Annotated in this window: 56 protein-coding genes and 6 pseudogenes (2 of these 62 only partly in view); 36 read left to right on the plus strand and 26 right to left on the minus strand. The window is 59.7% G+C overall.

What is annotated here, in order from left to right:
• From XH90_RS09795 to XH90_RS39780, 6 genes are all read right to left on the minus strand, one after another.
• Nucleotides 1-987 carry the 5' portion of a branched-chain amino acid ABC transporter permease gene (locus tag XH90_RS09795; RefSeq protein WP_194480843.1) on the minus strand. The gene continues 102 nt to the left of window position 1, outside the view, so only the first 987 of its 1089 coding nucleotides appear in the window; its start codon is at nt 985-987; its stop codon lies off the left edge, out of view.
• Nucleotide 988: 1 nt separating this feature from the next.
• Nucleotides 989-1999 carry a branched-chain amino acid ABC transporter permease gene (locus tag XH90_RS09800; protein WP_194480844.1) on the minus strand — a complete coding sequence of 337 codons (1011 nt, stop codon included), beginning with the start codon at nt 1997-1999 and terminating at the stop codon, nt 989-991.
• A gap of 197 nt (nt 2000-2196) precedes the next feature.
• A complete protein-coding gene (locus XH90_RS09805) occupies nt 2197-3024 on the minus strand; it encodes an AraC family transcriptional regulator (protein ID WP_194482642.1) in 828 nt (275 codons plus the stop codon).
• A 128-nt stretch (nt 3025-3152) separates the two neighbouring features.
• On the minus strand, nt 3153-4403 hold the full coding sequence (locus tag XH90_RS09810) for an ABC transporter substrate-binding protein (RefSeq protein ID WP_194480846.1): 1251 nt from the start codon (nt 4401-4403) through the stop codon (nt 3153-3155).
• A 524-nt stretch (nt 4404-4927) separates the two neighbouring features.
• A complete protein-coding gene (locus tag XH90_RS09815; RefSeq protein WP_194480848.1) occupies nt 4928-5287 on the minus strand; it encodes a hypothetical protein in 360 nt (119 codons plus the stop codon).
• A gap of 8 nt (nt 5288-5295) precedes the next feature.
• The gene (locus XH90_RS39780) at nt 5296-5517 is read right to left on the minus strand and encodes a hypothetical protein (RefSeq protein ID WP_371748334.1); all 222 of its coding nucleotides are present in this window, start codon (nt 5515-5517) and stop codon (nt 5296-5298) included.
• Between the two features lie 459 nt (nt 5518-5976).
• Between XH90_RS39780 and XH90_RS09820 the strand changes: the two genes are divergently transcribed.
• The 4 genes and pseudogenes from XH90_RS09820 to XH90_RS09835 form a co-directional block, all read left to right on the plus strand.
• Nucleotides 5977-6375: a transposase gene (locus XH90_RS09820; protein ID WP_194480850.1), complete on the plus strand. Its 399-nt coding sequence runs from the start codon at nt 5977-5979 to the stop codon at nt 6373-6375.
• Nucleotides 6372-6965, plus strand: a complete 594-nt coding sequence (gene tnpB / locus XH90_RS09825) for an IS66 family insertion sequence element accessory protein TnpB (RefSeq protein ID WP_194480852.1) — start codon at nt 6372-6374, stop codon at nt 6963-6965. The genes XH90_RS09820 and tnpB overlap by 4 nt, the downstream gene beginning before the upstream one ends.
• Before the next feature lie 269 nt (nt 6966-7234).
• Complete coding sequence (locus tag XH90_RS09830) at nt 7235-9190, plus strand: PAS domain-containing sensor histidine kinase (RefSeq protein ID WP_194480854.1); 1956 nt, start codon at nt 7235-7237, stop codon at nt 9188-9190.
• Nucleotides 9191-9624: 434 nt separating this feature from the next.
• Nucleotides 9625-9717 (plus strand): annotated as a pseudogene (locus tag XH90_RS09835) (heat-shock protein); the annotation flags it as partial.
• A 95-nt stretch (nt 9718-9812) separates the two neighbouring features.
• On the opposite strand, the pseudogene XH90_RS09840 reads toward XH90_RS09835, so the two are convergent.
• Nucleotides 9813-10511, minus strand: a pseudogene (locus XH90_RS09840) (IS110 family transposase); the annotation flags it as partial.
• Nucleotides 10512-10766: 255 nt separating this feature from the next.
• Here XH90_RS09840 and XH90_RS09845 point away from each other — a divergent pair.
• The 6 genes from XH90_RS09845 to XH90_RS09870 all read left to right on the plus strand — a co-directional run bounded on the left by XH90_RS09845 (nt 10767) and on the right by XH90_RS09870 (nt 12449).
• Entirely contained in the window at nt 10767-10967 is a 201-nt protein-coding gene (locus XH90_RS09845; RefSeq protein WP_194480858.1) for a hypothetical protein, read from the plus strand.
• Between the two features lie 63 nt (nt 10968-11030).
• Nucleotides 11031-11276: a hypothetical protein gene (locus XH90_RS09850; RefSeq protein ID WP_194480860.1), complete on the plus strand. Its 246-nt coding sequence runs from the start codon at nt 11031-11033 to the stop codon at nt 11274-11276.
• Nucleotides 11264-11437: a DUF3606 domain-containing protein gene (locus tag XH90_RS09855; protein WP_194480862.1), complete on the plus strand. Its 174-nt coding sequence runs from the start codon at nt 11264-11266 to the stop codon at nt 11435-11437. Before XH90_RS09850 ends, XH90_RS09855 begins: the two co-directional genes overlap by 13 nt.
• Before the next feature lie 152 nt (nt 11438-11589).
• Complete coding sequence (locus XH90_RS09860; RefSeq protein ID WP_194480863.1) at nt 11590-11784, plus strand: hypothetical protein; 195 nt, start codon at nt 11590-11592, stop codon at nt 11782-11784.
• Complete coding sequence (locus tag XH90_RS09865; protein WP_194480865.1) at nt 11781-11996, plus strand: hypothetical protein; 216 nt, start codon at nt 11781-11783, stop codon at nt 11994-11996. The genes XH90_RS09860 and XH90_RS09865 overlap by 4 nt, the downstream gene beginning before the upstream one ends.
• Before the next feature lie 216 nt (nt 11997-12212).
• Nucleotides 12213-12449: a hypothetical protein gene (locus tag XH90_RS09870; protein WP_194480867.1), complete on the plus strand. Its 237-nt coding sequence runs from the start codon at nt 12213-12215 to the stop codon at nt 12447-12449.
• Nucleotides 12450-12636: 187 nt separating this feature from the next.
• Here XH90_RS09870 and XH90_RS09875 read toward each other — a convergent pair whose 3' ends face one another.
• The 4 genes from XH90_RS09875 to XH90_RS09890 all read right to left on the minus strand — a co-directional run bounded on the left by XH90_RS09875 (nt 12637) and on the right by XH90_RS09890 (nt 16225).
• On the minus strand, nt 12637-13635 hold the full coding sequence (locus tag XH90_RS09875) for a methyltransferase (RefSeq protein WP_194480868.1): 999 nt from the start codon (nt 13633-13635) through the stop codon (nt 12637-12639).
• A gap of 233 nt (nt 13636-13868) precedes the next feature.
• Nucleotides 13869-14684, minus strand: coding sequence for an alpha/beta fold hydrolase (locus XH90_RS09880; RefSeq protein ID WP_194480870.1), 816 nt, complete (start codon nt 14682-14684; stop codon nt 13869-13871).
• A 46-nt stretch (nt 14685-14730) separates the two neighbouring features.
• Nucleotides 14731-15492 (minus strand): MBL fold metallo-hydrolase, encoded by a 762-nt coding sequence (locus tag XH90_RS09885; RefSeq protein WP_194480871.1) that lies wholly within the window; start codon nt 15490-15492, stop codon nt 14731-14733.
• 52 nt (nt 15493-15544) lie between these two features.
• Nucleotides 15545-16225, minus strand: coding sequence for an alpha/beta fold hydrolase (locus XH90_RS09890; protein WP_194480873.1), 681 nt, complete (start codon nt 16223-16225; stop codon nt 15545-15547).
• A gap of 295 nt (nt 16226-16520) precedes the next feature.
• On the opposite strand from XH90_RS09890, the gene XH90_RS09895 reads away from it, so the two are divergent.
• Nucleotides 16521-17516, plus strand: coding sequence for a GlxA family transcriptional regulator (locus tag XH90_RS09895; protein WP_194480874.1), 996 nt, complete (start codon nt 16521-16523; stop codon nt 17514-17516).
• A gap of 245 nt (nt 17517-17761) precedes the next feature.
• Nucleotides 17762-17974: pseudogene (locus XH90_RS38870) on the plus strand (phage integrase N-terminal SAM-like domain-containing protein); the annotation flags it as partial.
• 160 nt (nt 17975-18134) lie between these two features.
• Here the strand turns inward: XH90_RS38870 and XH90_RS38875 are convergent.
• Together XH90_RS38875 and XH90_RS09910 are read right to left on the minus strand one after the other, a co-directional pair.
• Nucleotides 18135-18503 (minus strand): annotated as a pseudogene (locus XH90_RS38875) (hypothetical protein); the annotation flags it as partial.
• Nucleotides 18504-18769: 266 nt separating this feature from the next.
• Entirely contained in the window at nt 18770-18970 is a 201-nt protein-coding gene (locus tag XH90_RS09910) for a hypothetical protein (RefSeq protein WP_194480876.1), read from the minus strand.
• Between the two features lie 139 nt (nt 18971-19109).
• On the opposite strand from XH90_RS09910, the gene XH90_RS09915 reads away from it, so the two are divergent.
• Entirely contained in the window at nt 19110-19571 is a 462-nt protein-coding gene (locus tag XH90_RS09915; protein WP_194480878.1) for a DUF427 domain-containing protein, read from the plus strand.
• A 244-nt stretch (nt 19572-19815) separates the two neighbouring features.
• Nucleotides 19816-20145, plus strand: a complete 330-nt coding sequence (locus XH90_RS09920; RefSeq protein WP_246755751.1) for a CBS domain-containing protein — start codon at nt 19816-19818, stop codon at nt 20143-20145.
• Nucleotides 20146-20286: 141 nt separating this feature from the next.
• Here XH90_RS09920 and XH90_RS09925 read toward each other — a convergent pair whose 3' ends face one another.
• Together XH90_RS09925 and XH90_RS09930 are read right to left on the minus strand one after the other, a co-directional pair.
• Nucleotides 20287-20700, minus strand: coding sequence for a response regulator transcription factor (locus XH90_RS09925; RefSeq protein WP_194480880.1), 414 nt, complete (start codon nt 20698-20700; stop codon nt 20287-20289).
• Between the two features lie 24 nt (nt 20701-20724).
• Nucleotides 20725-26331, minus strand: coding sequence for an AAA family ATPase (locus tag XH90_RS09930; protein WP_194480882.1), 5607 nt, complete (start codon nt 26329-26331; stop codon nt 20725-20727).
• A gap of 274 nt (nt 26332-26605) precedes the next feature.
• Here XH90_RS09930 and XH90_RS09935 point away from each other — a divergent pair, with 274 nt between their 5' ends.
• Complete coding sequence (locus XH90_RS09935; protein ID WP_194480883.1) at nt 26606-27268, plus strand: response regulator transcription factor; 663 nt, start codon at nt 26606-26608, stop codon at nt 27266-27268.
• A gap of 228 nt (nt 27269-27496) precedes the next feature.
• On the opposite strand, the gene XH90_RS09940 is transcribed toward XH90_RS09935, so the two are convergent.
• A complete protein-coding gene (locus XH90_RS09940) occupies nt 27497-28297 on the minus strand; it encodes an SDR family oxidoreductase (protein ID WP_194480884.1) in 801 nt (266 codons plus the stop codon).
• A gap of 76 nt (nt 28298-28373) precedes the next feature.
• Nucleotides 28374-29030, minus strand: a complete 657-nt coding sequence (locus XH90_RS09945) for a sensor histidine kinase (protein WP_194480886.1) — start codon at nt 29028-29030, stop codon at nt 28374-28376.
• Nucleotides 29031-29312: 282 nt separating this feature from the next.
• Between XH90_RS09945 and XH90_RS09950 the strand changes: the two genes are divergently transcribed.
• The 11 genes from XH90_RS09950 (at nt 29313) to XH90_RS10000 (ending at nt 37999) form a co-directional block, all read left to right on the plus strand.
• Complete coding sequence (locus XH90_RS09950) at nt 29313-30248, plus strand: MBL fold metallo-hydrolase (RefSeq protein ID WP_194480888.1); 936 nt, start codon at nt 29313-29315, stop codon at nt 30246-30248.
• A gap of 26 nt (nt 30249-30274) precedes the next feature.
• Entirely contained in the window at nt 30275-31261 is a 987-nt protein-coding gene (locus tag XH90_RS09955) for an alpha/beta fold hydrolase (RefSeq protein WP_194480890.1), read from the plus strand.
• A 33-nt stretch (nt 31262-31294) separates the two neighbouring features.
• Entirely contained in the window at nt 31295-32131 is an 837-nt protein-coding gene (locus tag XH90_RS09960; protein ID WP_371748335.1) for an alpha/beta fold hydrolase, read from the plus strand.
• Nucleotides 32132-32234: 103 nt separating this feature from the next.
• Nucleotides 32235-33203 (plus strand): MBL fold metallo-hydrolase, encoded by a 969-nt coding sequence (locus XH90_RS09965; protein WP_194480893.1) that lies wholly within the window; start codon nt 32235-32237, stop codon nt 33201-33203.
• A gap of 60 nt (nt 33204-33263) precedes the next feature.
• On the plus strand, nt 33264-34301 hold the full coding sequence (locus XH90_RS09970; protein WP_194480895.1) for an alpha/beta fold hydrolase: 1038 nt from the start codon (nt 33264-33266) through the stop codon (nt 34299-34301).
• Nucleotides 34302-34426: 125 nt separating this feature from the next.
• Nucleotides 34427-34873 carry a cytochrome P460 family protein gene (locus XH90_RS09975; protein ID WP_246755859.1) on the plus strand — a complete coding sequence of 149 codons (447 nt, stop codon included), beginning with the start codon at nt 34427-34429 and terminating at the stop codon, nt 34871-34873.
• Entirely contained in the window at nt 34870-35301 is a 432-nt protein-coding gene (locus XH90_RS38880) for a hypothetical protein (protein ID WP_246755752.1), read from the plus strand. Before XH90_RS09975 ends, XH90_RS38880 begins: the two co-directional genes overlap by 4 nt.
• Nucleotides 35298-35570, plus strand: a complete 273-nt coding sequence (locus XH90_RS09985; RefSeq protein ID WP_210348720.1) for a YidH family protein — start codon at nt 35298-35300, stop codon at nt 35568-35570. The genes XH90_RS38880 and XH90_RS09985 overlap by 4 nt, the downstream gene beginning before the upstream one ends.
• 183 nt (nt 35571-35753) lie before the next feature.
• The gene (gene soxC / locus XH90_RS09990) at nt 35754-36980 is read left to right on the plus strand and encodes a sulfite dehydrogenase (RefSeq protein WP_246755753.1); all 1227 of its coding nucleotides are present in this window, start codon (nt 35754-35756) and stop codon (nt 36978-36980) included.
• A complete protein-coding gene (locus tag XH90_RS09995; RefSeq protein WP_194480897.1) occupies nt 36967-37515 on the plus strand; it encodes a c-type cytochrome in 549 nt (182 codons plus the stop codon). Before soxC ends, XH90_RS09995 begins: the two co-directional genes overlap by 14 nt.
• Before the next feature lie 79 nt (nt 37516-37594).
• Nucleotides 37595-37999: a DUF302 domain-containing protein gene (locus tag XH90_RS10000; RefSeq protein ID WP_371748336.1), complete on the plus strand. Its 405-nt coding sequence runs from the start codon at nt 37595-37597 to the stop codon at nt 37997-37999.
• Nucleotides 38000-38387: 388 nt separating this feature from the next.
• Here XH90_RS10000 and XH90_RS38890 read toward each other — a convergent pair.
• Nucleotides 38388-38942: pseudogene (locus tag XH90_RS38890) on the minus strand (SOS response-associated peptidase family protein); the annotation flags it as partial.
• A gap of 484 nt (nt 38943-39426) precedes the next feature.
• Here XH90_RS38890 and XH90_RS10010 point away from each other — a divergent pair.
• Both XH90_RS10010 and XH90_RS10015 read left to right on the plus strand, forming a co-directional pair.
• The gene (locus XH90_RS10010; protein ID WP_371748337.1) at nt 39427-40149 is read left to right on the plus strand and encodes an EAL domain-containing protein; all 723 of its coding nucleotides are present in this window, start codon (nt 39427-39429) and stop codon (nt 40147-40149) included.
• Nucleotides 40150-40361: 212 nt separating this feature from the next.
• Nucleotides 40362-40781 (plus strand): BLUF domain-containing protein, encoded by a 420-nt coding sequence (locus tag XH90_RS10015; protein WP_194480903.1) that lies wholly within the window; start codon nt 40362-40364, stop codon nt 40779-40781.
• A gap of 179 nt (nt 40782-40960) precedes the next feature.
• On the opposite strand, the pseudogene folE reads toward XH90_RS10015, so the two are convergent.
• The 5 genes and pseudogenes from folE to XH90_RS10040 form a co-directional block, all read right to left on the minus strand.
• Nucleotides 40961-41523: pseudogene (gene folE / locus XH90_RS10020) on the minus strand (GTP cyclohydrolase I FolE).
• A gap of 113 nt (nt 41524-41636) precedes the next feature.
• On the minus strand, nt 41637-43169 hold the full coding sequence (locus XH90_RS10025; RefSeq protein ID WP_194480905.1) for a cryptochrome/photolyase family protein: 1533 nt from the start codon (nt 43167-43169) through the stop codon (nt 41637-41639).
• A 68-nt stretch (nt 43170-43237) separates the two neighbouring features.
• Nucleotides 43238-43882: a ChrR family anti-sigma-E factor gene (locus tag XH90_RS10030; RefSeq protein ID WP_194480907.1), complete on the minus strand. Its 645-nt coding sequence runs from the start codon at nt 43880-43882 to the stop codon at nt 43238-43240.
• Nucleotides 43879-44424 (minus strand): sigma-70 family RNA polymerase sigma factor, encoded by a 546-nt coding sequence (locus tag XH90_RS10035; protein ID WP_194480909.1) that lies wholly within the window; start codon nt 44422-44424, stop codon nt 43879-43881. The genes XH90_RS10030 and XH90_RS10035 overlap by 4 nt, the downstream gene beginning before the upstream one ends.
• A gap of 235 nt (nt 44425-44659) precedes the next feature.
• Complete coding sequence (locus XH90_RS10040; protein WP_128949197.1) at nt 44660-45061, minus strand: DUF2177 family protein; 402 nt, start codon at nt 45059-45061, stop codon at nt 44660-44662.
• A 174-nt stretch (nt 45062-45235) separates the two neighbouring features.
• Between XH90_RS10040 and XH90_RS10045 the strand changes: the two genes are divergently transcribed.
• The gene (locus tag XH90_RS10045) at nt 45236-45736 is read left to right on the plus strand and encodes a fasciclin domain-containing protein (protein ID WP_246755860.1); all 501 of its coding nucleotides are present in this window, start codon (nt 45236-45238) and stop codon (nt 45734-45736) included.
• Between the two features lie 103 nt (nt 45737-45839).
• Here the strand turns inward: XH90_RS10045 and XH90_RS10050 are convergent, their stop codons facing one another.
• On the minus strand, nt 45840-46718 hold the full coding sequence (locus XH90_RS10050) for a LysR family transcriptional regulator (RefSeq protein WP_194480912.1): 879 nt from the start codon (nt 46716-46718) through the stop codon (nt 45840-45842).
• Nucleotides 46719-46823: 105 nt separating this feature from the next.
• Between XH90_RS10050 and XH90_RS10055 the strand changes: the two genes are divergently transcribed.
• The 4 genes from XH90_RS10055 (at nt 46824) to XH90_RS10070 (ending at nt 52718) form a co-directional block, all read left to right on the plus strand.
• A complete protein-coding gene (locus XH90_RS10055) occupies nt 46824-48410 on the plus strand; it encodes an NADH-quinone oxidoreductase subunit L (protein WP_194480913.1) in 1587 nt (528 codons plus the stop codon).
• 13 nt (nt 48411-48423) lie between these two features.
• Complete coding sequence (locus tag XH90_RS10060; protein ID WP_194480915.1) at nt 48424-50955, plus strand: YbcC family protein; 2532 nt, start codon at nt 48424-48426, stop codon at nt 50953-50955.
• Between the two features lie 674 nt (nt 50956-51629).
• On the plus strand, nt 51630-51953 hold the full coding sequence (locus tag XH90_RS10065; protein WP_371748339.1) for an NYN domain-containing protein: 324 nt from the start codon (nt 51630-51632) through the stop codon (nt 51951-51953).
• A 372-nt stretch (nt 51954-52325) separates the two neighbouring features.
• Nucleotides 52326-52718 (plus strand): response regulator, encoded by a 393-nt coding sequence (locus XH90_RS10070; protein WP_194480917.1) that lies wholly within the window; start codon nt 52326-52328, stop codon nt 52716-52718.
• 149 nt (nt 52719-52867) lie between these two features.
• Here the strand turns inward: XH90_RS10070 and rpoH are convergent, their stop codons facing one another.
• A complete protein-coding gene (gene rpoH, locus XH90_RS10075) occupies nt 52868-53839 on the minus strand; it encodes an RNA polymerase sigma factor RpoH (protein ID WP_194480918.1) in 972 nt (323 codons plus the stop codon).
• 243 nt (nt 53840-54082) lie between these two features.
• On the opposite strand from rpoH, the gene XH90_RS10080 reads away from it, so the two are divergent.
• Entirely contained in the window at nt 54083-54280 is a 198-nt protein-coding gene (locus XH90_RS10080) for a hypothetical protein (RefSeq protein WP_194480920.1), read from the plus strand.
• A gap of 448 nt (nt 54281-54728) precedes the next feature.
• Here XH90_RS10080 and XH90_RS10085 read toward each other — a convergent pair whose 3' ends face one another.
• Nucleotides 54729-55187, minus strand: coding sequence for an Hsp20 family protein (locus tag XH90_RS10085; RefSeq protein ID WP_194482647.1), 459 nt, complete (start codon nt 55185-55187; stop codon nt 54729-54731).
• A 432-nt stretch (nt 55188-55619) separates the two neighbouring features.
• On the opposite strand from XH90_RS10085, the gene groES reads away from it, so the two are divergent.
• Together groES and groL are read left to right on the plus strand one after the other, a co-directional pair.
• Nucleotides 55620-55934: a co-chaperone GroES gene (gene groES / locus XH90_RS10090; protein ID WP_194480921.1), complete on the plus strand. Its 315-nt coding sequence runs from the start codon at nt 55620-55622 to the stop codon at nt 55932-55934.
• A 35-nt stretch (nt 55935-55969) separates the two neighbouring features.
• Nucleotides 55970-56805, plus strand: partial view of a chaperonin GroEL gene (gene groL, locus XH90_RS10095; protein WP_194480923.1) — the 5' portion only. The gene runs 784 nt beyond the window's last position; only the first 836 of its 1620 coding nucleotides appear in the window; its start codon is at nt 55970-55972; its stop codon lies off the right edge, out of view.

Here is a 56805-nt window from a genome sequence, read left to right on the forward strand (position 1 = left end):
GATGGCGAGGAAGCCGAGGCCGATAAGCAGCCGGAAACGGTTGCCGTCGAGCCCGATCTTGACCAGGAAGTCGAGCGCGAAGGTGCGCAGGAGCACGAACACGAGCGCGCCGATATAGGGACCGATCGGCCGGGTGATGCCGCCAACGACAGCGATGATGAGGATATCGATGCAGGCGCCGACGCTGACCGAACCCGGCGAGATCTGGCGATAGTTCCAGACCTGGAGCACACCGGCGAGGCCGGCGATGAAGGATGCCACCGCGTAGGCGGCGACGCGGTGCGCATTGACGTTGAAGCCGAGCGCCGCCATGCGGCGCGGGTTGTCGCGCACGCCCTGCAGTGCTAGGCCGAACGGCGCGCGGGAGATGTAGTCGACGGCGAAATAGCACAGCGCGGCGACTGCGAGCACGACGTAGTAGAAGGGGATATCGGATCGCCAGTCGACGCCCCAGAAATGCGGCGTCGCGACGTTGTTGATGCCGGTGTGGCCGTTGAAGATCGCCCAGTTCTGGTTGGTGAAGTAGTAGAACGCCGCCCCGATCGCGAGCGTGATCATGATGGTGTAGATGCCTTCAGTCCGTACCGCGAGCGCGCCGCCGAGCGTGCCGAAGATGGTCGCAAGCGTCAGCGCCATCGGTACGGCGAGCCACCACGGCCAGCCCAGGCTGATATTGGCATTGCCGCTGACGCCGAACACCGCGACCATATAGGCACAGAAGCCCGCGATGGTGAGCTGCATCAGGCTGACCATGCCGCCATAACCGGCCAGGAACATCAGGCTGAGCGCGATGGTGCCGAGCATCAGCGTGGTCGCAAAAATCTCGATCAGGAAGAAGCCGTTGGCGATCAGCGGCATGATCAGAAGGATCACGGCGACGATCCAGGCTGCGGGATTGTTCAGGTCGGGCCAGCCGCGGGCGGCCTGCCGCTGCGCCGATGAAGCGGAGCTGCGGATCCGAATGCGAGTATCGTGGGTGACGGACATGTCAGCGCCTCGCCAGCAGGCCCTGCGGCCGAAGCGCCAGCACCAGCACCATGATCAGGAAGGTCACGACGATGGCGTAGGTCGGGATGTAGACCGAGCCGAGCTGCTCGGCGAGGCCGATGATGAGCGCGCCGAGGGCGGCACCGGGGATCGAGCCCATGCCGCCGACGATCACGACCACGAGGGACGCCAGCAGGAAGCGGATGTCCTCGCCGGGCGACAGTGACTGGAAGGTGCCGCCGACCACGCCCGCGATACCGGCAAGGCCGGCGCCGAGTGCGAACACCAGCACGAACACGATCTGGATGCGCACGCCGGTCGCGGCGAGAATGTCGCGGTCGTCGACGCCGGCGCGGATGATCATGCCGATCCGGGTGCGGTTGAGCGCGAGCCACATCGCGATGCCGATGATCACGGAAGCCAGGAAGATCACGAGTCGCACCAGCGGATAGCGCAAGTAAACCGGCTCGCCGGAGGATTTCACCGCGGTGATCAGCGGCAGCTCGATCGGGCCGATCAGCCAATTCGGGGTCTGGATCTGGTAGAAGTCGCCGCCGCAGGCCCACAGCATCAAATCGGCGAACACGATCGAGAGGCCGATGGTCACCATGGTTTGCCTGAGATCCTGGCCCTCCATCCGGCGGAACACGAGCATCTGAAGCAAGACGCCGACCAGCGCCGTCAGGATGAAGGCGACGATGAAGGAGAGGATCCACGACCCGGTCGAGGCGCTGATGGCGTAGCCGACATAGCCGCCGAACAGATAGAGCGAGCCGTGTGCAAGGTTGACGTTGCGCATCAGGCCGAAGATCAGCGTGAAGCCGCTGGCGACGAGGAAATAGAGGCCACCAAGCGTAATGCCGTTGAACAGCGCGTTGAGGAACACCCGCTTGCGGCCGATGGTGTCCTCAAGCCCGGACGGCCAGACCGCGAAAATCAGCCACAGCAACACGGCAACTGCGATGATGATGATCAGTGCCCAAGCGGGATGGCGCTCGATAAAGCGGGTCATGGCGTCACCTCGCTCCGCTTGCGATGGTCGCCATCACACTTCGGATACAGGTCAGACAGCCCTGTGCAGGCTGCGTACGTCGCCATGGACGTGCGTCCTCCCGGACTTGAGCGATCCTCTTGCCGGGATCGCGTTCCGCCCATCCTAGTGGGGCGGCGAGAGAGGCACTTGATCGTGAGTATCTTTTCGCGCGTCCGTCAGCCGCGCAAAACCTTGGCCGCGCGGCGATAATCGGTCGGCGCCATCCCGACATTGGCGGCAAAGAAGCGGGTGAAACCGCTCTGCGAGGAGAAGCCGAGGTCGAAGCCGATGTCGGCGATCGGCGCCTCGCTCGCCACCAGGGCTTCCAGCGCCTGCTCCATCATCAGCGTGTTGAGATAGAGGTGCGGCGTGACACCGGTCTGGGTGCGGAACAGCCGGTAGAAATGCGGCCGCGACAGGCCGGATTCGCGTGCGATGGAGTCAAGCTCGATCTCCGCGCCGGGACTTTCCGACATCATCTTGATGCACTTGCGGACGCGATAATCGGTGATGGAGCCATTTGCGCGCAGATCGGGCGCGGTCTCGGCCTGCTGCCAGCTTTCGTCGTAGCAGATATCGATAAGCCGTCGCAACTCGCCATCGAGGCTGTTCAGCGAGGGTGCGCCGCACACAAGGGCTGCGGCGTGCCTGATCTGCTTATCGAGCGCCGGCGATCGCGCGAACTGAGTACGGCCGAAGCGGAGGCGGTCGGCGCCGGGCGCATCGGGCGCGAACCATTCCGCATTGACATAGAGCACGAAGAAGACGGCGCCGCCGTCGAGGTCGGTGGGAAGGAAATTATGCGGCTCCCACGGATTGACCGCGACGACCGAGCCTTCGGTGAGGTCGTAGCGTCCGTCGTTGACATCGATGCATGCGGAGCGCCCGCCGACATGGAAGATCAAATGACCTTCGCGATGCGCGTGGATATTGAAGGGGCGGTTCAACTGATAGACCGTCGCCCGGCCGAAACGGCCGTGGAAGACGGCGAGCGCCCGGCTCATGCCTTCCCTCCCAGAAGCTTTTGTCTTTTTTTGTAGCGTTCTACAACCGGGGAGAGAATGCAAGAGTTCGCGTGTCGCGCCTCTGCAAATCTCTCCCGGTCAGTCATCACGTCGCTGACGCGACTACGTCAGTACTTCTTACATTCCGGTACTGTACGACTGGGCAGACCGATCTTGGCGAACACGGCGGGGTCGTAGCCCAGCGTCTGGTTGACGTTCGGGATCACCTTCACGACCTTCGAGAACAATGCACCCTTGCCGTCATCGACCACTTCGGTGACGAAATTGGTGCCGATCGCTTGGCGGTTGGAGTCGAGCTTGATCTTGCCGTTGGGCGCGTCGAGCTCAATTTTGGCGAGAGCAGCCTTGTACTTGGACTGGTTGTCGCTGAGATCGCCGTTGACCTGACGCAGCGCCAGGATCAGCGCCATGGTCGAGCCGTAATAGTTGGTGGCGAGCAGCGACGGGCTCGGGAAGCGCTTAGCCGGCGGGAAGGCGTCCTGATAGTCCTTCACGAACTTCTGCCAACCCGGATCCTCCCAGGTGTCGGCCTGGCCGCTGGCGGCCAGCGTGCCGATCAGCGCGTTCTTGGCGTTGCCCTTGGACGACAGGATGGTCTGGTCGATCATGATCGAGCCGCCCATCAAATGCGCCTTGCCGCCAGCCTGCTGGTACTGGTTGAGGAAGTTAACCGCGTCGGCGCCGCCGAGGCCGAGATAGATGGCATCGACATCGTCGGGCAGGGCGGCGATGACCGAGGCAAAGTCCTTGGTGCCGAGCGGCACCCATTGCCGGTTGGTCACTTGCCCGCCGGCGCCGCAAAATTCGAGCACGAGGCCAAATACCTGGGTGTAGATGAAGGAGTAATCCTCGCCGACGGTCGCGATCTTGCGATAACCCTTGGTCTCGTAGGCGTATTTGCCGAGGCCGACCTGCCACTGCGCGCCATCCATGTTGTAGCGGAAGAAGTTCGGGGCCGGATCGACATAGGTCGTTTCCTGCGCGCCGGAGGCCGCGTTGATGAAAGTCAGCTCCGGATGAGTCTTTGCGAAGTTCTTGACCGCGATGCCCTCGTCGCCCGAGAGCGGCGAAAGCAGAATCTGCACCTTGTCCTGCTCAATCAGCTTTCGCACAGCGCGTACTGCGGAATCGGGCGTCGCGTCGGTCGAGGCGATGACGAATTCGAGTTCCTTGTCGCCGACCTTCTTGCCGAGCACGTTGAGTGCCGTCTGGAAGCCGCGGATGCCGTCCTCGCCGAGTACGGTGTAGGTACCTTCGAGCGTCGCAGTGACGCCGACCTTGATCTTCTCTTGTGCGAAGGCGGGGCCCGACAACAATAAGCTGCTCAACGCAATCAGTCCTAGACTGCCTTTCAACATTGCTCTCCTCCATAGGGCATTCTTGTCGCTTTTTTTGCTGCATCCTAGCTTCCGTCACACGAAGCGGCATTTTGGTAAAGAGGGCAGTCGCTTCGACGGTTCTTGTAAAGGAGGCTAGCCGAACTCGGATGCAGCGCTCGCGTCGGAGCCATGCGCGGCTTAACGGATAGTCTCATTTTAAATGCTGCGCCGCAAATCGTTCTGCGGTGCAATAGGTACTGCTACGCTATAGCTGATAGCAGGTTCTACATGCAGCAGCAGTCTGCTTCTGGCCTTGCAGCAACGCGAAGCGGAGCACCAGCATCGGAAGGCGCGCGTTGCTACCAATACACAAACCGATTTCCGCGCTGATACCTCGGGCGCTGTTTGTAGAGGTCGTACTACCAAATCCAGACAAAATCCTTCGTCGTCGATGGGTGTCGGCGCCTGTTACGCCTCCGTGACTTTCATTTTTGGGCCGCTTCTGTACTGGCCTCCGGGCTACCGCCCGAAAAATTGGTTCCCTTTAGCGCGCCGACCAAATGCTACTTGTCCGGTTCTTCTATGAGAAATATCAATATTGGCATGAGCGATATGATCGCGACCCCGGTCACGAATGACTCAGGGCGCTCTTCCATGATCGATGTAGCCGCATCGTGGTTGCCTAGCGGCTTCCTGAATCGTGGATTTAGGTCATGACTGCGTCCAGTGTCGTTGAGCAATCCTTCGATATTGCCTGGGGCGTTCTTGCAAAGTCCGAAGTTGTGCGACCTGCTGTGGCCGCCAACTTGCTCCTTGAAAGCATCCTCACGCAGATAAGGATGGGTGAGTTTCGCCCGCTCATGCTCGGAAACCGGGCCTTCGAAGCATGTCGTACCCGCCGCTAAAAGAGGGGCTGCAATCAAGGCGGATCCTAAGTAGTCGTCGAAGCAAGAGCGATCCGATCGGGCTCTTGACCGCCCTCCATAACAATTGCAATCGAATTACCATCTCGCACCAGATGAGGCTTCTCTGTAGCTAAACTACGCGCTAACGCCTTGGCATGCGCAGGCGCCTCGCGCTCATCCGCGCAATCCTGGCCGAGGACGCCGTGAGCGGGCGTATCGCCCACGAGATGGAGGTAGAAGCGGGGCATTGCGGTCAATCATGGAGGCTGCACATGCCGAGAATGGGTTAGTTGTCAGCGCGTGCCGATGCGTTGATGTCGTGGGCAGAAACCGAGAAAATGCTCCGCGTCCAACATACCCATTGCGTCCGGTTGTCACCCGGCAGTGCATTGGACAAACGCGGCTATGTTCGCAAAGTTGCTAACAAGCGAGAGCTCACGCTGACCCTCGGCCTAGTTCCCGGAAGGCGGAATCACTATCCGCGGCCTTTGCGATGCTGCTCAGAGCCACCAAGAGCAGCGTCTAATCTTACAGCGTGGTCTTTTACGAAGTAGCAGCCCCAGCTCCGGAAGGGGTGATGAGCTGAGGCCGCTGTTGCTTCGGAACGGAAGCGAATCCAACCGTAAGCCTCCGGTGGAGGCCGCCTTCCCGGATCGGGTTCGATCGTGAGATGGTTTGCTCATTAATTCGCAAGCAAATGAGCAAACGTGACGACGGTTACGGTTCTGTCCGGTCCAGAGCGGCGACGGCGGCGGACGAGTGCCGAGAAGCTTCGGATCGTGGAGGAGAGTCTGGCTCCTGGAGCCAGTGCTGTCGAGGTTGCCCGGCGACATGACGTTCACCGCAATCTGATTACGGCTTGGCGGCGGCAGGCGCGGACCGGCGTCCTCGCCCGCGGGCCCGAGGCGATGCAGCGGCAGGATGGCGAAGTCTGTTTTGCGGCAGTCTCGATTGCGTCAGACCGGCAACCTTTGACGGCGCCCGGGAGCTGCGGCGCGATCGAGATTGAGTTCGCGGCTGGAGCTCGGATGCGGATCACGGGCGCGGTTGACGCCGCGACGCTGACCGCAGTTGTGGCGGCGCTGACTGATGGACGGCCGCGGTGATCCCGTTGCCGGCCGGCGTGCGGGTATGGCTCGCGACCGGCCATACCGACATGCGGAAGGGCTTTCCGTCGCTGGCATTGCAGGTTCAGGAGATCTTGCATCGCGACCCGCTGGGCGGCCACCTGTTTTGCTTCCGCGGTCGCCGCGGCAACCTGTTGAAGGTGATCTGGCATGACGATAACCCTCGTTCAGCCCGCGGCCTGATCGGGCCACCGCACCACGCGATCATCCCGCGGCCCTCACCGGACGGTTACATCCAACCGTCGCTAGGCAATCGTAGATCGCGCTCCGTCTGTTTCTTGTTCAATTTTGAACATTGGCGCGGTGATGTTCGTGCAAGTGCTTTACGTCTGGTGAACTCTAGCAGAGCAGTGCTCGCCAACCCCGCAGGAGCCGTCCTCCCATGGAGTGCAAAAGAAATCCATATTAGCCGTCATCCCGACAACCTTGATTTCAGTTCAGCGGTTGAAAGCATGATCCGTTTAAACGTCTCGGTTGCGAGCTTCCTTTCTCTTCCACGCGAGACAAGAAGGCTGATGTCCCGAAGGACAATGCTTGCTTTCTCAATGCTCGCCAGCTGTTCAGTATAACCATCTGCGCGACTCGAAAGTGCCGTTTCCAATTCCTCGGTGAGATCTGTTAGTCGAGAAGCGAACTCTTCCGGTGATAGGTCGCTAGCGGGAACAGGAAATTGCAGGATCTTGTTTGGTTCCATTTGAGCCTCCGTCAGCGAAACGAAGGCGGAGCGGAATTGGATCAGCGGGCGACGCCGGATGACCAAATGGGAACGGGGTAATGAGCCGCGCAGGAACAATGAGCGCGGCCCTACGTTAGCTTGACCCGCCTTCTGAGTTAAATCATGAAAACAGCCGCTCCACCGGGTTCGCCGAACCTCGACTTGCTGATCAATTCCATCGTCGACTATGCCATCTTCATGCTCGATGCCGACGGCGTGGTCAGAAGCTGGAATAAGGGAGCCGAGCGTCTCAAAGGCTACCTCGCTGATGAAATCATAGGGAAGTCATTCTCAACCTTTTACACGCCGGAAGACCGGGAAAGGGACTTACCGCGCAAAGCGCTCACAACAGCGGCTGCGACGGGGCGCTTCGCGTCCGAGGGTTGGCGCGTGAGAAAAGATGGCAGCCGCTTCTGGGCCCTCGTGGTCCTTGACGCGATATGGGGCGAAGACGGTGGGTTGATCGGGTTTGCGAAGGTCACGCGCGACATCACCGAACGGCAGCAGGCCCATAACGACCTCATTGAAAGCGAACGACGATATCGCCGGCTCGTTGAGGCTGTTGTCGATTACGCTATTTTCCAGTTGGACTCCTCAGGACATGTCGCGACCTGGAATCCCGGCGCCGAGCGCATCAAGGGTTATCGGCCGGAGGAGATCATCGGTCGACATTTCAGCGCTTTCTACACGCCCGAGGATCTTGAAAAGGAAGTACCGAAAAGGGCATTGGCGGAGGCCGCCGAAAAAGGCCGGTTCGAGGCCGGGGGCTGGCGCTTGCGCAAGGATGGCACGCGCTTCTGGGCCTCGGTCGTCATCGACAGGATTACCGATGAGAGCGGCACGATCGTCGGCTTTGCGAAAGTCACGCGCGATCTCACCGAGCGTAAGCAGGCCCAGGACGAGCTTCAGCGGGTTCAGGAGCAACTCGTTGCATCCCAGAAGCTCGAGGCGGTCGGGCAACTCAGCGGCGGCATCGCTCATGACTTCAATAATCTTCTAATGATCGTCCTTGGAAACCTTGAGAATGCGGAACGCAACAGCCGCAACGTCGGAGGACCGAACCTGCATCGCGCGCTGGCAAACGCGAAGCGCGGCGCCCAACGGGCCGCGGCGCTGACATCTAGGTTGCTCGCCTTCTCGCGCCGCCAAGCGCTCGACCCAAAGCCTATCAATCTCAACGGCTTTCTGGGTGGCCTCCAGGAGTTCCTTCAACGCACCCTGGGTGAACGCATTGAAGTGCAGACGGTCGGCGGCGCAGGCCTTTGGCAGATTGAAGCCGACGTCAATCATCTGGAATCAACGATCGTCAATCTTGCGATTAATGCCCGCGATGCGATGCCGGATGGCGGGAAGCTCACAATCGAGGCCACCAACGTCTCCGCTGACGAAGACTATTCGCGCACCAACCCGGAGCTCGCAGCCGGCCAATATGTCGTCATCGGCGTGAGCGACACCGGCTCGGGCATGGCTCCGGAGGTCCTAAATCATGTATTCGAGCCGTTTTTTACGACCAAGGAGCCTGGGCACGGGACCGGCCTTGGACTGAGCCAAGTCTATGGCTTCGTCAAACAGTCCGGCGGGCATGTGAAAATCTACAGCGAAGTCGGAGAAGGTACGAGCATCAAGATGTATTTTCCGCGTTATGCGGGCAGTGCGCAGCCCAGTTCTGACGACGCGGACGAGTTCGTGTCGGAAGGCGCCTCTGTCGAGACCATTCTGGTCGTCGAAGATGATGCCGATCTTAGGACCTACGTCTCGGACGTCCTGCGAGATCTCAATTATCGGGTATTGTCTGCCGGCAGCGCGCAGGCCGCTTTGACCATTTTGTTGCAGGAAGGTCAGCAGATAGATCTCCTTCTCACCGACGTTGTCATGCCCGGCATCAATGGTCGCGAGCTGGGAAGGCGCGCGGTGCAGATCAGACCCAAGCTAAAGATCCTCTACATGACCGGTTACTCGCGAAACGCGGTGGTTCACCAGGGGCGCCTCGATGAGGGCGTCGATCTCCTGGAGAAGCCAGTTACCCAGGCAAGGTTGGCATTAAAGGTTCGCGAGCTTCTGGACCGGAACCAAGATTAGCTGGCTCGGCCTCTCGGGAAGCAGCGTCATGCGGGTGCGCTACGAAGGAGTAAGGCCGCCGATTGGTTTGTGCGGCAAAGAAGCCCGACCAATCGACCGGACGGACGCGGGTGAGGCATGTAGGCGAGGATGCCACGTCTCCACTTTTCCGGTCTGACTTGGCTCAATATTGCTGCGACGAAAAGCGGGCGTCGCACGCTCACTGCGCGCGGCTCTTAGGAAGGCCCAAGAATAGACCTGCAATCCCCAGTTAACCCATCCGAATCCGGGGTGAAATAAGTCGCGCCGGCCCCTTGAAACTTTCTCCGGGCTTCCAAATTTTTTCGGCGTCGTCATACGACGATCGGGATGCCGTCAGGGTCCCGCCACTTGAGACGGGCACCGGTCGTGTCCGGTGCCGCTCGTAACCATTTTGCTCGCAGGAGGATCTGGCTATGCGCACTGTTGATTTTTCGCCCCTGTTCCGGTCGGCCATCGGCTTCGACCGTCTTTTCGACCTCGCCGAAGCTGCCCAGCGCACGGGCGAGTGTGAATAAGCGTCCAACACTGCCCCCTCCACCGCCAAATGATTCAATAGCTTAGCGTGCCGATCGGCGTCGGGACCCCACGCTGATTAACAGGCAATGCTGGCGACCAGCGCTGTTGCCAGCGCCGGACCGACGCCGGGACTAGCATCAAGCCTCTGGCTCGTCGCGTTTGATCGATGCCAGGCGATGATGCGTCGGTCGAACTCAAGGATGCGAGCCTTGACAGCGCACAATTGTTCGCCGAGAGCGGCGAGGCACATCCGGGCGACCTCCGGGATCTGGTCTTCGGCTTTATCGGCGACGACTTCCAGTAGTTGCTCGACACCTCTGCGTCCGACGGGAGCGACGATACCGAACTCGGCAAGATAGGCGCGGATTGAATTGATGACCGCAGTCTGCTGCCGCATAAAAAGATGGCGCGCTCGATGAAGCATTAGGCAACTCTGTTGCTCGATTGTCTTGGTCGGCACAAACCGCATATTGGGTCTCGTGACCGCCTTGCAAATCGCCTCTGCATCGGTCGTATCGTTCTTCTGCCGCTTGACGTAGGGCTTTACGTAACCCGGAGGCATCAACCGCACTGTATGCCCCAACGCCTGCAGTTCGCGGGACCAGTAATGGGGTGACGCGCACGCTTCGATTCCCACCAAGCACGGCGGCAGCTTCTCAAAGAAGGAATGCACAAAACGGCGTTTTAACTGCCGGCGGATCACCACCTGCCCGGCTCCATCGACGCCATGCACCTGGAAGACCGACTTTGCTATATCCAGACCAATCGTCGAAATTGACTGCATAGGCTGCTCCTCCAATCCGTGGGAGCTTTAAACGGCGCCCACTCCTTGGCACTCTCGTGCCCATGGAGGAGCCGTCCACAGCATCAAAAGCTGGCTTTGCGAATTTGCAGCCGGTTCCAACCACGTTTCAAATAAAGCGCTCGCTATCTCGCTCATAAGGGCGCACTGTCTCGCCACCACCGAGCGGCCCTTAGCAACTATCGGTGGGGTGGACGCCAATTGCGCTCTCGCTCAACCCAGCAGCGGAGCATCATCATGCCAGCTCAACCATCCTCCGAACGCGAAAAGACGTTCGAATACCGGCTGACACAAGAGGCGATCAGTTTGCGCCAACAGGCCAAGGGAAGGCCGCCTGGCATCCGCCGCACGGAACTTCTGCAAAAGGCACGGCAGATCGACGTTGCAGGCGAAGCCAACAAGTGGCTGACCTCGCCTGGATTGTTGCCACCATCCTGAGCGCCGGCGTCGACCCGCTCCGAGAGAGCGAGGAACGGGCACGATGCGGCGGCGTTGACGATTATGACACGCCTCACCGCACTTGAAGGGTCATTCGAGATCGCCTGGAGTTTTCTGGAGAAATCCGGCGAGCTTAGAGGCGCGGCGGAATCCGCCAGTATGATCATGGATTCGATTGAACAGCAGCTGCGTGCAGGCGAGCACAGAAAGCTCATGCTCGCCAACAGGGCGATTTCTTCCTATCGGACGCAGGTTGCGCAAGCCCCCGTCGTCGCCGTTCCGCACCGGGACATCATATGGCTATCTTGACTAATCGCGCGCAACCGGACCGCAGCAAGATCAACATGGACAGGGAGCAGGAGGTCAAGTCCTGGTCCCGGGAGCTCGGCATCACACGTGCGCAGCTGCAACAGATCGTCAACAGGGTAGGTAACTCCGCCGCCGTCGTTCGGAAGGAATTGACGAGGTGAAGCCCGACCGGGCGCCCTCGTCGGGCTGCTCCTTCTCGTCGATGTTGCACTCGCGATTTGCCTGTCGGAATTGCTGGTGAGCCTTCTCAAATTGGCTTGGTGACGAGATCTCGAAAGCCACCGCGCCTGCTTGGCGCAACCCAGGAGATCACATGATCAGGAACGAGGCCAATGACCGTCGTCGGCGGGAAGCTGATGAGGCCTTCAAGACCATCGGCAATGTCAAGCCGATGACCGACTACGCGAAGGCGGAGCAATCATTTCACGACAATCGCAAGCGCCTGAAAGCCGAACGCCTGGCCCGGGAAGCCGCTGCGCGAAAGCCACTCCGAAATAACTCAGCGTGAGACAGGCTGAGCTGGAGCATCGTAAGAATGACGATTCCGTCTTCGGGCTCGCCCGAAGCAAGCCGCACTCGCGCGATCTGCTCGAATTGGGTCCGGTATTTATGGAGATAGCTGAAAGCCTGCTTATCGGTTTGGAACGTCGTTGTAAGTCTGCAAAGCTGGCGCGCTGCGCCGAGCGCGAGCGTGAAAGGGATCGTTCCATTACCGTCTGACCTTGCTCTAGGCACGATCAACACACTCCAGCTTGGGGCTCTCGGTCTTCCGCAGACCTCCAGGCCGGCGGGAGGACTTGGCTTGTTCTATCGGAACCTACGAAGCAGAAGCAATGCTGTCCGTGTGCTTCGCATCGGATTGACGGCGCGCGATTGGTCAGGAACGGCCTATTGGCGCTGATGTTGATGTCGGCGCGAGTTCAGAGAGACACCGCAGTGACCCGCTATTATTTCGACATCAGGGACGACACGGGCCTCTATCCCGATGAGGAGGGGCTGGAGTTCGGTACGCAGCGGGAAGCTGAGATGGAGGCGGCCCACGCGCTGGCGGACCTGGCCCGCGACCTGGCGGTCGCGGACCAGCGTCGAGACGTCTCCGTCGAGGTACGAACCGATGCCAAGCGGGTGTTTCAGGCCGCGCTCATTGTCAGTGGTAGCAATATAAAGCAGTGAAATGGAAGAAGCTGGAGGCTCAGCCGCTCCCCGCGTTTACAGCCGATTATGTGTCTGATTAGGGTCAATCGCGTCGATCTGGCCCGATTTAAGTTAGGTCGGGTCTACCCTGACAGCCGACATATCCTCGGCCGTGGGATACGGCAGCGATGGGCCACTAAGAGACCAACGCCTACTGGCCCGAGCATCATGCCTGTTCGAACAAAAGAAGGCTCTGTGGTGTGGGCGGCAGCGACTTCGCTGTCACCCTTGCGAACCCTGCTGCCCGGCCCATCTCCTCGAACTCTCGGACCGTGTACGTGTCACCGTGCGGCGTGGAACCTAGCATCTGAAACGCGAACATGGCTGAGAAGCGCGGAGAAACTCGGTCCTCATTCAGCAAGAACTCGACGGCCACAGCGCGTCCTCCGGAAACGAGACTCTTGCGAGCCTTTCGAAGGAGGGTCACACAGCCATCTTTGTCAAGTTGGTGCAAGAAGTTGGCGAGCAGCACCAAATCGAACCCGCTGCCCCAATCAGTGTCGAACGCGCTACCCCCTAAAATGCGGTAGCGCCCCGACACACCGGCCGCATCGGCGTTTTGTTGCGCAACCGAAAGGACCGCGTCCCAGTCGACCGCCGTGATCTGCGCGTCCACGACGGCCTGAGCAATCGCGATGCCGAACATTCCGTGCCCGGCGGCGACGTCAAGCACCTTGCGAGGAGACGAGACTGCAAGCTCGGACGCGATTCTTTTTGCAAGAGGAACCCTGGACGGGCCCATCGCCCGCGCAAACTTCACCCAAATCGGATGATCAGGCGCGTTGTTTGCCAAACCAATCGAGCCGCCGTTTCGGACAAAGGCCGGCGGATCGCTCAGGAACAGCGCCATCATCTCAGGCGCGGTCAGATATTCGACGACGCTGCCCATCCACGAAGGCGCGCTCCGGTCCAAGAATGCAGCCGTAGATTCGGTGAGCTGATACTGGTCACCATGCTTCTCAAGGTGACCACGGGCTGTGAGGTAATCGCAAAGTATCCGGACGCCACGAGCCGCTGATCCGGTTGCCCGCGCGAGATTCTCCGCCGTAGCACTGCCCTTCCCGATCTCAGAAAAAAGATCGAGTTCGAGAGCAGCTTTGATGGCGGCAGTCTGCTGATAGGCAAGGACGGCATCCATGAACAGATCAGGCGAGATGTCGGCCATGTCTTATGCCTCTCTTGCTGCGGTGTGATACCTTATATCAGCCGCGCTCGCTCGTTGCATCCCTCGACGAGGTCTCCTCTGGGTCAACAGCTCCGTTTTGAGCAGCGGTGGGAGCTTCCGCTTTACCCCCGACCCCGGACATCTCGCCGCAACGCCCTGGCGGAAGCGAAGGGCCAAGAGCTACTTTGCTGTATATCCGCTACCGGGCGCAAAGCGGTCATTTGCAGCGTGCGTCACGTTGCCTGAGCTGCTGTAGCGTCGCTGGATCGAAGGCGTAGAGAGCCGGCGAAATCCAGGAGGATTTGCGCGAGCACGTCCGGAGATTCCAGCATCGATAGATGACCGGTCCCCGGCAGGCGATGAAGCGCGGCGTGGGGGATGCGCGGCAGCACTTCGGCCTGGAGGGTCGCGATGCCGTCCACCCGGTCGAGTTCTCCCCCGATCACGATGGTGGGCACGTCGATAGCGCCGACGAGTGTGGTGATATCCTCCTGGCTCATGATCAGCGGCCAGGCTGTCTTGGCGGCCGATGCGCCCCTGAGGGTGTCCTGCACCACGGTCTCGAGGTCATCCGCGCTCAGCGGTTTGCCGGCCAACACCTCCGTGATTGTGGCGATGATGCTGTCGCGGCTCGCATAGGCGGCGACCATGCCTCGCCGGGCTTCGAGCGGCAGTTGCATGGGCGACGGTGGCGACGGGGCAACGAGGACCAGTCCGGCCAGTCCGATCGGGCGACGTGAGCCGAGGAGCTGCGCGACCTTGCCGCCCATTGAGTGCCCGACCAGGATATAATGCGGCAGGCCGAGGGCATCGATAACACCCTGTGCGTCCGCGGCGAGATCGGCCAGCGTATAGCCGCTCGCCGGCGCGTCGGACTGCCCCCAGCCGCGGTGGTCGGTCGCGATCGTGCGGTATGAGTGCGTTAGCTCGGAGGTGACGTGGCGCCAGGTGCGCGACGAGCCTCCCCAGTAATGCAGGAAGACGATCGGCAGGTCGCCGACGCCATTGTCCTCTACATGAATGTGAATGCCGTTCGAAGCGATTTTCATCGTTCGATTTCCTTTCTGATGGCTAAGAGTGCAGACATCGCCGCGGTCAGTGCGAGGCGTGATGGCAGCAGCCGATGGCGCAGGCGTTCGGTTTGATGGCGGCAAGCTTGTGCGCATGCCGCGCGACTTCGGCGGCTTCCAAGGGACCGCCGTGGCCCATGTAGAAGCGCTTGGCGCCGCCATCGAGCATGCGGGTCAGCTGGCGGGCAACTGCTTGCGGATCATCCTCGAAGGGCGGCCTGATGGCACGCCCGGTTAAGGCGATGCCGCCGATCAGGATGCCGGAGGCGACGAGGTCGCCAACCAGCATGTCCTGCGACGCCAACTCGATCGCAATCGAGCCTGGCGTGTGACCGGCGGTGTGACGAACGATGCCGTCGACGCCGAACTCCCCAAGCTTTAGCTCATCGGCGTTTTTCATCATGATGTCCGCTTCAAACCCTTCATACGGCTCATGTGGAACCGGTGTCTTGAAGAATAGCTTGCCGACCCATCCAGTCGGGCAGTATGTCATCGGCAGCCGCCGGCTGTAGAAGTCCGCATCATCCTGATGCGCTAGGATCGGGGCGCCTGACAGTTGCCGCAGGCGCGCGGCGCTTCCGGCATGATCCGTGTGGGCGTGGGTCACAATGATCAGCTTGATGTCCTTGAACGAAAGCCCGCACTTATTCAGCGCTCTTTCGATCTTGCGCTCGGAGCCGGGGATGCCGGCGTCGATCAGCACGCAGCCGCTTTCGCTTTGGATCAGATGCGCGTTGACCATGCCGAGCGGCAGGATCGGAATGTGAATGATCTGGGTGAACGACATGATGGTCTCTCCTGTGGGGGTATGCGGCTGGCCGCCGTTCATCGATCGCCAGTCAGACGGCGGCCTTCAGGATGAAGTTCGCGACAGCTTCTGGCTTGGACAGCATCGAGACATGGCTGGCGTCGACATGCTCGATGGTGGCGTCCATTCGGGTGGCCATCTTTTCTTGCTCGGCGCGCGGGATGGCGTGGTCCTGGTCGCCAATTAGATAAAAAGTTGGCCGGGCGTGCCATGCGGCCTTGGTGAGCACGCCGCCTAAAGCCGCGCCGTTGATCGGCCCTTGCGTGGCATAGACAACCGCCTTTTCCGCCTCGTCGAGATCCTGGGCGAACAGCTCGAAGACGCCCTTATGCGAGAGCGACAGGAACCCTTCGGCGTCAGGACGCAGCTCGGCGCCGAGTGGCGCGGGCTGGAATTGGGCAAACAGCGACCCGGCCGACTCGCCGGCGTCGGGCGCGAAGGCGTCGACATAGACCAGCCGTTTCACTTTGTCGTCGTTGCCCGCTTCGCCAATCACCGCACCGGCATAGCTATGCCCGACCAACACCACATCGCCCAGGGCCAGCGCGATGGCGCGGCGAACGGCAGCCACGTCGGCCTCGAAGCCGGTGAGCGGCAATTGCACGGCGGTGACTGTCATATTCTTGGTCGCCAGCAGCGGAATAATCTTGTTCCAGGACGATCCGTCGGCCCAGGCCCCATGCACCAAGATCACATTGAAAATCGCGTTCATCTTCGTTCTCCGTGGTTTTTTGCTCGATCGCAGGCGCACGCCGGCAGCCCCCGAATCCGGGTGCCCAACGCGGCTTGCGACCGCAGGATGAGTTGATGCCGGCTGGGGTTCGGCGGGCTGCTCTTGATGAGCGTTGAACCTCGCGCCCGGCCCGTCATCGATCGCAGCGAAACCATCTCCGAGCAACAATCGGCACCCTCGAAAAACTGCCAACGATGTGGGATAAACCGCCGGCGGCCGGTCTCTGGGATCGCGGACGTCAGGCAGACCGCGAACAGGCAGAGGTCGATCCATAATGGCTAAACGGGATATCGCCCTCATCATCCATGATGGCGTGCAGGCGCTTGACGTGGCCGGACCGCTCGACGTGTTCTCCACGGCGAACATGTTCGTCGCCGAGGGCGATGGTTACAACTGTCTGCTGATCGGCGAGGGCAAGTCGCCCGTTCGTACATCGAACGGGATGCTGCTCATGGCGCACCTGAGTTTTGAAGAAGCCTGCCGCCCATTTCACACGGTGCTGGTGGCCGGCGGCCCGGCGCTGCCCGACGCCGCCGCGGACGCCTCCACCTCGCAATGGCTGCGCCGGTGGGGCAATCGGGCTGAGCGATATGGCTCGATCTGCACCGGCGCTTTTGCCCTTGGTCATGCGGGGTTGCTCGACGGCCGCAACGCCGCGACGCATTGGCAAAGCGCCGGCAAGCTCGCCGCCATGTTTCCGACCGCCCGCGTCGAGCACGACCGCATCTACGTCCGCGACGACCGACTGGTGACATCAGCAGGTGTAACGGCGGGGATCGACCTCGCACTCGCTCTGGTCGGCGAGGATCATGGCGCAGCGGTGTCCTTGGCGTGCGCAAAGGGCCTGCTGGTGGTAGCGCAGCGCCAAGGTGGACAGTCGCAGTTCAGTCCGCTGCTGGTGCCCATGAGCGATCCGGTCACGCCGCTCGGCAAAGTACAGGCCTATGTGCTGGAGCACCCCAACGAGCCGTTTTCCGTCGAACGTCTGGCGGTCATCGCCGGCACCAGTGAACGTAGCATCGCGCGCCTGTTCGTCAGCGAACTGGGCGTGACACCACACGATTTCATCGAAGGGGTCCGGCTTGATCAGGCCCGCAACCTGCTAGAATCCACCGACCTTTCCCTAAAATCCGTGGCCTTCGATTGCGGCTTTGCGACGCCCGAGCGCATGCGTGGGGCGTTCCAGCGACGCCTGGGCGTTAGCCCGCTGCAGTATCGCGAGAGTTTTCGAGCGACGTTCAGGGAGACCAGTCAGGATATCACAACCTAGTATAATCAGAAGCCTGGAAAGGACTCGGCTTAACACTGGTGCGCTAAGCGGACATTGCTCGGTTACCCAAGTCTGCAACGGGCCATAGGACTAAACTGCTCGCGCCGTAGGGCACGACGGCCGGCAGCACGGCTGAGAGGATAGCGCAACGAGGCGTCCTGTCTTGAGATGAGGGGTTCGCAACCTTCACCCAAGACAGGAGCATCCCCATGACCGACGAGGCCACGAGCCCGTTGCGGCGGCGCATGATCGAAGACATGACGATCCGCAAGTTTGCGCCGAAGACCCAACATGACTACGTGCAGAGGGTCAAGAACTTCGCGGTGTTCCTCGGGCGATCGCCGGATACGACGAGCTTGGAGGACGTGCGGCGCTATCAACTTCATCTGGCATCGAGCGGCGCCGGTGTAGCGACCATCAACCAGACCGTCTCGACGCTGCGGTTCTTCTTCAAGGTCACGCTCAAGCGCCACGAGATCGTCGAGCACACCCACGTCATTCACGAGCCGCGCAAGCTGCCGGTGGTGCTGAGCCCAGAGGAAGTGGCGCGCCTGCTCGTCTTGCTTGTCATGGCTTCATCCTCTCAGGAGTTGGAGCCTCCGGCAAACCCGGGGCGGTTCAAGCATGGCGAGAGATCTCGAGTCGGATGGACTTGCGGCGATCAGGTTGTAGGTCAGCAGGTATTCTCCGCTCGCGAATCGATCGAGCATCGTGTGGCTCAGGGTGTAAAGTCGCACGTCGGCCTGGCCTCGGTTCGGTCGACGTACGTCCCTGTCGGCGCGCTCGCAGCCTCTGAAAATCTTCGCCGGCATGATGCGACGAACGCGTCAACGGCGTCGTTGAAACCAGCAGGAATCCCTTGGCGTAGGCGACCCTTTCGTACGCCCCGAATTCTTCAGGGGATACAAATTTCATCACGGCGTGATGTTTGCGCGTTGGCTGCGGATATTGGCCGATAGTCAGGAAGTCGACCTCGGCGCTGCGCAATGTGATTTGCGGCAGCTGCGAAGATTGGGGCAGGTATGAGCCTGGGCGATGCCGTGCCGAACTGCGCCAGACAGGCCGCTTCTCAATGCGCGATCTGGGTCAGAGCCGCCCGCATAGTTGGCATTTTCCCCACTTAGTCGAGCTCCGGCGCGCATAGACGCCCCGCCGCTCTCGGGCGCCGGATTAAAGACCGGCCAGTGTAGTGATGGCCGGCCGGGAACGCTCGCCCCCCTCAAACCGCAATGTTGCCCAACGCGCGGATCCCGCTACCTTAGCTTGAGATCGCGCAAAGCGGTTATAATAGAGCGATATTCATCAATGGCTGACTTTGCGAGCGCATGGAGCTCGTTGTGAACTAGGCTACTCACTGCCTGCTCTATCGTTTGAAGATCGACCTCTAATCTTTGCAGTGCAGCCGTCAGTTCGCTAAACGAAGGCTGATGGCTGGCTCCCATCTCGTCGGCCATGACCTAACTCCTCAGGAGTGTTTAAACGCCCGAAAGAGCCCCTCGGATCACTCCCGACAGCCGCGAATGACAAAATACTGATCCAAAATCATAGCGGCATCGTTGTCTTGAGAGTGCGAGTCTCGATGGAGCTAACGCCATGGAATCCGTATGGGATTATCCCCGTCCTCCTCGACTAGAGCCGGTCTCGCAACAGCTCGAAGTCATCTTCAATGGGAAGACTATCGCAATCACCACGCGCGGTTATCGAGTTTTGGAGACGAGCCACCCTCCGGTGTATTATTTCCCGCTCGCCGATGTCGAGGTGATAACTCTGGCGAGCGCGGAAGGACGGTCCTGGTGTGAGTTCAAGGGTCTTGCCTTGTACTGGACCGTCGAAGTCGATGGCAAAATTGCCGATAAGGCGGCCTGGTGCTATCCCAACCCGACGGAGCCGTACTCAGCCATCTCCGGCTTCTATGCGTTTTACGCATCGAAGATGGACCAGTGCAAAGTCGGCGGCGAGCTAGTAAGGGCGCAGCCTGGTGATTTCTACGGCGGTTGGATTACGTCTGACATCGTCGGTCCCTTCAAGGGTATACCCGGTAGTAGACACTGGTGAAAACAACCCATGGCAATGTCCCGCGACTTTCGCTCGCAATCTGATCAGACCTAACATTGCAAGGAATTTCGAGTATCTTTCAAGTGAACCATCGTGACGGTGCAGACAGGACTCACCTGGAGAACATCGATGAGCACGGTAAAAAACGCCTTGGCTCAGAAGAGTGGCGCCCTAATCCATGTTCGTTCGGGCGATATGGTCGTCGAAGCCTTACGGCAGATGCGCGACAACCGGGGTCCGATCGGTGCTCGTCATCGACAACGACCTGCTGGTTGGAATCGTGACTCAGGGTGACTGCGCCATCAAAGTGCTGCTACCCGGGCTCGACGCAAAGCAAACGCCGGTACGCCAAGTGATGACGGTCAAGCCCGTGACGGTCAAACCGGACGACCAACTGGCGGACTGTATGGCAATGATGGCTCAGCGTAGTTTCCGTCATCTGCCAGTGCTGGATGCAGGCAATGTCGTCGGGGTGATCTCGATCGGAGATGTCGTCAAGAACATCATCCGGGATTTAGAGCATAACGTGGACGACCTGATGGGTTATATCTTGAAGGATAGCCCCGGGGACTAAGACGAAGCTCGCTATGCCCGAACGCTGTCGAGGTCCGGGTGCCCGCCTATCCGAACCCACTCTCTCCGCCACAGCCCCCTTTAAACACAAATCTCAGTGTTTGCGGAGGCGAACCTTGGATGGCGGATGATATGGGTTGCATCACGTAGGATGCAGAGCGAGGCGAATGCAACTGATTAGATTTTCTCGGCTGACCGGCTTGGCAAGCACGCAAATGGCGCCCGCATTGAAAGCTCGCGTCCGCGTCTGATCATCCGCGAACGCCGAAATGACGATAGTTGGAATGTTGTGGCTCGCAGCGGCCAGGCGGTGCTGTAACTCAAGGCCGGACATGCCACCCAACCGAACGTCTGTAATCAAACAGGTCGTCGCTTCTAGCCGGCCGCGAGAGAGGAACTCTTCTGCTGATGGATAGCCGTCGACCTCGAAACCCAAAGCGTCGAGGAGATCCTCCAATGCTTCCAGAACCGTTGGGTCGTCATCCACACACGAAATCAAAGCTGACTCGGTCACGAGGCTTTCCTTCAAACTCCGGCATGCCGTCGGGCGCGCCATCTTCTACTTCCATACGCGACGCGGTTAGACCGCAGAAGGATCGACAGACGCGAGACTTGCCGCCACCGGGATTTCAAAAGTAAACTTCGTGCCGCTGGGTTGCCTCGGCTCGGCCCACAGACGTCCTCCATGTTTCTCGACAATCGACCGACTGATTGCCAGGCCCATCCCCATACCTTCAGGCTTGGTAGTGAAGAAAGCGTCGTAGATTTTGCTCGAGCTACCTGGATCAATGCCTCGACCCGAATCCTCAACACCGATCGCCAAGCATCCTGCGATTTCTCGCGTTTCGATTCGCAACAGTCTTTTTTGATCAATGACATCAGCCATGGCGTCAATCGCATTGGCGACGAGATTGAGCACGACTTGCTGGAACTGGCCGCGGTCGCCCAACACGCTGACCATCCCTTGAAGATCGACATCCAAAAGTATGCCTTCTTTGCGGATTCTGGCTTGCGTTAAGTCAATGACCTCGCGAATAGCTACGTTCGGCTCGAACTCCAGGCTTTCCGAAGGAGCTTTCTTGAGCAACGCACGAATGCTCTTGATCACCTCGCTTGCACGATGGCCATCTCTTATTACTCGCTGTGCGGCTGCTCGCGCCTTTTCGACCTCCGGAGGGCTCTTCTCGAGACGAAGCATGCAGGTTTCTCCGCTCGCGACGATCGCCATCAAGGGTTGATTAAGCTCGTGCGCGACGGAAGCTGCGAACTCGCCCATAGTCATGCGCCGTGCGATGTTCTCCAGATCGGCTTGGGCCTTGCGCAAGGCTTCATCCGTCCGTCGTTGCTCCGTCAGATCCTTGCAAATCGATGCTGTGCCTCTTCTTTCTCCGGTTGTACTGTCGATGATATAGAAGAGATTTTGCAATACGGGGATCGGCTCATTCGTCTTGAAATGTCTCAGATTTCGCTCTCCGGTCCACCGGCCGTCTCGCTCCAGGGCGGGGAGAATCTCCCTCAAATATCTGTCGTCTTCTTCCGCCGGCCTCAGGTCGCTGATCTGAACTCGGGAGACATCCGCGTCCAGCTCGATACCCACCATGCGCCTTCCACCTGCGTTGATGTAGCCGTCACGCCCCTTTGTCGGCAGATAGCCTATGAAGTCGCTGCTGTTCTCGACCACCGAGACCAGCATCTGCATCTCATCGTGAGATGCCTGGAGACGGTCTTGGGTCGTCTTGAGATCGGCATACAAGCGGGCGTTCTCGAGTGCGTTGGCTGCCTGCGAGGCCAATGCGCGAAGTACCGCGGTGCGCTCCGGCGTGAACGCGTGCGTTGTCAGGCGGTTTTCCAGATAGAGCGCCCCGATCAGGCTCGATTGTTTCGTCAGGGGTAGGCACATCAACGAGCGGATGCGCTGGCTGCGGATGTAGGCATCGGTGGCGAATTGACCCTCCATGGCATCGTCCAATAGAACAGTTTGTTGGGTCCTCAGGACATATCGCAGGATCGACTGGCAAAGTTCGTTCGGAGAGGAAGTCTCGTGCTGAAGCTCTACCCTTACGACCCCGCCCATAACTCGCGCCTCGGCCTCGATGCGGGCATCCTGGCTGCCCGACAGTATCAGCAGCCCGCGGTCGGCTCCGGCATGTTCAAGAGCAATTGCCATAATCCGCTCGATCAGGCGATCGAGGACGATCTCGCCGGATACCGCGAGCGACGTCTTCATGATCGCCGTGAAATCCAGATGCTCCGGCGTGTGCTCGGCTCGCGCCTCCTCAGCACATCCTCGCTTTGTCGCGTCCGGATCGAGCTCTTCGAGCTGCCTGACCTTCGGCATTGCGCCCCACTGTTTGTAGCCGGCGAGGGCCCTCCTCAAATATCCCAGCGCCGCGGTGTCGGCTCCCAAGGCCCGATAGAATTTACCGGCTAGTTCGGCGGCGATCGCCTCGTGCTGAACGAAGCCGTTCTCATGAGCCGACTGGATGGCGACCTCGTACAACTTTATCGCTTCACTCGCTTTTCCACGAAGGCGCGCAATTTCGGCCGCCAACAACGCCTCGCGGTGTGCTTGGTTTTCCTGGCACCCTTTCGACCACCTTGCGATCCGCGTCCGATGAGTCTCGATCGCCTCGATGTAATCTTGGCGCTCTGACAGCGGAATTCCCTCGTAGGCTGCAGTCAGGGTCAGGGCGCTGTAGAAATGGTACTCGCCGATCTCCAGAAAGTGCTCGGTCGACCAGACAAGGCCTTGAGCGTTCCGCGCCGCTGCAAGAGCTTCCGACATTTCTCCCGCCATGAAGTGCTGCTGCAGCTTGCAGATGTGATATCTGGCCGCTCCTACGGCGGAATGGGCGCCGGCCTGCATGAGGCGCCGCTCGAACGCGAGTTCGCTGCCGTCGGCCTCCGGAAACAGACCAACGTCTGTACGTTCACCTCGAAGCGAACGAACGAGGAGCAACTGGGCGACCAGAGAGTCGATCGCAAGTCCGAACTTTGCACCCCGCATCGACGACAGAGCCGTTTCGAGCTCCCATTCGACCTCCGCAAGGGGGACACCTGAAACCAACAGATTGGCCACTAGGCTTCTGACGCTGTAGGCAGCGTACGTCAGGTCGCCCGATGCCGAAGCCTCTTCGATGGCGCGCCTGAGCACCTCTCGGCTCGACGAATAAGGCCGTGCCCAAGGAAGCACGAGAGCTCCGAAGAAGGTGTGCACTTTGGCCTTGAAGCGGTCCAAACCGCGCTTATCCACGAGATCGCAGCCGAGCTGGCCGAATCTGAATGCCGCTTCATAGTCGTCCTGACGCAATCCCAGCACGATGCTGAGAAGAGCATAGGCGCAAGCCGAAGCGCCGCAATTGCCGTGCGCCAGACTGAGATTGGTCATGCGAATGACCGACAGATAGAAAAGGTTGTTGTCCGTGAAAGAGGCTGGCGCGAGAAAGTCCGCGAGCACGTCGATGGTCGCAAGCAGTTCGGCGTCCTGCAGCAATGGGAGATCAATCATCTCCTCGATCCTCCGCTCGCCGAGCAGACGCCACATGCTCGAAAGGTCCCGGTCCACTTCCTCGTCTGAGGGATGCGGAGACCATCCTATCCCGGCGTGTCGCAGGTATTCGAGACCGACGGCTATGGCGCGGTCGATCCTGTCGATTGTGGTATACAAGATCATGCGCAACCGAGCGACCGCCGATCGATCGGTCGCGGATCGCGCCACGCCCGCTAGGCGGTCCAGTCGCGTCGCCGCCGCCTCGTGATCGCCGGTCAGGATTTCGCATTCCGCGCGGTTCAATTCGAGCTCGAAGTTCAAGCTGTGATTTGCCGGCCCTATTTCGACAGACTGAAGCGCCATGGCGCCCGCAGTGAAATATTGCAAGGCCGCCGCATACGCCGTGGATGCCTTGGCACGAATGCCGGCGGTCAGATTGAAGCGGGCGACCTGCTCGCGCTCCGAGGACGATTCGATGAGATGTGCGGAACGATTGTACTGCTCCACGAGATCGAAGATCTTCTCGTCCACCTCTTGCTGGGAAAGCGCTCGAGCGAGCACTCTCGCCGTCCGGAGATGCTGATGGGCGCGCTCCGCTTCCGGAATTGACGAATAGGCCGCTTCTTGAATCCGATCGTGGACGAAAGAATATTTTTCGGCCACCACCGACACGAACTCGAGTCGCACTGCTTCCCAAAGCGCTGCCTCCAGCACTCCACGCGTATCTTGGTACAACGCAGAAAGGGTATCTGCACGCGCACCGTTGCCGATGCAGGCCAAATGCCTCAAGGCTTTCTGCACGTGACCGGGCAACCTGTTTAATCTTCCGACCATGAGGTCGACGGCGTTGTCGGTAAACCTTTTGCGTGCGATTTGCCCTATGTCCCATGTCCACCCCGCTTTTTCGGCCGAGAATTCAAGGAATCCATCGTGCTCCAGCGAGGTGAGGAACTGGATCACAAAGAAGGGATTGCCGCCGGTCTTCGCGTGCACCAGCTGAGCCAACGGCCGTGCGCGCTGCGGACCACACCGCAGTGCGCCGGCAATCAACGCAGTGAGGTCTCCGAGCGCGAGATTTGCCAACCAGAGACGGCGAATCGGGACCTTCGATTCCTCGATATCTGCGAGAGTTGCCGTCAGGTGATGGTCGGAGCCTACTTCATTGTCCCGATAGGCTCCCACGAGAAGCAGGTGCCCCAATTCGTTTCGCGAGCAGAGAATCCTGAGCAGGTCGAGGGTGTCCGGATCGCTCCAATGGAGGTCATCGAAAAAGATGACGAGAGGATGATCGGACCGCGCGAAAGCGCCGATGAACCGGCCGACCAATGTCTGAAACCGGAGCCGTGCATCGTCGGGCGACAAATCCGAGGCCTGCGGCTGTTTACCGATGATCAGCTCGAGCTGTGGAACCAGACGGATGATGGATTGAGCATTTTGGCCGAGAGCCTCCATGAGGCGGCTCCGCCAGCGCGCTAATTCGTCGTCGTTCTCACCCAGCACGGCTTGGACCAAATCCCGCAGCGCTTGCGTCAGAGCGCCGTATGGAATATCGCGCTTGTACTGGTCAAACTTGACCCGCGCGAACAATCCTCGGCGGGTAGCGATGGCTCTGTGAAGCTCGTTCACGGCCGACGACTTGCCGACGCCTGGGCCGCCTGACACCAGGACCATTTCGGTCGAGCCGCCCTCGGCGACTCTTTCGAAGGCATTGATTAGTGCATCTACATCGGATTGTCGGCCGTAAAGCCGTTCAGGAATGAACAGACGATCCAAACCGTCGTTCTCGCCCGGAGAAAAGGCGTCGACCCTCTGGTGGGACTGCCAATCCGCTTGGCAACGTCGAAGGTCGGCCAGAACACCGGAAGCGGTCTGGTAGCGGTCCTCGGCATTCTTGGCGAGTAGCTTCATGATGAGGTCGCCGACGGGGGCGGGTACGCCATCGATTTGCACCTCAGGTCGGAGCGGCTGTCGGGCGATGTGACAGTGGATCCATTCAACGGCATCAGCTGCCTCGAACGGTAGGCGTCCGGTGAGCATCTCGTAGAGGGTGACGCCCATAGAGTAGAGGTCGCTGCGGATATCTACCGACCGGTTCATTCGACCGGTCTGTTCAGGCGCTATGTAAGCCAACGTGCCCGCAATGCTATCGACCGAAGAGGCTACACGTCGCTCCCGCGTCAAGCGCGATGCGATGCCAAAACCCATGACGCGAACGATATCTTTTTCGTCCACCAACAAGTTGGTAGGATTGATGTCTTTATGGATAATGCCAGCCAGGTGTATCTGCCGAAGCGCTTCCGCCAAGTTCACAGAAAGCCGGAGAAAAGCAGAGAGTTCGAGAGCTTCGCCAAGACGTTCGTCGAGCGGCATGCCACCGGGGTCGTCGAGTATGAGCGCCGGACCTTTTTCGCCCCGAACCAACTCGATCGGACACACCGCCCAAGCCGAATCGAGGTCACTAGCAATCGCAAATTGGTTTTCGAGCCGCTTTAATATTTCGGTGCTCGGCGTCGCGCTACGCGGCCTCAGAACGAGGACTGGGCGCTCATCCGAAGACCGTCGTCCCCTCAGCAGCGTGAAATCGTCGTCTTTGTCAATGATATGAAGTACATAGCCGGGAAGATCACTCAGTAGCGCCCCCTCTAATTCCGCGTGGTTGACCGTCTCGGCACAACCCTTCTGGCAGCGGAACTGCATGGCGAGCCTTCCTGCGACGGCCAATGACAACCTCGCGGAAGGAGTATCAAGAGACGGAAGCCGGCTCTATGGCACCATGGTATCGGTGGCAAAGCCGGCATTGATGTTTGTTGCTCCGGCGCCTTCGACGGCACATAATACCACGATCCAGATCGTTGCCCCACAAGCCCGTTGAACATCGTGTCTTTTGAAAAGCCAAGGCACGCGATCTGTGGCCTGATGAGCTAGGGACCACTTACTTGGTCAGCGGAATCAACGTTGATAGGGAAGAGACATGGCGATATCGAGCGCGGTCGATGCGGGCTCCTTATTTCCCCCCTTAAACCCGAAGGTGTTCGTCGTCGACGATGATCCGTCGGTTCGAGATTCTCTCGAAGGGCTGATCAGCGCGAGAGGCTGGGAAACGGAGACATTTGCCACTGCACAAGCGTTTCTCTCTCGCCCGCAGACCTTCGTTCCGAGCTGCTTGGTGCTGGATGTAAGCCTTCCGGGGCTCAGTGGACTGGAGCTCCAGAACCACTTGGTAAGCCAGGGGATCGGCATCCCTATCATCTTTATCACGGGCCACGGCGACGTGCCCATGACCGTTAAGGCGATGAAGGCCGGCGCGATGGAGTTTCTGACCAAGCCTTTCTGCCATGGCGAACTGTTCGGGGCGATCGAACTGGCGCTCGCGCGCAGCCATTCCGCGATGGGTGGCGACGCGGAGTTACGCGAATTGCATGAGCGCCATCGCTCGCTCAGCCGCCGCGAGCAGGAAGTTATGGCGCTGGTGGTAAAGGGCTCAATGAACAAGCAAGTGGGCTATGAACTCGGCATCAGTGAGATCACCGTTAAGGCTCATCGAGGCAAGATGATGCGGAAAATGAAAGCTCGATCCTTGGCCGAGTTGGTGATCATGGGCTCCAAGCTGCAGCAGAGAAGTCCGCTGAATTAGTCAATTGTCGAGAGAAACGCTCGTCCTTTCCGGCGGACGAGAACACGAGCTACGTAGCATCGGTCCGGCTGCCTGGATCATTTGGGCGGCCCCCGGTTATCAGCCTGAGCTCAGGTCTTGGTGGCAGCCGATGGTCATTCCGATGGGGACCGGGTCTGCCAATAACAAGGGACCGGACGACCATCAGAATCGACGGTCGTCACTCCCGGCGACCCTGCGGGCGATGCATCAGATCTGCGCAAAGCCTCCGTCCACAAAGAGCTCTACGCCATTGACGTAGCTGCTTTCCGACGAAGCTAGGAAGAGCACGGCGTTCGCAATCTCCTCCGGCGTTCCGACTCGGCCGAGAGGTGTCGCATCGGCTGCCGCCTTGATGAAGTTTGGCATCTCTTGCGGCGTCAGTCCGAGACCGTCATAGCCGGGCGTCGGCACCGTGCCCGGACTAACGACATTCACGCGGATTCGTCTTTTCTTGAGGTCCACGATCCAGCCTCGCGCCAACGCACGCAGTGCCGCCTTGCTCGCCGCATACACGCTGAACGCCGGCAGCCCCTTAACGCCGGTGATAGACGCGTTAAGGACGATCGACGAGCCATCCGGCATCAACGTGAGTGACTTCTGGACGGTGAAGAGAGTCCCCTTGACGTTGACGCCGAACGTCTTGTCGAAATGGCTCTCGCTGATGGAGCCGATCGGTGCGAACTCGCCGATGCCGGCGTTAGCAAAAAGGATGTCGAGCCTTCCCTTTTGGGAGCGTATCATCTCGATGGTGCGGTCTATATCTGGGATCTTCGAGATGTCCCCCTGGATCGCCATCGCATTGGGGCCGAGAGCGGCCGACGCGACGTCGAGCTCCTCCTGGCGCCGTCCTGTGATGAACACGAATGCTCCTTCGGCGACGAACAACTTCGCCGTCGCTAGGCCGATACCGCTGCTGCCGCCCGTCACCAGGGCGATTTTCCCGGCAAGCCTATTAGAGCCGGTCCGATCGTCTGCAGATGTCGGTGAGGTCGTCTTTTGGTGGTCCATGTTGCCTCCGCTGCGTCTGAGAGTTGAGAGGAAGAGACCCGAGACGGTCTCGCCAAGCCGTATGTTCAAACTGCCATTAATTGCACGTCACGACGACCGATGTTCCCTTTAATCCGGACCTGACAACCATTTCGCCGCCTAGCGCGTGCACCAGTTGTTTCAGAATCCTCGAGCCTGTGCCTCCCGCGGCGATGTGCATTCCCTGTCCGTCATCGGAAACGATGCACACCAGGGAGGTGCCCTCTTCGAAAATATTCACGCGAACCATGCCGCTGTCTCGCCAGCCGAACGCGTGGCGGGCGGCATTCGTCACGAGTTCGGCGACAACGAGCCCTAGTCTCTCGCAACGCCCGGCCGGCATCTCGCCTACTGCCGAGATGAGCTCGCACCTAACGCCCATCGGCCTCAGCAGCGCCTCGGACAAGGCCCTGCACAATTGCTCCATGTAGTCTGAAAGCGAGATCTTCCCTTGCATGCCACCGACGACGAGGGATCTGTGCAGCATTCCGAACGCCGCGATCCTTGCTTCGCATCGCTCGAACGAGCGCCGCGTCTCGGCCGAGATTGAACTCGCGAACTCGCGCCGAAGTGCAAAGGCGAGGACTGTCAGAGTGTTGGCAAATCGATGATTGGTCTCCCGTAGGAGCATCAGTTCGTCGTGGTTCGGCGGCAAAGCAAGATTTTGCTTGGCGGTGCTAATTTCCAAATCCCTGAACATCGCATTCTCCGACAAGGCTGCCTCCTTCAAAAGGCTTCCAGTTGATCGGTTGAGGAAATACCACGCCGATCGACCCGCTCTGTCACAACTGCCGCACGAATGATCTCAAATCTATAGCACGATGGTATCGGCGAAGCGTTTTCGTCGCCGCTCTCGTTTTTCGCAATCGAACGACATCCACCAATCCGAAGGTATCACCGACACCTTCGTGTAATGGATCGTCGACGGACGTCGGACCATCTTCGCATCGTTGGTCACGCAATCGCAGCAACCGAGAATGCGAGTTGGAGATCGTCGATGAGCCTTTCCGTGCAAAACCTCGATCGCTCTAAGGGAGCAGAATCTTTGCGAGGATCGAAGGCGCCTTGCGAAGTTATCCCAGAGACGTCGTCGGCGCCGTACTTTGCGTTCGAGCACCGTGGCTTCGAGATCAGCATCATCAGCGACGGATATCTTGAGATCCCAGAAGAGATTTTTACTCCCGAGGTCGCGCCGAGGCAGCGAAGCGAGGTCCTCGCACGCATGGAAACTGTGGGACGCACTGTTCACGCGCCGGCAAATATACCCGTGCTGCGCTATCGGGATGAGCTGATCCTGTTCGATGTCGGTGGTGGCGACAAATATCAAGCGACCGACGGAAGGTTCTTTCAAAATTTGCAGGCAGCCGGCTTCGATCCAGCCGCCGTGACGAAAGTTGTTGTGACCCATGCGCATCCGGACCACACGGGCGCCACTCTCGCCTGCGACGGCTCGCTGACGTTTCCGAACGCGACCTACTTCGTTGGCGCTGCGGAATGGGACTACTGGATGGATCCGGAGTTTTTTAGCAAAGCTCCGGAGGCGATCCACGACTTCGGCAGGGGCGCGCAACGCGATCTGGGCGCGGTGCGGAACCGGACGGTAATGATCAAGCCAGGTGACGATGTGATCGCCGGCATCAGGGCAATCGACACCGCCGGCCACACGCCGGGCCACCTCTCGTTCGAAATCGCCGGGGACGGCGGCCTCATCATCGCAGTCGACGCAGCGACCAGCGAGATCGTCGCCGTCGAGCATCCCGATTGGCACTTCGGTTACGACAGCTTTCCGGAATTAGCCGTCAGGAGCCGACGACGGCTGCTCGATAGGGCTTCCACCGACAAGACCAAACTCTTGGGATTTCACTGGACCTATCCGGGAGTGGGATTCGTCGAACCCCGTGGCAACGCTTACCGCTTTGTCCCAGTCGCGTGAAGCTGCGCCAAACAGGAGTATCTGAAATGACACATCCAAAGAGCAGAGTGATCGGGTCGAGACTTGCATCCCGTCGCAGCGTCCTGATCGGAGGAATTGCAGGCGCGTCGGCGTTGGCGTTGCTTGGACCTGCGCCGCTCACAGCTCGGTCGCGAGAGAGTAGCGCGCTGGACCGTCATGCGGGCCGCACCATCAAGACGAGAGACGGCACCGAGATCTTCTATAAGGATTGGGGCAAGGGTCCTACCATCGTTTTCAGCCATGGCTGGCCGCTTAATGCGGACGCATGGGACGACCAGATGTTCTTCATGGCCTCGCATGGTTTTCGTTGTATCGCGTACGACCGCCGCGGACATGGCCGATCGGGTCAACCGTGGGACGGAAACGACTACGACACTTTCGCCAGCGACCTGGCCGATCTCATCGAGACGCTGCGCCTCGAGCAAGTCACTCTGGTCGGCCACTCGGCAGGCGGGGGCGACATCGCACGCTACGTCGGCCGCTTCGGAACCAATCGTATAGCGAACGTGGTGCTGGTATCTGCCATCCCGCCCCTGATGTTGAAAACAGCCGCCAATCCAGGTGGCGTTCCGATCGAGGTGTTTGACAACATCCGAAAGGCGGTGGCCACCGACCGCGCACAATTCTACCGGGATCTCGGCGACGGGCCCTTCTATGGAGCCAACAGATCCGGATCAAAGGTCTCGCAAGGGATCAGGGATGCGTTCTGGCTGAGCTGTATGCAGGTCGGATTGCGCGCGTCGTACGAGGGAATCAAGGCTTTCTCGGAGACCGACTTCACGACCGACTTGCAGCGGTTCGACGTTCCGACGCTCATTGTTCATGGCGAAGACGATCAGAACGTTCCGATCGCCAATTCAGCTCTGCTCTCATCGAAGATGATCCGAAAGGCGAGCCTGAAGATCTATCCGGGCGCGCCGCACGGGCTGACGCTCACACATAAGGATCAGTTCAACAGCGATCTCCTCGGTTTCATGAAGGACGTGAGCTGACCGAGCGCCGACCACCCCCGCAACGCTACTCAAATGAGGACCAAGACAATGAGCACGATTACGACCAAAGACGGCACGACGATCTACTACAAGGACTGGGGCAAGGGCCAACCGATCACCTTCTCGCACGGATGGCCGCTCAACGCGGATGCGTGGGACGATCAAAAGCTTTTCCTGGCTTCCCACGGATTTCGCTGCATCGCTCACGACCGCCGGGGGCATGGCCGCTCGGGACAATCGTGGGAGGGCAACAATCTCGACACCTACGCCGATGATCTGGCCGAACTCATGAAAGCGCTTGATCTCAAGCAGACCGTCATGGTCGGCCACTCGACCGGAGGCGGTGAAGTGACGCGATATATCGGTCGTCATGGGACCGAGCGCGTTGCCAAGGCCGTGCTGGTGTCCGCTATTCCGCCATTGATGCTCAAGACGCCGGCAAATCCTGGAGGACTTCCAATCGAGGTGTTCGACCAGATCCGCGCCGGAGTGAAGGGGGACCGATCGCAGTATTACCAGGACCTTAGCCTTCCGTTCTACGGTGCAAACCGCTCCGATTCGAAGGTGTCGCGAGGCATCAAAGACAGTTTCTGGCTGTGGTCGATGCAAGCCGGAGAAAAGGGCGCCTACGACTGCATCAAGGCCTTCTCGGAAACGGATCTCACGGCCGACCTCAAGAAGATCGATGTCCCGACCTTGGTGCTGCATGGCGATGACGATCAGATCGTTCCCATCGCGGACTCGGCGCTGTTGTCCTCGAAGCTCATCAAGGAGGCGACTCTGAAGGTCTACCCAGGCGCGCCCCATGGGCTCTTCGCCACGCACAAGGATCAGCTCAACAGCGATCTCCTTGCCTTCATCCGCGGCTGAACCGCTCGATCAGGAAGCGGCGGGCGTAACCTTCCTGCCGCAAAAGATCGGGGCTTGAGGTCAATGCAAACTCGACACCGAGAATAGCGAAGTGAGGACGGCTATGGAACAGCGAACTCAGACGACGATGTCGCGCCGCGGGTTTTGCCTATGTTGCTTGGGCGGTGCCGCGATGGCAGCGGGCGGATGGTTGACGCCTCGGCAAGCGTTTGCCGAGGCCCGGGGGATCGTCAGCCTTATCAAGGACAGCGCGGCGACGTCGCCGATCTCGATCCACAAGGTGCGCGGCAATATCAGTGTGCTCGAGGGATCCGGCGGGAACATTGCCGTGCTCACCGGCCGGGATGGCAAATTGCTGATCGACGCCGGGATCGGCGTGTCACGACCGCAATTGACCAAGGCGCTCTCGGCCGTCGGCGACGAACCAATCACGCATTTGGTCAACTCGCATTGGCATTTCGACCACACTGATGGGAATGCCTGGTTGAACGAGAGCGGCGCCGTCATTCTTGCTCACGAAAACACGCGCAAGCATCTCTCCGAGCTCCAGCGTGTCGAAGATTGGGACTACAACTTTCTTCCGCTGCCAGAGGGCGGGGTTCCAACGGAAGTCTTCGCGACCGAGAAGACCCTGAAGCTCAACGGCGCCTCCATCTTATTGAAATATTACGGCGCGGCGCACACCGACAGCGACATCTCCATCACGTTCGGTGAAGCGAATGTTATGCATGTTGCCGATACCTTCTGGAGCGGCATCTATCCATTCATCGATTATTCGACCGGCGGCAGCATCGACGGGATGATCGCCGCATCGGATGCCAATCTTGCGGCGGCGGCCAAGGACACGATCATCATCACGGGCCACGGCAGACCCATCAGCAATCGTGCCGAGCTGCAGGAATGGCGCGACATGCTTGTCGCGATCCGCGACGCGGTCGCTAGGCTCAAGAAGAAGGGAATGTCCCGCGACGAAGTTGTCGAGGCGAAGCCAACGGCCGCTTACGACGAGCGTTACGGCCAGTTTCTTATCGATCCAGGGTTCTTCACGCGGCTCGTCTACCACGGAGTCTAGTCCGTCGGTTGGCGAAATCTATCGACGCTCTTCCACAACGCTAACAACATGGAGGTTAAAATGCAGAGCTTTAAGGCCAGCTACAAGTTCTCCCCACTCAAGGCGGGGTGCCTATTTTTGGGAGCGGCACTCGCGCTCGGTGCGATGTCTCGCGAGGCGAAATCGGCGGAGTCCGCTCGCGGGGCGCCTGCGATCGCGTCCGCAAGCAGCGTCACGCACTATCGGACCAAAGAGGTCGACGGCGTGAAGATCTTCTACCGCGAAACCGGTCCAAAGGACGCTCCGGTGCTCCTCCTGCTGCACGGCTTTCCGACGTCCTCCCACATGTTTCGCAACCTGATGCCGGCGCTTGCCGATCGCTACCATGTCATCGCGCCTGACTACCCCGGCTACGGACAGAGCGAGTCGCCGGACCGCGCTAAGTTCAACTATACGTTCGACCGCTACGGTGAGCTCGTCGACGGGCTGCTCGATCAACTCGGCGTCGCCAAGTACGCAATGTACGTCATGGACTACGGCGCGCCCGTCGGCTGGCGGCTGGCGCTCAAGCATCCCGAGCGGATCAGTGGCCTGATCGTACAGAACGGCAACGCATACAACGAAGGCCTCAAGGAGTTCTGGGATCCAATCAAGGCCTACTGGTCCGATCATTCGGACGCCCATCGGAAGGCATTGTACTCCCTCGTCTCGCCGGAGACGACGATCTTCCAGTACACCGACGGCGTGTCGGATACCAGCCGCGTCTCTCCGGACAACTGGATTCACGACCAGGCCTTGCTGGACCGTCCCGGCAATGCGGAGATCCAGATGGACCTCTTCTACGACTACCGCACCAATGTCCCGCTCTATCCCGCGGTGCAGGCTTACTTTCGCAAGTACCAACCGCCAACGCTCATTGTCTGGGGCAAGAACGACAAGATCTTTCCTGCCGACGGCGCGTATCCTTACAAGCGCGACCTTCCCGAGGTCGAGTTTCATCTAATCGACACCGGTCATTTCGTGCTCGAAGACAAGGCTGACGAGGTGGTGCCGCTGATCCGCGACTTCCTCAAGCGCAAGGTCGGTACCGAAACGAAGCGGAAAGTTGCCGTGCAGTGACAAGCCTCGGCCCGGGCTTCTCGCCCGGGCCGTCCGGCGTTTCGCGAAAATTGACCTCACGTTTTGAAGGGCCGAAGTCGATGAAAAGGAGTCTCTGCTTTCTCCTGCTGGCAGCATCCGTGGCGATGCCGTCCACGGCGGGTCACGCGGACGGAGAGGGCTCTCCGATCTTCGGCGTCACGATCCCTGAAAATTATCGCCAATGGGAGATGATCGCGCCTTCGCAAGAAGACGGCAGCTTCAACGAACTCCGCGCGATCCTCGGAAATGCAATCTCCGTCAAGGCATATCGAGAGGGGACGCTTCCATTTCCGGACGGGGCGATATTGGTCAAGCTCGCTTGGAAGCGAGTGCCCTCCCCGGAGTTTGGTGGAGCGTTCGTGCCGGGCCATGCGACGACGGTCCAGATCATGGTCAAAGATTCGAAAAGATACGCCTTCACGGGAGGATGGGGCTTTGGCCGGTTCGTGGACGGCCAGCCGGTGGACAGAGCTCAGCATGAGACCTGCTTCGGCTGCCACCAAGCTAACGTCAAAGAGCACGACTTCGTCTTCACGAGGTTAGCGCCATGACACCCGCGAACTCCGAAGAAAAAATAATGACCCCGGAAAACCAGACCAACTCGCACGACGGATCCAGCCCGGGAGCGATGACAGCCGGCAGCTGGACGATATTGATTGTGCTCCTGCTGCTGCTTGCAGCCACGCTGTGGATCGCAGTCCTCGGGTGGTCGTCAGGAAGCGGAGCCGACGTTCCTGCTTCCGGGTATGATGCGCTCGCGCTCGGGGTCCTGTTCTCCTTAGCTGTCGGTCTCGGCCTCATGGGACTTGTCTTCTACAGCAGCCGCGGAGGGTACGACGAACCGCCCTCACTGCTGCCGGCCGAAAAGCCAGACGAGAACGAGAGCGTCGGACCAGAAATGGGCGCCATGACCGCAGTACTCAGCGTCACCACGGCAAGCGCCATGAGAAAGCAGTCGGCAGCCAAGGAGAGGGAATGATCATGGTCCCGGCGTACAGCGATCATTCGGCCAACGAGCGAACCTTCCTCGCGTGGGTTCGCACCGGAATCGCCATCATGTCATTCGGCATCGTGCCGGAAAAATTCAATCTGTTCATTCGGACGCTGGCGATTTCCGAAACCACCGACGCCCTGCGCAAAGCGCAACTGGAGCGAATATCCAGTCATCTGGGTCCCGACGAGAGCATCGCCCTCATCGCCGGGGGGGGGGGCGCTGATAGCGATACAGACGCTGCGCTTCGCACTTAACAGCCGTCTCCTGGACGACACAGAAGCGCATGTCTTGAGCGGTGTTCGCGCGGGTTCCGTCGTTTCGTCGCTGCTCATTCTGCTCGTCGTGGCCATCGCTACCTACCAGGTCTTCAACTGATCCGCTGACGAAAAAAATTTATCGACCTTGATGGAGAGGCAGCCGAAGATTTAAGAGACGAGGTGCTTTCGCGCCGATGGTTCTTGACGGCTACAGCGGGGGCTGCCGGGGCAGCAATCGCTAGTACCGCCTCGGCTGAAACTTTGGCCGACGTGCCCGATCGCGGGCCCGGCGCGGATCTGAGCGCGCATAGCGAACGCTCCCGTTTCGCCAAGCTCGACCGTATTCCGGAGTCCACGCCAGGTAAGCGGAACATCGATCCCAGCGATGCCATCAACTCCAAAACGCCCCACCAGAAACTAGTCGGCAACATCACGCCGACTGATCTGCATTATGAGCGCAGTCATTCCGGCGTGCCCGACATTGATCCCTCGCAGCACCGTTTGCTCATTCATGGCATGGTCGGCAAGCCTCTGATGTTCAGCGTCGACGATCTCAAGCGCATGCCCTCGGTCACGCGCATCGTCTTCATCGAATGCACCGGCAATGGTTGGGAAAACTGGAAGAAGGCGGATCCTGACGTGACCGTGCAGAACACTCACGGTCTTGTCAGTACCAACGAATGGACTGGCGTGCCGCTGAAATTCCTGGTCGATCTCGTCGCCAAGGACAAGGGAGCCAACTGGATGCTGGCGGAGGGCGGCGACGGCGCTGGAGTCGACCGCAGCATTCCGCTGACCGACGAAATCATGGAGGAGGCGTTCGTCGCCTACGGGCAGAATGGCGAACCGCTGCGCCCTGCGCACGGATTTCCATTGCGTCTGCTGATGCCGGGCTTCGAGGGCAATCTCAACATCAAATGGCTGCGCCGCCTCAAGTTCGGCACCGCGCCGTGGATGACGCGCTGGGAGACCGCGCGCTACACGCAATTGCTCGCGAGCGGCAAGGCACGGCAATTCCAGCTGCGGATGGACACCAACTCCGTCATCACCCAGCCTTCGGGGATGATGCAGATCCAGCCGGGCTACATCAACATCTCCGGTCTCGCCTGGAGCGGGCACGGCAAGATCGCCAAGGTCGAGATCTCGACCGACGGCACCAAGACCTGGAAGCAGGCGCAACTGAGCCTGCCGGTATTGGCCAAGGCGCAGGTGCGATTCCAGATGGACTGGATGTGGGACGGCAAGCCGACCACGATCGTCAGCCGCTCGACCGACGAGCAAGGCAATGTTCAGCCGGACCGGAAATCCTTCATCGCCGCGATGGGGACCAACGCGCTGTTTCACTACAACGCCCAGCAGACCTGGAGCATCGACGGAGCCGGGAGGGTTCGCAATGTCCTCGCATAGCAAGCTGCTTCCCGCAGGCATCTTCATTGTGGGACTGCTCGCAGCCCCAGCCTTTGCCGTTGATTTCGGACGTCCGGCGACGCCTGATGAGATCAAGCTGTGGGACATCGATGTCGGTCCCGACGGCAAGGGCCTGCCCGATGGCAGCGGCACCGTCGCACAGGGCAAGCAGGTGTTTTCAGACTATTGCTCTGCCTGCCATGGCGAGAATGGCCAGGGCGGAATCAAGGATCGCCTTGCCGGCGGACAGGGCACGCTCGCCTCCAACATGCCGGTCAAAACCGTGGGCAGCTTCTGGCCCTATGCGACGACATTGTTCGACTACATCCATCGCGCGATGCCGTATCCGACGCCGGGCTCGCTCAGTACCGATGAGACCTACGCCGTCACCGCCTACATCCTCAGCCTCAACGGCATCGTTCCGGCAGACGGCAAGGTCGACAAGGAGTCCTTGCCGAAAATCAGGATGCCCAATCGCGACGGCTTTGTTCCGGATCCGGAATTCGATCCGGCGAAGCTGTTTCACAAGAAGTGAGCGCGTGCGCGTGAAGCTGTCGAGATTGATCGGGATGGTCGCGCTGATAGCCGCGACATGTTTATGGGAGACCCAAGTTATGGCCGCGGACGGACTCATCACCATCAAGAGCAAGTTTGGACCTGAAGACACGATGAAGCGGCTTGAGGCCGAGGTGAAGGCCAGGGGCCTCACCGTATTCGCTCACATTGATCACGCCGCGGGTGCGGCCGCTGTCGATCTGAAGCTGCGGCCAACGGATCTGCTCATCTTCGGAAATGCCAAGGGTGGTGCGCCGTTGATGCAACAGGCGCAGACGGCCGGCATCGACTTGCCATTGAAAGCGCTGGTCTGGCAGGACGAGCAGGGCGCGACCTGGCTGTCCTACAACGATCCGGCCTTTCTCGCACAACGTCACGGCGCCGGTGAGCCGGCCAGGCCAGTCGTCGCGGCGCTGACCGGCGCGTTGCATGCGATCGCGACCAAGGTGACCTCAAAGCCCTGATCAGGGACGTTCCGATGCCCGTGTCGTATTTAACACGCAGCCGTGACCGACACCGACTTCGCGCAATTCGCGATGGCTCCGTCTGAAGACACTCCGCGAGAAGGTTCCTGCCTGGCCATTTCGAACCCCCGGTCGCGGGCGCGCGTGTCGGCCCGGTCCTGCAGCCAACCGTGCTATTCGCATTCGCGGATGGCGCCGGCTTCACGCAGCACGGAAATAGCTCATCCACGAAGGGCCCTTATAGTGGGCCGTCGTTCTCTCTTCATCGGCATCGCGTTGGCTTCTGCCGGGCGAATCCGTTCGGTTCTGCGCGGTTAGCACGGAGCAGGGATTCGCAATCGGCAGGGCTACGCCTTGTCCACCTGATTCGCACTGTCTGTGCAAAACGCTACGCTTCTGGCGCGGGGTCTTCCTTCTCGCCGGTCGTAACGATCCTCAGGGTACCGTCCGGAAGCGGTCGCTGCAGCGCTTTGGCTCGATCCCACGTCGCTCGCATCCAGACATCGTGCGCCTCGGCCGTGGTCAGGATCGTCGGCATAGCCTTTGGGTGCACGCGCTTCACCTCGGGGTTGGGTTCGCAGGTCAGGAACCCGAAGACGTCGATGGTGACCTCGCCTTCCTTCACCTTGCGAGCGCTCGTCCAGTTCGTTCAGATGCCGGCGAAGGCGACGAGGGGACGAGGTTCATCACGAGCGGATTACACCGGGGCCTTGCAGTTTTGGAAGCGATGTAAGGGCACGAGGCAGCGATTGCCAGGCCCTAGCCAGCGCTTCCAGTGGCTGCTGCTTGTGCTGCGGATATTCGTGGTGCCGCTATCCGGCTCTATCCGCAGAAACTCCTTGAAATCTAAGGTCTTGCCGTTGGCCTCGAGCTTTTGCGCGCGTCCTTTAGTCGCGTTTATCACGGCCTTCGACGACGAAGGCATTCCCCATTGTGAATAAGCGCCGAAGTTGGACCCCATAGTTTACAATATGACCCCACGCTCGATATAATTTCGGTGATCGTCCAAAGGTTTCGCCATTGCTTGCCGGGCTCTAACCTTCGACGCCGGGCAAGGGGTCAATCAGCGCGTAGAATGACACTCCTGGGCCGCAAGACCCGAAAGCCTTTACCTTGAAAGTTGAAAGAGTAGAGGCGAACTCGGCGGTTAAGCCGCGGGGTCGCCTATCCCTGATGTTTAGCCCACAGCACCGCGAAGGTGCCCGCTTCCAGCAGGTGACCAGACCAGGTTCTTACTGGGCGACAGCAGCCGAACTCGCCCTAAAGTCTTCTTAACATAGGTTAGGCCAGTTGCGTCCGGTCAGCGGAACGTCCTTAACGGCCGAGCAATCATTGCATTCTAGCTTTCGCGCAAAGTGAAAGAAAGTACGACTATGAACACGTGCGCGGGTTGCCGTCTCAGCGAGAGCTTGCCTTTCAAATTCAAAATGGCTTTTCAACCGATCGTCGATCTTTCGGCGGTTGAGGTCTGGGGATACGAAGCGCTCGTTAGGGGCGAAAATGGGGAGTCAGCCCATACCGTCCTCGCACAGGTGAACGACGAGACCCGGTACAGCTTCGACCAAGCGGCCCGTGTCACGGCAATTGAAGCCGCAGGGCCACTCTTCGCGGGCAGGGACATGCGGCTGTCCATCAACTTCATGCCGAACGCAGTATACGAGCCCAAAGCGTGCATCCAAAAGTCGCTTGCCGCCGCGAAGCGCGTGGAATTTCCACATCGTAATCTCATGTTCGAGTTCACCGAGAACGAGCGGATGGTGGATCCGGCCCACGTTGCAAGGATCGTGGAAGCATATCGCAAGTTCGGCTTCTGGACGGCACTCGATGATTTCGGGGCAGGATACGCCGGGCTCGGTCTCTTGGCCCGATTGCAGCCCGATCTGATCAAGATCGACATGGAACTGATCCGCGACATACATGCCAGCCAAGCCAAGCAAACAGTTGTCGCTGGCATCGTGAATATCGCGCGCGAGCTTGACGTCCGCGTTCTCGCCGAAGGCATCGAGAACGAAGCCGAACTCGGCGTGTTGAGAGCGGCTGGCATCAATCTGTTTCAGGGCTATTACTTCGCAAAGCCAGGATTCATGACGTTGCCGCAAGTTGCTTTCATTGCGGAGAAGCCGATTGAAGCAGCTTTGGCAGCACGATGACGAATCAGCTCATTAGCTGCCCCGCCATTCAATCTCGTCGGCTGTTCGTTCGATATTGAACTAGGCTCATCCGTCCAAGGCGGGTGGCTCGGCTCGATACTCTCCCTTCAGAGCAGCGTATCGGCAGAGTGAATACGGCATTATCGACCAGCCCGTTGCTCTCGAGTGCGACTCGCAGTCAGCCAGACGTTCTAAGAGGTGAACGAGGTACCATGCTGTTTCGGTTGGTCTACCACAGTCGCAACTTGCTACGTCGGAAGGCCGTAGCCGCTGGCAGCGGGCTGATGAGCATTGCGAAGGCCGCAGAACAAAACAATCTTCAATTAGGGATATCCGGCGCCCTTCTATTCGACAAGGACACTTTTGCGCAAGTGCTCGAAGGAGACAGAACAAAGGTCACGCAACTTTTCATCAGGATATGCAGCGATAGCCGACATACCGACATTAGTATCGTCGAGGCAAAGTCGGTCACCGACCGCAGGTTCGCCGATTGGGCTATGGCGCTTATTGCGAATCCTGCTGCGTCGCCTGTCGGACCGAACTACATTTCCGGCGATGCGGTGGTCGAGATGATGTTCGAGCAGATTCAGAATTCGGATGCTCCGCTGAGGGTTGCTGTTCCTGTCTGGTGAGGACGCTGGGCAGCTGGCAACCTTACACGAAGAGTTCAAGTCGCTTTTGAGAATGCGGGTGTGGATGCGCGGTTGCCGCACTTTTTTACGGCCGGCTACTCGGATCGATCTGCTTTTATAGCTCGCCTCGACCGTTGACCGCTCGTGAGCATTACGTGAGTTTTCACAAGGCCCGTAGGCTAGGGCTTCAGATGGGCCGACACCATTGCCAGAAATTCTTGGCGCAGGATCGGATCATCCTTGAAGCAGCCGATCATTTTGCTATAGTCGATAGATCCACGCCGTGCTTTTGTACGCCGCGTCCGCTGATGCAGTGATGCTCGGCTTTCACGAACACAGCCACGCCTTTCGGCTCGAGTTCGGATTAGATCGCATTCGCGATCTCGGTCGTAAACCTCTCTTGTATCTGCAGGCGCCTCGAATACCCGTCCACCACCCGCGCGAGTTTGGAAATGCCTACGACGCGCTGCGCCGGTACGTATCCTACCCATGCGCGCCCGACAATCGGTGCCATATGATGTTCGCAATGGCTACGGAAAGGAATGTTTCTGAGCAGAACCATATCGTCGTAACCACCAGTCTCGGCGAATGTCGTTCGAAGATGCTCGGTCGGGTCTTCGAAATAGGTCCGATACGCTTCGACGACCCGCCGTGGCGTGTCTACGAGTCCTTCTCTTTCGGGATATTCCCCGATCCAGCGTAGAATCACCCTGAATGCCTCCTCGGCATCTTCCCTGGACATGACCTTTCCAGCCGTGGACGGCGAAACGTTTGAAAAATCTTGCAACTTTTGACCTCTTATCTAAGGAAACGTCGCGTAAGTCGCTGTGGATCACAGTCTGGAAAATGCGTGAACTAAGGCGGTTCTAATGCCAGCGCGTCGGCGCGCCGTCTGATCGCCCGGATTTCATCCGGATCCTTCCTATCCAGGTTCGTATATTGATTTCGCATGCGGCCGTTTGAAGAAAACCGCTGGCGGTGCTTCGCAAGAAAACTCCAGTAGAGGGTGGTGAAGGGACAGGCGTCCTCTCCGATCGATTTCTTTGGATCGAAACGGCAACCTTTGCAGTGATTGCTCATCCGATTGATGTAGGCGCCGGACGCCGCGTACGGCTTGGTTGCAATGACGCCGCCGTCACCATATTGGCTCATACCGAGCGTGTTCGGTAGCGACACCCAGTCGATCGCGTCCCAGAACATCGACATGTGCCAACGGTGGACCTCGTAGGGAGCTACACCGATCAGCATTGCGAATAGCCCTAGTACCATAAGCCTCTCGATGTGGTGGGCGTATGCATGGTCGATGGTGTGCGTGATGGCATCGGCGAGGCACCGCATGTCGGTCTCAGCGGTCCAGTAAAAGCCTGGCATCCGAAGGTGCGCGTCCAGCGCGTTTTCTTCGGCATAATGCGGCATGCGCTGCCAGTAGATGCCCCGGACGTATTCTCTCCATCCGAGGATCTGACGAACGAAACCTTCCAAGGCATTCAGGGGGGCCTCTTCGCTCCTCAGTGCGGCTTTGATCACCTCAGTGGGCGAAAGGATATGGAGGTTGAGGGGACCCGACAGTCGGGAATGATAGAGGAAGGGTTCTCCGTTCTGCATGGCATCCTGGTAGGTGCCGAACAATGGCAACCGTCGGGATACGAAATCCTCCAGGTGTTCGAGCGCTTGGGCGCGAGACACGGGAAGATCGATATTTTCCAGCCTTCCCGGACTGCTGGCGAAACGTCGTGAAACAAGATCACGCACCTCCGCGCTGATCGGGTCCATTTTCGAGGCGCGTTTCGGAGGAATAGTTGGCGCGTCTTTCCCCAGCGGCTTCCTGTTTTGATCGTCGTAGTTCCATGCCGAGCCGACGGGCTTTCCGGCTTTGTCCATGAGAAGCCCGGTTTTTTTCCTCATGAAGCGGTAGAACGTTTCCAGAATGTGTCGTGGGTGGTCGCGCGTGAACGCCGCGAACTCGTCTCGTGAGCAGAAGAAATGCCGATCGCTCCTGATCTCGGGCGGTTGCGGGAGGCGTCTCAATTTTTCGGCAACCCGCCAGTCTCCGGGCTCGATCGCAATTGTTCGTTCCGGCTTGAGCAGTCTTTGCGCTCGGCCGATTTCGGTCTCGAAGCTACCTGAATTTTCGGGATGGTCGATGGCCACGTAGTGCACGCGCCGGCCTCGCGCGGTCATATCCTGCCGAAAGTGGCGCATCGAAGCAAAGAAGTAGGCGATGCGAAGCTTGTGTTGAGTGATGTAAGCCGCTTCCTCCAGCACCTCCATTTGGAGGATGACGTCGACTTCAGGGTCGAAGCCGTCGAACGCAGCTGAGTTTCCGTCCAGTTGGTCACCCAAGACGATGACCAGATTTCTTGTCTTCAGCTGCGTGGGCTCCGGCATACGGATATCCTGAACTTCGTTCCTTCACGACCTCCAGGGCGCTCCCTGAACGATGACGCTCGAGCTCGTCAGAGCCTGATGAATGGAGAAACAAGGCGACCGATCCATCCGTTGCCCTTCAAGCTGCCGGACATCGCCACGAAGCATAGACAGGGCTCCTCGGTGCCCACGATAGGCTGATGGTTCACGTCATCATCGCCGTAATCGAAGTCGCCCGGGCCGTAATGGCCGCTCTCATGCGCGAAGCTGCCCTTCAGGACGCAGGTCAATTCTGTTCCCGAATGCGTGTGACCTAACATCTTGGCACCAGGAGCAGACCACAGCAGAAATGCCCGCGATTGGTCGGAACTAGGCAAAATGAGTGGTTGCATGCTCACTCCAGGCGCCACCCGACGCTTCTTGCCGAAGCGGCAGTTGCGGAGGACATCCGGAAGATCCGAGGCGGCTGGCGGCATCGATTCCGTCGTGCCAGACATTGAGATGGGCTTAGCGTCGACTTTATCAAGAACAACCGAAAGCGCGTCGGCTCGCAGGGAGACAGGAGCTGCTTGTTCGATGGCCGAGCCTCCGAGCCGCTCCAGGGCTCCAACCAATCGACGACAGCTTCGGCATTGCGCGACGTGAACCGCCAGGGCGAGCCGATCAGCCTCTTCAAGCGGGCCAGACACAAAGCCAGCCAGAAGATGTTCCGGAGGATGATGTTTGATGGTCATTTCTGTTCGTCCAGTAGCTCTCTCAATCTTTTCATGGCGAGGCGAATGCGCGATTTGACCGTTCCCAATGGGATGCCCAACGAAGAGGCGATTTCGCCGTGCGGTCTCTCCTCAATAAACGAGAGCCGGACCACCGTGGATTGCTCCTCCGACAGGCGGGCCAACGCTTTTGCGATGCGCGTAACATCTTCACTCTGGGCCCGTATCGCTTCCGGGGAGGCTACGGTCTCGACCTCGTAGGCTGTTTCCGGCGATTGCAACGCCCGATCATGGCGTAGAGCCCGCCGGGCGATATCAATGCGCTGATTGCGCGCGATCGTGAAGATCCAAGCTGCTACACCGGCAGTGGTCGGATCGAACTCTCCCGCCTTGCGCCAGACAGCAACGAAGGTGGATTGCGCTATATCTTCAGCGGTCTCCGGGTCGCTTCCCGTCTTTATGAGAAAGCCCTTCACGCGCGGAGCGAAATGCTCGAATAGCCGTGCAAAAGCGTCACGATCTCCATGGCTTGCGACACGCGAAATCAAATCAATCCAGTCCACCGTTGCCTTCAGCCTTTCACCTTTGAGGCGATGCCTTATACCTGGGCTAGAGCATGCCCCGAAAGGTTCTTTTGGTTGAAGCCTTGCAGCCCGAGAGATCACGATGGATATGCTTCTTGGAGACGGGACACCAAAAGAAACGACCTGACCGTCAGTTTGGATCACCACGAACTAGCGGATTGGTTTGGAATGCGATCGTTAGTTCACCCAGCTGCCGCGATCGTCCTGGTTGAGCTCACACCAAAAACTGTCGAGCTGCGAGATACCCGCAATAAGCGCTACCTGCGCCCAACAACCCGCCCCACGCGATATCGACGATTGACAGAGTCGTCGTCCAGTTGCGAAGGACCGCCTGATTTGTGAGGTCATAGGTCGCATAGGTGAAAAAGCCAAAAAGCAAACCGAGCCACGCAGCCCTACCGCTGGAAGCAGCGGCGTGTGCTGGTAAAACGGCAAGCGCGATGAGCCCGAGCGGGTACAGAAGGTAGAAGACGAGAGCCGGCCAAAAGTTCGGCTCGCTCCGCGCTATGTCGCCTATCGTCGCGAGATAGAAGCGTTGGCCCATGAGCTTGAGCCAGACCGCATCGACCGCAACGAATGGAATAGCTACGGCCAGATAGAGCGCAACGTAGGACATGCGAACCCGCACAGTTTGATCGGTGTAAGAACGTCGGAAGCTTTCGTCCGGATCACTGGATCGCGCGGTGATCCAAAGCGACGTGCACGTCGTTCCCTACCGGTAAATCAACTCACCCGGAGGACGACAATGAACTTCAAGCGCATCGCGACTTCGCTCGCCGTGTCGGCCGTGATGGTCAACTTTATCCCGCTTGCCATCGCCAAGGAGAAGACCGTGATGGTCGGCGGCGCTGCCATGTATCCGACGAAGAACATCGTCGAGAACGCCGTCAAGTCAAAGGACCACACCACCTTGGTCGCTGCCGTCAAGGCAGCCGGCCTGGTCGATACGCTGCAGGGACCTGGACCATATACCGTTTTCGCGCCGACCAATGCTGCGTTCGGCAAGCTTCCAAAGGGAGCCCTCGCGACCCTGGTCAAGCCGGAAAATAAGCAGACGCTGACCAAGATCCTGACGTACCACGTCGTGCCGGGACGCCTGACTGCTGACCAATTGATGGACGGTCAAAAGTTGATCACCGTGGAAGGCGAGCCGCTGACAGTCAAAAAATCAGGCGGAAAGGTAATGATCGTAGACGCGAAAGGTGGTGCTGCGACCGTGACAATTGCCGATGTGCTACAGTCGAATGGCGTCATCCACGTCGTCAACCAGGTGCTGATGCCTTCGAGCTAATGCGCTGTGCTATTGCCGCGAGCGCCTTTCTGGGGCGTTACGCGGCCGTAGCAAATAGCAAGCCGGGCGAGGGCGTTTTGCAGCAGTGCGATTGGGAGAAACCTTATTTCTTTCGACTACCCGTCAATTCCGAGACGAGAGGATTAGGATAGCGGCGCTGCTGGCTGATGGCATAGAATTGCTCCGCTAGTTCGTTTAGCCGCGCCCGCTCGACGAGCAGGCCCGAACGAAGCTCGTCAATCACGACGATCGAGGGGACGAGAGCGAGATGGCCGCTTTCGCGGGCCATCAGGCGTAGCATAGCCATGTCGTCGACTTCCGCAGCGATTATCGGTCTGATGCCTCGGCGGCCGACCAGCGCATCGAAGGCCGAGCGAAGTGCGTTGCCCCGGCCCGGTAGGACTAGCGGAAAATGTGCGAGGTCCTGCGGAAACCTAAGCCGGGCGGGCTTCGGCGGCTTTCGGCCGACGATGCTGACTCGCTGCTCGTCAATGAGCGTATTCTCGAAGCTGCTGCGTGCATCGGGCGGTGCCGGGTGGTTGGCGAGAACGACATCGAGCTTGTGCGCATCGAGTGACTGGAGCAGATCGTCGAAAAGTCCGGTGTGGATGACGAGCTCGACATCAATGCGGCTTATCAGTGGCCGCAGAAATGCGATCTGGAAGTTGCGCGACAAAGTCGCTGCAGCCCCGACCCGCAGCAGCTGACGTCCGGGCCGCAGGCCCGACAACGTCTCGATCAATTCATGGCCTGACTTGAAGACGCTGCCGGCGTAGTCGAGCGCGATGCGACCCGCTTCGGTGAGTTGCAGAGAGCGTCCGACACGCTCGAATAGCTGTTGGCCCAGCTGCTCTTCGAGCGCCTTGAGCTGTACCGATAGCGACGACGGCGAAACATTGAGCCGCTGCGCCGCGCGGCTCATGCTTCCCTCGGTGGCGATTATCCAGAAATAGCGCAGATGGTGGTAGTTCAAGTGAGGCATGTAATCGTTCTATTTGAAATAACGATTACGTTCAATAATTGAATTTTTCTCAAATAAGCAGATGCGCTACGTACTCGGTCACTGGACCAAACCCGCCGAGGTGCCATGATCAAGCTGCTTCCTTGCATTGCCGTGCTTGCTCCGATCACGCTGTGTGCAGCAAGCATTCTCCCATTCCGCGGCAACGCCCGTGATTTCGTCCGCGTCGCGATCTCGGCTGCCGCGGTTGCGCTCGTTTCCGCCATTGCCGCGGTCCTCGCGGTCGCAGTTTACGGGGCCGGCCGATCGCCGCTGCTCGGTGGTCACGGGCTCGGGCTTTCCGTCCATGTCGATGCGCTCGCCGCGATCCTCTGCGTGCTGGTCGGCTTCATCGGCTTCGTCGTCGTCAAGTACAGCCGCAACTATCTCGATGGCGATCCGGGCCAGCGCAGGTTCACGCGGTATCTGCTGCTGACGCTCGCCTCGGTTCTGACGCTCTTGATATCAGGCAATCTGCTGTTCCTGCTTGCGGCCTGGATCGCGACCAGCCTCTCGCTCGGCAGGCTGCTGCTCTTCTACCACACGCGGCCGCCCGCGATCCGCGCCCACCGCAAGAAGCTTGTCGCCAGTCGCCTCGGCGACGGCTGCCTCGCGGGAGCCATCGCGCTGCTCTATTTTCAGTTCGGTACGCTCGAGATCCCAGATCTTGCCGCCCGGGCGCGCAGCAGCGTGGATGTCGTGTCACCCGCAATCACCGCGGCGGCGCTCCTCATCGTGGTGACCGCCATGCTCAAATCCGCTCAGCTGCCGCTGCATGGCTGGCTGATCGAAGTGATGGAGACCCCGACCCCGGTGTCGGCACTGCTGCATGCCGGTATCATCAACGCCGGTGGCTTCCTCGTCCTGCGGCTCGGCGATGTGCTGCTGCTGGCGACGCCGGCCCTCAACGTTCTGGCCGTCGTCGGCGGTGTCACGGCGCTGTTCGGCTCGCTGGTGATGCTGACGCAGACGTCGGTCAAGGTCCAGTTGGCCTACTCAACCGTGGCCCAGATGGGTTTCATGCTGCTGCAATGCGGGCTCGGCGCCTTCTCCGCCGCGCTCCTGCACATCGTCGCCCATTCCCTCTACAAGGCACACGCCTTCCTGTCATCGGGCAGCATCATCGACCTGGCACGCGCGTCGTGGACGCCCAGCCCCGGTGGCCAGCCGCACCCGGCGAGGCTGATCCTCGCGCTCGCGGGCGTGATCGGATTGACGATGCTGATCGGCTGGGGGATCGGCATGACGTTACGCAGCAATCCGGCGCAGATCGCGCTGGGATCCGTGCTGCTGATGGGGCTCGTACACCTCATGGCCAATGCGATCGACGAGCGGCCCAACGCCTTCGTCGTTGCGCGCGGCATAGTCACGGCGGCGGGTGTCGCCGCGCTCTACTTTGTACTGCAAGCTGCGGCGGCGTGGCTGGCCGCCAGCAGCGTCCCGGTCGGACGTCCGGTCTGCGGCACTGCTCCGATGCTGATCGCCGCGCTGGTGGTGATCTCCTTTGCGGCGGTGACGGTGTTTCAGAACCAGATGATGCGCCGCGCCGACGCACCTTTCTGGATCGCAGCTTACGTGCATCTGCGCAACGGCTTCTATCTGAACACGTTGGCGAACCGGCTGGTGCTGACGTTGTGGCCGCGCACGTCGCACAAACTCACGTCCAACCCCTGACGCCGAGATCACCATGAACCAGGCCGCCCTTGCCCTGAAAATCGCTCCGATTGAAGCCGACGCGGACGTTACGCTCGAGGCCCGCATCGCAACCGCCTGCGCACGCGTTGCCCCCCTCTGGCCGCTCAAGCATTTCGTTGCGGTCAACCCGTTCCTCGGCTTCACGGGTCAGAGTTTCGCAGCCACCGCCGCAACTTTCGAGCGCGTGGTGCGGGCGCGCATCCTGATGCCGCGGGCTTTCTACCGGCAGGCGCTCGCGGAAGGCCGCATCGACGATGCGGCGATGGCGCAGGCGCTCGCGCTTCACCCCGACGCTGGCCTCGACATCGAGAGCCTCAAACAGGCGTTGCGCTCGGACGCGCCGGCCGGCGCGCCGCCGGCCGTCGTCGCCACTGTGGCCGAGGTGCTGGATCGCCTTGCAGAAGGCGATCGCTACGTCTCGTTGGTTGCCCTCATGATCGACGAGATCTCGGCCTTCTGCGCCAGCTATTTCGACGAGGGCCAGGCGAATTGGCCAAACCCGGCGCGCAGGCTCAAGCCCTACGCGGCCTGGCGGACGCTTGCGATCTACGACCGCAATCCCGAAGTCATGGGCATTGGGGGTTTTCGAAGATCCGTTGCGGCGCTGCCCACCGATCCCGTCGAAGCCATCGGGGTAATCGTCGACCGCCTCGGCATTCCCGATCGCGCGATCGAGGATTATCTGGTGCGCGCACTGTTCGACCTCGGTTGGTCGGCCTATGCGCGCTACGTAGGATGGAACGCGGAGCTCGAGGGCCGCCGGGACGACACTCTGCTCGAACTGCTTGCGATCCGGCTGGCTTGGGGTTTGGCGCTGTTCGAGGCGCGGACCGATGACGCCTTCAGGACAGCCTGGGCGCGAGCGATGGAGGAGGCGGCGAAGCTGCCCGTCGATCACCGCCTCGACGAAACTCCCGAGCTCGCCGTCGACGTCGTCCTGCAGGACGCCTATGAGATCGTGTTCCGCCGCAACTTGATCGCGCGGCTCCTCGCCAACGACCGCAGCGCGGTAGCGTCTGGTCGGACGGACCGGCCTGCGGTCCAGGCGGCCTTCTGCATCGACGTGCGCTCGGAAATCTTCCGGCGCGCGCTGGAGACAGCTTGCCCGGAGGTGGAAACGATCGGCTTCGCCGGCTTCTTCGGCTTCCCCATCGAATATGTTCCGATAGGCCACCTTCGGGGTGGCGCGCAATGTCCCGTGCTGCTCAAACCCGCCTTCATCGTCTGCGAGGAAGTCAAGGACGCCGAGCCGTTCGAGGAAGCCGAAGTACTGGGCCAGCGACTGCTCCGGCGGCGACTGGCGAAGGCCTGGAAATCGTTCAAGGTCTCGGCGGTGTCGTCCTTCTCCTTTGTCGAGACGGCGGGCCTCGGCTTCGCGGCGAAGATCGCGACCGACAGCGCGGGTTTAACCCGACCGGTGCCATCGCCGGTCAGCGATGGTCTCGATTCCGACGTCGCTGCGCGGGTCGGCCCGCGGCTCGCGCCTGGCAAGCTCAAAGGACGTTCCACCGGCTTTACCGGCTCGCAGGCCATCGATATGGCCGAGGCGGTGCTGAAGGCGATGTCGCTGACCGGGCCGTTCGCGCGCCTCGTGCTGCTGACGGGGCACGGTAGCACCACGGTCAACAATCCACACGCCTCGGGCCTCGACTGCGGCGCCTGCGGGGGTCACACAGGCGAGGCCAATGCGCGTGTCGCCGCCGCGATCCTCAACGATTCGCAAGTCCGGGACGGCTTGCGGGAGCGCGGCATCGACATCCCCGCCGACTGCTGGTTCGTCGGTGCGCTTCACGACACCACCACGGACGACTTCAAGCTGTTCGATGAGGAGGACGTGCCGGCCGCGCTCGCAGGTGATCTGGCGCGGTTGAAATTGCGGCTGTCCGATGCTGCTCATCTGGCGAGGCTCGAGCGCCGCGCGTTGCTGGGCGTCGGAGATGCGGCGGATGCCGACGCCGCAATCAAGGCGCGTAGCAAGGACTGGTCCCAAGTTCGGCCAGAATGGGGCCTCGCGGGAAACGCCGCATTCATCGCTGCCCCGCGCAGAATCACGCGCGGTCTCGACCTGTCCGGCCGCGCCTTCCTGCACTCTTATATCCACGAGCAGGATCGAGATCATCAGGTGCTGGAGCTGATCATGACCGCCCCGATGGCGGTCGCAAGCTGGATTAATCTGCAGTACTACGGCTCGACCGTTAACAACGCGGCGTTCGGCAGCGGCAACAAGGTGCTTCACAACATCGTCGGCCAGCTCGGCGTGCTCGAAGGCAACGCCGGGGACCTGCGATTCGGATTGCCATGGCAGTCGGTGCATGACGGCACGCGCTTTGTCCATGAGCCGGTACGCTTGAACGTCTTCATCGCCGCTCCCGAAACTGCAATGGACGATGTCCTGCGTCGGCACACAGGCATCTGCGATCTCGTTAACAATGGCTGGATCATGCTGCACTCGCTCGGCGAGCATGGATCGCTCATCCGCCGCTGCGTGCGGCCGGGAATTTGGGTTGCTTCATCTTTTGAATAGGGATCGCGGCTGCATGCCGCCAACCAATATCAATCGCTTTCCCAACCTTGAGGTCTTGAGCGTGAAGGATCGTAAGGAAGTCTGCACGACACAATCGCGTCCTAAGCAGGAGCCCCAGTGCGCCGGTTGCGGTACCAAGACTCGTTTCATCACATCTATTCTCGACGTCAGTAGAGATCGTTTCGTGATGATCTTCCGATGCGATAACTGCCGCAAAGAGGTCTGGGAATGAACCGTCGTTTTCGATGAGGAGGTTGGACCGTTACTATCTCTGAGCGCGGCATCGCGCTCGCCCACCGGTTGGTGCGTGCCTGATCGCTCGCGTGCCCCTCGACGTCGAGGTGGTCCGGCTCTCAGGTGGATTGATCTCCTGGCCGCATTGTCGCGGCATTTGATTTTTTGCGATCGGCAGCCGATTTAGCGCGGCGTTCGATGAAATCCTTTCGCAACTGCCGCAAACGCTTTCGGTCCTCCAATTCTGTGAGAGCTTTCTGTGCTAGTCTGACAACCGTTGCGGGGCCAAAATGGACCTCCGCAGCTGTCAGCATAGACACTGGACCGCAGGGTTCAGAATTCGCGCGAGCGCGGAGCCTCGCGGAGGCCGGTGATCGCGAAAAAAGCGCGCGAAGAGCCAAGCAAGAGCGAAAAAGGGGACTTCGAAAAGCAATCACGACTTGAAGCTGACGATTTCTGCGCCTTCACTCGCGACAATTGCGTCGAGCGACATGGGCATCTATCTCGCAGTCGGCGTCATGCAATTATCGAAACAGTTGGACGAGATCTTCCTGTTTTCAGGCGACGGAGGGTACAGTTCGCTGGTCAGGGCCGTCCAACGGCGTGGCGTTCGCGTGACGGTTGTTTCGAGTCTTTCGAGTCCGCCAGCAATAATTGCAGATGAACTGAGACGGCAGGCTGATGACTTTATTGATCTGGCCGGACTGCAATCAAGAATTGAACGTCATTCCGGGCGGATGGGCGATGCGGGTGAGCCGAATTGAACGTATAGGCGCAGCTCGGTGCGGGGCGTCCTCGCTTCCAGAAAGGGGTGACACAGACGGGTTTTTCTAACTGCGACATAGGGCAGATCACTCGTGGCGACAGGTCAGATGGTGCTTCGAGAGCCCGCGAGGACGCTTTGCGGGTAGGTGCGGAAGTGCCAGCGACCCGGTCGTCGGCAATTCTAAGGCGAGAAAGTGAAGGCCTTCCGAGCTATTGAACCGGTTAGCTCAGCCGTCGGACTCTTCCGGTCGCGGAGCGGCCCCCACGTGCCATTGGTTCAGGTGACATTCCCGCTGGCCGGTTTCGCATCTGGAACTTATGTGCCTTTTAGCACTTAGCAGTTGCCGCATTGGTGCGGCGGAGGTGGGATTATGCACAGCGCGGTACTATTAATCCTAGTGGTAGAAAACGATTCTCTGATCCAAGACCTTGTCGACGCCGCGCTTGCCGAGGGCGGATTTGAAAATGAGATCGTTGCATCTGGTGAAAAGGCAGTAGCACTGCTTCAAGGCGCGCCCACGAAGTATCGAGCGCTCTTGACCGACATTAACTTGAAGGGCCAGCTGACGGGCTGGGACGTTGCCAAACGGGCCAGGGAGCTCAATCCGGAGATGCCGGTAATTTACATGACCGGAGCTGCGGCGGATGAGTGGCCCTCGCATGGCGTGCCCAATAGCATTCTTCTTAGCAAGCCATTTGCGCCTGCCCAAGTCGTGACGGCTGTCTCTCAATTGATCAACCAGACGCCGCCGCCGAAAGACTAGGCCGCCTCAGTTTATCGAACCTTTCATTCAACCAACGCTAATTTCCCCTTCTGTCCCTTCGCATGATTTAGCTGCGCTGCAGAATTGCTCTATCGCTGCATAGCGAATGCTGGCGAGCCGCCCGCCCGGCGGGTTCATGCGTTCAAGGCTCAGATGTCGTTGAATTCAGCAGCTCGCCGATAGGGTCTATCTCGATTTTCTTGTGCCGATTGGACCGACACGGAATTCCTTGCGACAGTTGTCGCGGTCTTCAAAGAATTGCCGGCCGGATGCATTGCCAGCCTTATCTTCTCAAATGCTCGCTGCTCTATTTGGCGGACCCGCTCGCGGGATACTCCATATTCTGCCGCGAGTTCCTCCAGTGTTGGAGGCGTTTCAGTCAACTGGCGCGCAGTGAAGATGTGTCGCTCGCGCGGAGCAAGCGTCTGGATAGCGGCTCGCAACGCTTGTCGGCGTTGGACCAATTCGTGTTCATCAGCCAGCTTGTCGTCTTGTGCAGGCGAAGGGTCTACAAGACGTTCTATCGCTTCGTCGGCGTCCAGATCGTCGTGAGTGCGGGAATTCAGGGATACGTCGCCGCGCAGGCGCCGGTCCATGTCTACTACCTCTCTTTCCGGCACCTCGAGGCGCGCAGCAATTGCTTGAACCTGCTCAGGACGCAGATCTCCGTCCTCGACAGCCGAGATCGCACGCTTAGCTTGCCGTAGTTTGAAGAAGAGTTTCTTTTGTGCGTTGTTTGTTGAAACCTTCACCATCGACCAGGATCGAAGTACGTATTCCTGAATCGTCGCCCGGATCCACCACAATGCGAACGTTGAAAGACGAACCCCTCGCTCCGGATCGAAGCGTCGCACGGCCTGCATCAATCCGATATTGCCTTCGGAAACGATGTCGGCGATGGGCAATCCGTAACCGCGGTATCGCATCGCAACCTTTGCAACGAGGCGCAGGTGGCTTGTGACGAGGCGATAGGCCGCTTCGCGATCGCCCAGCTGGCGCCAGCGTCTCGCGAATTGGGTCTCCTCTTCCTGGGTCAGGATCGGAAATTTCTTGATCTGAGCGAGATAGTGAGTCAGTCCGATTGCAATTGAAGGCAGTGGCCGAGAATACGTGTTGTACATGTGCCCCTCGCAGTGGCTCTCGTAAGGTAAGGCCGGTATGGAGCGGCGATCAGCGAAGTGTTGCTCTCGAAAGCACTCTTGCGATAATCGCCATGCTCAAAAGGCATCCGACTGATCTGACCAGTGCGGCAACATCAGCGGGATCGATTAGCATCGATTTGTCCTCCTGAGGTCGTCATGATGCCGACGCCCTGAAGGGAACTGGAGTCCTGTCCGCCGCTCCTTTCGATCCAGCTTGCATTCATGATCGATGTTCTCGGTCTCCGTTTGCGAGAAGAGATCACACAGCGCATCGACGATATCTTCGAGCCGGGCGCTTGTATCGTCGTGGCGCGGGTTCAGGTGGGAGCGATCTTCGCCGAGGCAGTGATCCGCGAGCCAGGAGGACAAGATGGCCCGCTTCTCGTACGCGGTGAGATCGGGATCATCGAGTACATCTAGGGGATGCTCAAAAGCACCGGCCGGATGCAGGAACTCCGTCAGCTCCAATGGCGTTGTGCGCCGATCTGCCCCGGGTTTCGTCGTCCGGAGTGACAGGCAATCCGGGTAAGCCTCTCGCAGCAGAGCTTTCACGGAAGCTCGTTCGTCAAGCAATCGTCGCTCGATATAGCCTCGTTCAAGATCTGTGAGAGACGTCTCGAGGAGCCTGCGATAACGGCGAATATTGTTTCGGTGCGCGCGAAGTCGTTCGATATGGTGGCCAGTCATGACTGCTTCTCTCCCGCGTCATGTAGAGTTGCCGCGCTTGGTCCGACGAAAGTAACGTCGGCCGTCGCTTGTCGGGAGACGCGCATTATCGTCCGCGGTCGTCAGCCGCATTGGATCCTCCTGTTCGTTGACAAATAGAGGCGGCCGCGCGAACGCGCGCGGCGCCGATCAGATAGCTTGCTTACGCCGCTGCCTTGGTCTCTAGTTTCTGGACATTGTCCGCCGGCGCGCCGTTGATCGCGATCCGGCGCGGCTTCATGGCTTCCGGAATCTCCCGGACCAGGTCGACCTTGAGCAGCCCGTTCTCGAAGGATGCGCTCTTGACCTGGACGTAATCCGCCAGATTGAACTTTCGCTTGAAATTGCGGGTAGAGATGCCGCGATGGATGAAATTCCGCTCGGCATGATCCGGCTTGTTGCCTTCAATGGTGACTACGTTCTGTTCGGCCGTGATTGCGATATCGCTTGACGCGAAGCCCGCAACCGCCAGCGAAATCTGATAGCGGTCTTCGGAAAGGCGTTCGATGTTGTACGGTGGGTAGTTGTCCTCGCCGGCGCGCTGCGCCGTCTCTGCGAGGTCAAAAAGGCGGTCGAAGCCGATGGTCGAACGCCAAAGGGGCGAAAAATCGTAAGTGCGCATAGCCAAATCCTCCAAAAGAGCAAGATGGTTACGAGCGGCACCGGACACGACCGGTGCCCGTCTCATTGATCCGGACCCATGAGGCGTCCGAACCCCACATTTTCTGTGGCGTCGGAAAATTAGCAAAACCGTTTTCGGTTTCAAGAGGGGGCCGAAAAAAATTGTGGCGCCGGCGCACGAAATGCGGATTATCGAAACCAGCGGCACGGCAAGAAGTTAGCGCAACGCGTGCACAGTTTACCAATCGTTGACGGCAAGCCCTTGGTTCATCCCAGAAGCTTTGGTCCGAATGCAAGGGCGCCGTTACGGGCAAAAAAATTCACTCGAGCGGTCTTGAACCGGGCCGATTCGACTCCCAGTTCGTTGTCCGCCCGGGGGCCGTTTCCGGACCCGGATTTTGAACATCGCTGAACCTGATTGAGGAGGATGTGCATGCATTTCCGTCCATTGCACGATCGCGTGCTCGTGCGCCGCATTGATGCCGAAGAGAAAACGTCTGGCGGCATCATCATTCCCGACACTGCCAAGGAGAAGCCGCAGCAGGGCGAGATCATCGCCGTAGGCCCAGGAGGCCGCAACGAGCAGGGCCAACTCGTGCCGCTCGACGTCAGGGCCGGCGACCGCGTGCTGTTTGCGAAGTGGTCGGGCACCGAGGTCAAGATCGACGGTAAGGAGCTGCTGATCATGAAGGAGAGCGACCTTCTGGGCGTGGTCGAAAAGGCCGAAGCGCTCAAGACGGCAGCGTGAGCTGACAGTCATCGAAGAGAAGGGAGATTTTCAAAATGGCTGCCAAGGACGTAAAGTTTTCGACCGAAGCCCGCGAGCGAATGCTGCGGGGTGTGGACACGCTGGCGAACGCGGTGAAGGTCACGCTCGGTCCGAAGGGGCGTAACGTCGTGATCGAAAAATCGTTCGGCGCGCCCCGCATCACCAAGGACGGCGTCACCGTCGCCAAGGAGATCGAACTCGAGGACAAGTTCGAGAACATGGGCGCACAGATGGTGCGCGAAGTCGCCTCCAAGACCAACGATCTGGCGGGCGACGGCACCACCACCGCGACCGTGCTCGCGCAGGCGATCGTCAAGGAAGGCGCCAAGGCCGTTGCGGCTGGCATGAACCCGATGGACCTGAAACGCGGGATCGATCTCGCGGTGGACGCGATCGTCACTGACCTCAAGACCCACGCCAAGAAGGTCACCTCCAACGACGAGATCGCCCAGGTCGGCACCATCTCGGCTAATGGGGACGCCGAGATCGGCCGCTTCCTCGCCGAGGCCATGCAGAAGGTCGGAAACGAGGGGGTCATTACGGTCGAAGAAGCCAAGAGCTTGAACACCGAGCTCGAAGTGGTCGAAGGCATGCAATTTGACCGCGGCTACGTCTCGCCCTACTTCGTCACCAACGCGGAAAAGATGCGGGTCGAGCTCGAGGATCCCTACGTGCTCATCCACGAGAAGAAGCTTTCGGGCCTGCAAACCATGCTGCCGCTGCTTGAGCAGGTCGTGCAATCCGGCAAGCCGCTTCTGATCATCGCCGAGGAAGTCGAAGGCGAAGCGCTCGCCACCCTGGTCGTGAACCGCCTGCGCGGCGGGCTGAAGGTTGCCGCCGTCAAGGCACC

The organism is Bradyrhizobium sp. CCBAU 53338 (genome assembly GCF_015291665.1).
GTDB lineage: Bacteria > Pseudomonadota > Alphaproteobacteria > Rhizobiales > Xanthobacteraceae > Bradyrhizobium.

Excerpts from the sequence above, each read along its gene's own strand:
- XH90_RS09995 (WP_194480897.1), top strand. The coding sequence starts at position 36,967 with ATGTCCTCGCATAGCAAGCTGCTTCCCGCAGGCATCTTCATTGTGGGA.
- XH90_RS09850 (WP_194480860.1), top strand. The coding sequence starts at position 11,031 with ATGACACGCCTCACCGCACTTGAAGGGTCATTCGAGATCGCCTGGAGT.
- XH90_RS09830 (WP_194480854.1), top strand. The coding sequence starts at position 7,235 with ATGAAAACAGCCGCTCCACCGGGTTCGCCGAACCTCGACTTGCTGATC.
- XH90_RS09810 (WP_194480846.1), bottom strand. The coding sequence starts at position 4,403 with ATGTTGAAAGGCAGTCTAGGACTGATTGCGTTGAGCAGCTTATTGTTG.
- XH90_RS10015 (WP_194480903.1), top strand. The coding sequence starts at position 40,362 with ATGCTGTTTCGGTTGGTCTACCACAGTCGCAACTTGCTACGTCGGAAG.
- XH90_RS09930 (WP_194480882.1), bottom strand. The coding sequence starts at position 26,331 with ATGCAGTTCCGCTGCCAGAAGGGTTGTGCCGAGACGGTCAACCACGCG.
- XH90_RS10080 (WP_194480920.1), top strand. The coding sequence starts at position 54,083 with ATGATCGATGTTCTCGGTCTCCGTTTGCGAGAAGAGATCACACAGCGC.
- XH90_RS10030 (WP_194480907.1), bottom strand. The coding sequence starts at position 43,882 with ATGACCATCAAACATCATCCTCCGGAACATCTTCTGGCTGGCTTTGTG.
- XH90_RS38880 (WP_246755752.1), top strand. The coding sequence starts at position 34,870 with ATGACACCCGCGAACTCCGAAGAAAAAATAATGACCCCGGAAAACCAG.
- XH90_RS09860 (WP_194480863.1), top strand. The coding sequence starts at position 11,590 with ATGATCAGGAACGAGGCCAATGACCGTCGTCGGCGGGAAGCTGATGAG.
- XH90_RS10000 (WP_371748336.1), top strand. The coding sequence starts at position 37,595 with ATGGCCGCGGACGGACTCATCACCATCAAGAGCAAGTTTGGACCTGAA.
- XH90_RS09970 (WP_194480895.1), top strand. The coding sequence starts at position 33,264 with ATGCAGAGCTTTAAGGCCAGCTACAAGTTCTCCCCACTCAAGGCGGGG.
- XH90_RS09975 (WP_246755859.1), top strand. The coding sequence starts at position 34,427 with ATGCCGTCCACGGCGGGTCACGCGGACGGAGAGGGCTCTCCGATCTTC.
- XH90_RS09800 (WP_194480844.1), bottom strand. The coding sequence starts at position 1,999 with ATGACCCGCTTTATCGAGCGCCATCCCGCTTGGGCACTGATCATCATC.
- XH90_RS09855 (WP_194480862.1), top strand. The coding sequence starts at position 11,264 with ATGGCTATCTTGACTAATCGCGCGCAACCGGACCGCAGCAAGATCAAC.
- XH90_RS10085 (WP_194482647.1), bottom strand. The coding sequence starts at position 55,187 with ATGCGCACTTACGATTTTTCGCCCCTTTGGCGTTCGACCATCGGCTTC.
- XH90_RS09875 (WP_194480868.1), bottom strand. The coding sequence starts at position 13,635 with ATGGCCGACATCTCGCCTGATCTGTTCATGGATGCCGTCCTTGCCTAT.
- XH90_RS39780 (WP_371748334.1), bottom strand. The coding sequence starts at position 5,517 with ATGCCCCGCTTCTACCTCCATCTCGTGGGCGATACGCCCGCTCACGGC.
- XH90_RS10060 (WP_194480915.1), top strand. The coding sequence starts at position 48,424 with ATGAACCAGGCCGCCCTTGCCCTGAAAATCGCTCCGATTGAAGCCGAC.
- XH90_RS10040 (WP_128949197.1), bottom strand. The coding sequence starts at position 45,061 with ATGTCCTACGTTGCGCTCTATCTGGCCGTAGCTATTCCATTCGTTGCG.
- rpoH (WP_194480918.1), bottom strand. The coding sequence starts at position 53,839 with ATGTACAACACGTATTCTCGGCCACTGCCTTCAATTGCAATCGGACTG.
- XH90_RS09895 (WP_194480874.1), top strand. The coding sequence starts at position 16,521 with ATGGCTAAACGGGATATCGCCCTCATCATCCATGATGGCGTGCAGGCG.
- XH90_RS09805 (WP_194482642.1), bottom strand. The coding sequence starts at position 3,024 with ATGAGCCGGGCGCTCGCCGTCTTCCACGGCCGTTTCGGCCGGGCGACG.
- XH90_RS09935 (WP_194480883.1), top strand. The coding sequence starts at position 26,606 with ATGGCGATATCGAGCGCGGTCGATGCGGGCTCCTTATTTCCCCCCTTA.
- XH90_RS09960 (WP_371748335.1), top strand. The coding sequence starts at position 31,295 with ATGAGGACCAAGACAATGAGCACGATTACGACCAAAGACGGCACGACG.
- XH90_RS09910 (WP_194480876.1), bottom strand. The coding sequence starts at position 18,970 with ATGGCCGACGAGATGGGAGCCAGCCATCAGCCTTCGTTTAGCGAACTG.
- XH90_RS09985 (WP_210348720.1), top strand. The coding sequence starts at position 35,298 with ATGATCATGGTCCCGGCGTACAGCGATCATTCGGCCAACGAGCGAACC.
- XH90_RS09845 (WP_194480858.1), top strand. The coding sequence starts at position 10,767 with ATGCCAGCTCAACCATCCTCCGAACGCGAAAAGACGTTCGAATACCGG.
- XH90_RS09940 (WP_194480884.1), bottom strand. The coding sequence starts at position 28,297 with ATGGACCACCAAAAGACGACCTCACCGACATCTGCAGACGATCGGACC.
- XH90_RS10025 (WP_194480905.1), bottom strand. The coding sequence starts at position 43,169 with ATGCCGGAGCCCACGCAGCTGAAGACAAGAAATCTGGTCATCGTCTTG.
- XH90_RS10055 (WP_194480913.1), top strand. The coding sequence starts at position 46,824 with ATGATCAAGCTGCTTCCTTGCATTGCCGTGCTTGCTCCGATCACGCTG.
- XH90_RS09965 (WP_194480893.1), top strand. The coding sequence starts at position 32,235 with ATGGAACAGCGAACTCAGACGACGATGTCGCGCCGCGGGTTTTGCCTA.
- XH90_RS09880 (WP_194480870.1), bottom strand. The coding sequence starts at position 14,684 with ATGAAAATCGCTTCGAACGGCATTCACATTCATGTAGAGGACAATGGC.
- XH90_RS09915 (WP_194480878.1), top strand. The coding sequence starts at position 19,110 with ATGGAATCCGTATGGGATTATCCCCGTCCTCCTCGACTAGAGCCGGTC.
- XH90_RS09890 (WP_194480873.1), bottom strand. The coding sequence starts at position 16,225 with ATGAACGCGATTTTCAATGTGATCTTGGTGCATGGGGCCTGGGCCGAC.
- XH90_RS09885 (WP_194480871.1), bottom strand. The coding sequence starts at position 15,492 with ATGTCGTTCACCCAGATCATTCACATTCCGATCCTGCCGCTCGGCATG.
- XH90_RS09950 (WP_194480888.1), top strand. The coding sequence starts at position 29,313 with ATGAGCCTTTCCGTGCAAAACCTCGATCGCTCTAAGGGAGCAGAATCT.
- XH90_RS10050 (WP_194480912.1), bottom strand. The coding sequence starts at position 46,718 with ATGCCTCACTTGAACTACCACCATCTGCGCTATTTCTGGATAATCGCC.
- groES (WP_194480921.1), top strand. The coding sequence starts at position 55,620 with ATGCATTTCCGTCCATTGCACGATCGCGTGCTCGTGCGCCGCATTGAT.
- XH90_RS10010 (WP_371748337.1), top strand. The coding sequence starts at position 39,427 with ATGGCTTTTCAACCGATCGTCGATCTTTCGGCGGTTGAGGTCTGGGGA.
- XH90_RS09955 (WP_194480890.1), top strand. The coding sequence starts at position 30,275 with ATGACACATCCAAAGAGCAGAGTGATCGGGTCGAGACTTGCATCCCGT.
- XH90_RS09925 (WP_194480880.1), bottom strand. The coding sequence starts at position 20,700 with ATGGCGCGCCCGACGGCATGCCGGAGTTTGAAGGAAAGCCTCGTGACC.
- XH90_RS10045 (WP_246755860.1), top strand. The coding sequence starts at position 45,236 with ATGGTCAACTTTATCCCGCTTGCCATCGCCAAGGAGAAGACCGTGATG.
- XH90_RS10070 (WP_194480917.1), top strand. The coding sequence starts at position 52,326 with ATGCACAGCGCGGTACTATTAATCCTAGTGGTAGAAAACGATTCTCTG.